Origin of the sequence: Citrobacter sp. C348, from assembly GCF_047467975.1 — a bacterium.
Taxonomy (GTDB): domain Bacteria; phylum Pseudomonadota; class Gammaproteobacteria; order Enterobacterales; family Enterobacteriaceae; genus Citrobacter; species Citrobacter gillenii.
Genome location: NZ_JASJUJ010000001.1, coordinates 1 through 57,671, shown reverse-complemented (window position 1 = coordinate 57,671; position 57,671 = coordinate 1). Strand labels below are relative to the sequence as shown.

53 protein-coding genes, 1 pseudogene and 1 riboswitch (1 of these 55 running past the window's edge) are annotated in these 57,671 nt (G+C 54.0%); of the genes and pseudogenes, 19 read left to right on the top strand and 35 right to left on the bottom strand.

What is annotated here, in order from left to right; translation table 11 throughout:
• Nucleotides 1-952 carry the 3' portion of a peptidoglycan glycosyltransferase FtsI gene (ftsI, locus tag QNN86_RS00270; protein ID WP_096756705.1) on the top strand. It extends 794 nt beyond the left edge of the window, so the window shows 952 of its 1,746 coding nt (coding positions 795-1,746); its start codon lies beyond the left edge, outside the window; it ends in the stop codon at nucleotides 950-952.
• A gap of 63 nt (nucleotides 953-1,015) precedes the next feature.
• Complete coding sequence (rlmA, locus tag QNN86_RS00265) at nucleotides 1,016-1,825, top strand: 23S rRNA (guanine(745)-N(1))-methyltransferase (protein WP_414210482.1); 810 nt, start codon at nucleotides 1,016-1,018, stop codon at nucleotides 1,823-1,825.
• Here rlmA and mntP read toward each other — a convergent pair.
• The 5 genes from mntP to manX form a co-directional block, all read right to left on the bottom strand.
• Entirely contained in the window at nucleotides 1,822-2,388 is a 567-nt protein-coding gene (gene mntP, locus QNN86_RS00260; protein ID WP_414210481.1) for a manganese efflux pump MntP, read from the bottom strand. The genes rlmA and mntP overlap by 4 nt on opposite strands.
• Before the next feature lie 116 nt (nucleotides 2,389-2,504).
• Nucleotides 2,505-2,605, bottom strand: a riboswitch (yybP-ykoY riboswitch).
• Nucleotides 2,606-2,802: 197 nt separating this feature from the next.
• Nucleotides 2,803-3,261, bottom strand: coding sequence for a DUF986 family protein (locus QNN86_RS00255; RefSeq protein ID WP_096756707.1), 459 nt, complete (start codon nucleotides 3,259-3,261; stop codon nucleotides 2,803-2,805).
• 61 nt (nucleotides 3,262-3,322) lie between these two features.
• The gene (locus QNN86_RS00250; protein WP_096756708.1) at nucleotides 3,323-4,174 is read right to left on the bottom strand and encodes a PTS mannose transporter subunit IID; all 852 of its coding nucleotides are present in this window, start codon (nucleotides 4,172-4,174) and stop codon (nucleotides 3,323-3,325) included.
• Between the two features lie 12 nt (nucleotides 4,175-4,186).
• Nucleotides 4,187-4,987, bottom strand: coding sequence for a PTS mannose/fructose/sorbose transporter subunit IIC (locus QNN86_RS00245; protein WP_096756709.1), 801 nt, complete (start codon nucleotides 4,985-4,987; stop codon nucleotides 4,187-4,189).
• 58 nt (nucleotides 4,988-5,045) lie between these two features.
• Complete coding sequence (gene manX / locus QNN86_RS00240; protein WP_181617170.1) at nucleotides 5,046-6,008, bottom strand: PTS mannose transporter subunit IIAB; 963 nt, start codon at nucleotides 6,006-6,008, stop codon at nucleotides 5,046-5,048.
• A gap of 263 nt (nucleotides 6,009-6,271) precedes the next feature.
• On the opposite strand from manX, the gene QNN86_RS00235 reads away from it, so the two are divergent.
• Together QNN86_RS00235 and yoaE are read left to right on the top strand one after the other, a co-directional pair.
• Complete coding sequence (locus QNN86_RS00235; RefSeq protein ID WP_414210480.1) at nucleotides 6,272-6,481, top strand: protein YoaL; 210 nt, start codon at nucleotides 6,272-6,274, stop codon at nucleotides 6,479-6,481.
• Nucleotides 6,469-8,028 carry a CNNM family cation transport protein YoaE gene (gene yoaE, locus QNN86_RS00230; RefSeq protein WP_181617169.1) on the top strand — a complete coding sequence of 520 codons (1,560 nt, stop codon included), beginning with the start codon at nucleotides 6,469-6,471 and terminating at the stop codon, nucleotides 8,026-8,028. The genes QNN86_RS00235 and yoaE overlap by 13 nt, the downstream gene beginning before the upstream one ends.
• Before the next feature lie 6 nt (nucleotides 8,029-8,034).
• On the opposite strand, the gene QNN86_RS00225 is transcribed toward yoaE, so the two are convergent.
• The 4 genes from QNN86_RS00225 to pabB form a co-directional block, all read right to left on the bottom strand.
• Entirely contained in the window at nucleotides 8,035-9,636 is a 1,602-nt protein-coding gene (locus QNN86_RS00225) for an EAL domain-containing protein (protein ID WP_414210479.1), read from the bottom strand.
• Between the two features lie 130 nt (nucleotides 9,637-9,766).
• Entirely contained in the window at nucleotides 9,767-11,131 is a 1,365-nt protein-coding gene (gene sdaA / locus QNN86_RS00220; protein ID WP_414210478.1) for an L-serine ammonia-lyase, read from the bottom strand.
• 183 nt (nucleotides 11,132-11,314) lie between these two features.
• A complete protein-coding gene (locus tag QNN86_RS00215) occupies nucleotides 11,315-11,893 on the bottom strand; it encodes a CoA pyrophosphatase (protein ID WP_115258246.1) in 579 nt (192 codons plus the stop codon).
• Nucleotides 11,894-11,896: 3 nt separating this feature from the next.
• Nucleotides 11,897-13,258, bottom strand: coding sequence for an aminodeoxychorismate synthase component 1 (pabB, locus tag QNN86_RS00210; protein ID WP_182269690.1), 1,362 nt, complete (start codon nucleotides 13,256-13,258; stop codon nucleotides 11,897-11,899).
• An 83-nt stretch (nucleotides 13,259-13,341) separates the two neighbouring features.
• Here pabB and QNN86_RS00205 point away from each other — a divergent pair, with 83 nt between their 5' ends.
• Complete coding sequence (locus QNN86_RS00205; RefSeq protein WP_135322157.1) at nucleotides 13,342-13,527, top strand: YoaH family protein; 186 nt, start codon at nucleotides 13,342-13,344, stop codon at nucleotides 13,525-13,527.
• Nucleotides 13,528-13,533: 6 nt separating this feature from the next.
• On the opposite strand, the gene QNN86_RS00200 is transcribed toward QNN86_RS00205, so the two are convergent.
• Nucleotides 13,534-13,878, bottom strand: coding sequence for a RidA family protein (locus QNN86_RS00200; protein WP_096756718.1), 345 nt, complete (start codon nucleotides 13,876-13,878; stop codon nucleotides 13,534-13,536).
• A gap of 141 nt (nucleotides 13,879-14,019) precedes the next feature.
• Between QNN86_RS00200 and QNN86_RS00195 the strand changes: the two genes are divergently transcribed.
• The 5 genes from QNN86_RS00195 to rnd all read left to right on the top strand — a co-directional run bounded on the left by QNN86_RS00195 (nucleotide 14,020) and on the right by rnd (nucleotide 20,464).
• The gene (locus tag QNN86_RS00195) at nucleotides 14,020-15,930 is read left to right on the top strand and encodes an ATP-dependent DNA helicase (protein WP_181617167.1); all 1,911 of its coding nucleotides are present in this window, start codon (nucleotides 14,020-14,022) and stop codon (nucleotides 15,928-15,930) included.
• Nucleotides 15,931-15,988: 58 nt separating this feature from the next.
• Nucleotides 15,989-16,684: a tRNA (adenosine(37)-N6)-threonylcarbamoyltransferase complex dimerization subunit type 1 TsaB gene (gene tsaB, locus QNN86_RS00190; RefSeq protein ID WP_181617166.1), complete on the top strand. Its 696-nt coding sequence runs from the start codon at nucleotides 15,989-15,991 to the stop codon at nucleotides 16,682-16,684.
• A gap of 105 nt (nucleotides 16,685-16,789) precedes the next feature.
• Nucleotides 16,790-17,374 (top strand): Slp family lipoprotein, encoded by a 585-nt coding sequence (locus tag QNN86_RS00185; protein ID WP_096756721.1) that lies wholly within the window; start codon nucleotides 16,790-16,792, stop codon nucleotides 17,372-17,374.
• Nucleotides 17,375-17,578: 204 nt separating this feature from the next.
• A complete protein-coding gene (fadD, locus tag QNN86_RS00180; protein WP_135911878.1) occupies nucleotides 17,579-19,264 on the top strand; it encodes a long-chain-fatty-acid--CoA ligase FadD in 1,686 nt (561 codons plus the stop codon).
• Between the two features lie 84 nt (nucleotides 19,265-19,348).
• On the top strand, nucleotides 19,349-20,464 hold the full coding sequence (rnd, locus tag QNN86_RS00175) for a ribonuclease D (protein WP_182269691.1): 1,116 nt from the start codon (nucleotides 19,349-19,351) through the stop codon (nucleotides 20,462-20,464).
• Nucleotides 20,465-20,599: 135 nt separating this feature from the next.
• Here rnd and minE read toward each other — a convergent pair whose 3' ends face one another.
• Genes minE through minC form a run of 3 tightly spaced genes read right to left on the bottom strand, consistent with a single transcriptional unit; the run spans nucleotide 20,600 to nucleotide 22,413 of the window.
• Complete coding sequence (minE, locus tag QNN86_RS00170) at nucleotides 20,600-20,866, bottom strand: cell division topological specificity factor MinE (RefSeq protein ID WP_003833739.1); 267 nt, start codon at nucleotides 20,864-20,866, stop codon at nucleotides 20,600-20,602.
• 3 nt (nucleotides 20,867-20,869) lie between these two features.
• Complete coding sequence (gene minD, locus QNN86_RS00165; RefSeq protein WP_096756725.1) at nucleotides 20,870-21,682, bottom strand: septum site-determining protein MinD; 813 nt, start codon at nucleotides 21,680-21,682, stop codon at nucleotides 20,870-20,872.
• A gap of 23 nt (nucleotides 21,683-21,705) precedes the next feature.
• Nucleotides 21,706-22,413: a septum site-determining protein MinC gene (gene minC / locus QNN86_RS00160; RefSeq protein WP_096756726.1), complete on the bottom strand. Its 708-nt coding sequence runs from the start codon at nucleotides 22,411-22,413 to the stop codon at nucleotides 21,706-21,708.
• 126 nt (nucleotides 22,414-22,539) lie between these two features.
• Here minC and QNN86_RS00155 point away from each other — a divergent pair, with 126 nt between their 5' ends.
• From QNN86_RS00155 to QNN86_RS00145, 3 genes are all read left to right on the top strand, one after another.
• Nucleotides 22,540-22,833 carry a YcgL domain-containing protein gene (locus QNN86_RS00155; protein WP_096756727.1) on the top strand — a complete coding sequence of 98 codons (294 nt, stop codon included), beginning with the start codon at nucleotides 22,540-22,542 and terminating at the stop codon, nucleotides 22,831-22,833.
• A 69-nt stretch (nucleotides 22,834-22,902) separates the two neighbouring features.
• Nucleotides 22,903-23,562 carry a fumarylacetoacetate hydrolase family protein gene (locus QNN86_RS00150; protein ID WP_181491311.1) on the top strand — a complete coding sequence of 220 codons (660 nt, stop codon included), beginning with the start codon at nucleotides 22,903-22,905 and terminating at the stop codon, nucleotides 23,560-23,562.
• 92 nt (nucleotides 23,563-23,654) lie between these two features.
• Nucleotides 23,655-24,101 (top strand): YcgN family cysteine cluster protein, encoded by a 447-nt coding sequence (locus tag QNN86_RS00145; protein ID WP_196209307.1) that lies wholly within the window; start codon nucleotides 23,655-23,657, stop codon nucleotides 24,099-24,101.
• A 29-nt stretch (nucleotides 24,102-24,130) separates the two neighbouring features.
• On the opposite strand, the gene QNN86_RS00140 is transcribed toward QNN86_RS00145, so the two are convergent.
• From QNN86_RS00140 to nhaB, 3 genes are all read right to left on the bottom strand, one after another.
• Complete coding sequence (locus tag QNN86_RS00140) at nucleotides 24,131-24,472, bottom strand: DUF1971 domain-containing protein (RefSeq protein ID WP_096756729.1); 342 nt, start codon at nucleotides 24,470-24,472, stop codon at nucleotides 24,131-24,133.
• Nucleotides 24,473-24,582: 110 nt separating this feature from the next.
• The gene (gene dsbB / locus QNN86_RS00135) at nucleotides 24,583-25,113 is read right to left on the bottom strand and encodes a disulfide bond formation protein DsbB (RefSeq protein ID WP_096756730.1); all 531 of its coding nucleotides are present in this window, start codon (nucleotides 25,111-25,113) and stop codon (nucleotides 24,583-24,585) included.
• Nucleotides 25,114-25,254: 141 nt separating this feature from the next.
• Nucleotides 25,255-26,796, bottom strand: coding sequence for a Na(+)/H(+) antiporter NhaB (gene nhaB, locus QNN86_RS00130; protein ID WP_137399979.1), 1,542 nt, complete (start codon nucleotides 26,794-26,796; stop codon nucleotides 25,255-25,257).
• A 237-nt stretch (nucleotides 26,797-27,033) separates the two neighbouring features.
• Between nhaB and fadR the strand changes: the two genes are divergently transcribed.
• Entirely contained in the window at nucleotides 27,034-27,753 is a 720-nt protein-coding gene (gene fadR, locus QNN86_RS00125) for a fatty acid metabolism transcriptional regulator FadR (protein ID WP_096756732.1), read from the top strand.
• Between the two features lie 102 nt (nucleotides 27,754-27,855).
• Here the strand turns inward: fadR and QNN86_RS00120 are convergent, their stop codons facing one another.
• The gene (locus QNN86_RS00120; protein ID WP_414210477.1) at nucleotides 27,856-29,388 is read right to left on the bottom strand and encodes a SpoVR family protein; all 1,533 of its coding nucleotides are present in this window, start codon (nucleotides 29,386-29,388) and stop codon (nucleotides 27,856-27,858) included.
• A 322-nt stretch (nucleotides 29,389-29,710) separates the two neighbouring features.
• On the opposite strand from QNN86_RS00120, the gene QNN86_RS00115 reads away from it, so the two are divergent.
• Together QNN86_RS00115 and dadX are read left to right on the top strand one after the other, a co-directional pair.
• Entirely contained in the window at nucleotides 29,711-31,009 is a 1,299-nt protein-coding gene (locus QNN86_RS00115) for a D-amino acid dehydrogenase (protein ID WP_181617163.1), read from the top strand.
• A 12-nt stretch (nucleotides 31,010-31,021) separates the two neighbouring features.
• Complete coding sequence (dadX, locus tag QNN86_RS00110; protein WP_414210476.1) at nucleotides 31,022-32,092, top strand: catabolic alanine racemase DadX; 1,071 nt, start codon at nucleotides 31,022-31,024, stop codon at nucleotides 32,090-32,092.
• Between the two features lie 102 nt (nucleotides 32,093-32,194).
• Here dadX and QNN86_RS00105 read toward each other — a convergent pair whose 3' ends face one another.
• Complete coding sequence (locus QNN86_RS00105; protein ID WP_414210475.1) at nucleotides 32,195-33,928, bottom strand: potassium/proton antiporter; 1,734 nt, start codon at nucleotides 33,926-33,928, stop codon at nucleotides 32,195-32,197.
• 97 nt (nucleotides 33,929-34,025) lie between these two features.
• A complete protein-coding gene (gene ldcA / locus QNN86_RS00100) occupies nucleotides 34,026-34,940 on the bottom strand; it encodes a muramoyltetrapeptide carboxypeptidase (protein WP_181617161.1) in 915 nt (304 codons plus the stop codon).
• 98 nt (nucleotides 34,941-35,038) lie between these two features.
• Between ldcA and emtA the strand changes: the two genes are divergently transcribed.
• Nucleotides 35,039-35,650 (top strand): membrane-bound lytic murein transglycosylase EmtA, encoded by a 612-nt coding sequence (gene emtA, locus QNN86_RS00095; RefSeq protein ID WP_096756738.1) that lies wholly within the window; start codon nucleotides 35,039-35,041, stop codon nucleotides 35,648-35,650.
• A gap of 11 nt (nucleotides 35,651-35,661) precedes the next feature.
• Here emtA and ycgR read toward each other — a convergent pair whose 3' ends face one another.
• Complete coding sequence (gene ycgR / locus QNN86_RS00090; RefSeq protein ID WP_279278000.1) at nucleotides 35,662-36,396, bottom strand: flagellar brake protein YcgR; 735 nt, start codon at nucleotides 36,394-36,396, stop codon at nucleotides 35,662-35,664.
• 198 nt (nucleotides 36,397-36,594) lie between these two features.
• Between ycgR and QNN86_RS00085 the strand changes: the two genes are divergently transcribed.
• Nucleotides 36,595-36,849, top strand: a complete 255-nt coding sequence (locus tag QNN86_RS00085; protein WP_115259931.1) for a GlsB/YeaQ/YmgE family stress response membrane protein — start codon at nucleotides 36,595-36,597, stop codon at nucleotides 36,847-36,849.
• A 37-nt stretch (nucleotides 36,850-36,886) separates the two neighbouring features.
• Here the strand turns inward: QNN86_RS00085 and QNN86_RS00080 are convergent, their stop codons facing one another.
• The 15 genes from QNN86_RS00080 to QNN86_RS00010 all read right to left on the bottom strand — a co-directional run bounded on the left by QNN86_RS00080 (nucleotide 36,887) and on the right by QNN86_RS00010 (nucleotide 55,078).
• Nucleotides 36,887-38,857, bottom strand: coding sequence for a TonB-dependent receptor plug domain-containing protein (locus tag QNN86_RS00080; protein ID WP_181617160.1), 1,971 nt, complete (start codon nucleotides 38,855-38,857; stop codon nucleotides 36,887-36,889).
• A gap of 23 nt (nucleotides 38,858-38,880) precedes the next feature.
• The gene (gene modD / locus QNN86_RS00075; RefSeq protein WP_414210474.1) at nucleotides 38,881-39,738 is read right to left on the bottom strand and encodes a ModD protein; all 858 of its coding nucleotides are present in this window, start codon (nucleotides 39,736-39,738) and stop codon (nucleotides 38,881-38,883) included.
• Nucleotides 39,735-40,547, bottom strand: a complete 813-nt coding sequence (locus tag QNN86_RS00070; RefSeq protein ID WP_279278002.1) for a class I SAM-dependent methyltransferase — start codon at nucleotides 40,545-40,547, stop codon at nucleotides 39,735-39,737. The genes modD and QNN86_RS00070 overlap by 4 nt, the downstream gene beginning before the upstream one ends.
• Nucleotides 40,548-40,556: 9 nt before the next feature.
• Entirely contained in the window at nucleotides 40,557-41,318 is a 762-nt protein-coding gene (locus tag QNN86_RS00065) for an ABC transporter ATP-binding protein (RefSeq protein ID WP_279278003.1), read from the bottom strand.
• Complete coding sequence (locus tag QNN86_RS00060) at nucleotides 41,315-42,301, bottom strand: FecCD family ABC transporter permease (RefSeq protein WP_279278004.1); 987 nt, start codon at nucleotides 42,299-42,301, stop codon at nucleotides 41,315-41,317. Before QNN86_RS00060 ends, QNN86_RS00065 begins: the two co-directional genes overlap by 4 nt.
• On the bottom strand, nucleotides 42,298-43,323 hold the full coding sequence (locus QNN86_RS00055) for an ABC transporter substrate-binding protein (protein WP_279278005.1): 1,026 nt from the start codon (nucleotides 43,321-43,323) through the stop codon (nucleotides 42,298-42,300). Before QNN86_RS00055 ends, QNN86_RS00060 begins: the two co-directional genes overlap by 4 nt.
• 208 nt (nucleotides 43,324-43,531) lie before the next feature.
• Nucleotides 43,532-45,244, bottom strand: a complete 1,713-nt coding sequence (locus tag QNN86_RS00050; protein ID WP_414210473.1) for an alpha,alpha-trehalase — start codon at nucleotides 45,242-45,244, stop codon at nucleotides 43,532-43,534.
• Between the two features lie 171 nt (nucleotides 45,245-45,415).
• Nucleotides 45,416-46,846, bottom strand: a complete 1,431-nt coding sequence (gene dhaM / locus QNN86_RS00045) for a dihydroxyacetone kinase phosphoryl donor subunit DhaM (RefSeq protein ID WP_414210472.1) — start codon at nucleotides 46,844-46,846, stop codon at nucleotides 45,416-45,418.
• Between the two features lie 10 nt (nucleotides 46,847-46,856).
• Nucleotides 46,857-47,489 (bottom strand): dihydroxyacetone kinase subunit DhaL, encoded by a 633-nt coding sequence (dhaL, locus tag QNN86_RS00040; protein WP_414210471.1) that lies wholly within the window; start codon nucleotides 47,487-47,489, stop codon nucleotides 46,857-46,859.
• A gap of 11 nt (nucleotides 47,490-47,500) precedes the next feature.
• Entirely contained in the window at nucleotides 47,501-48,571 is a 1,071-nt protein-coding gene (gene dhaK, locus QNN86_RS00035; RefSeq protein ID WP_181617152.1) for a dihydroxyacetone kinase subunit DhaK, read from the bottom strand.
• 326 nt (nucleotides 48,572-48,897) lie between these two features.
• The gene (locus tag QNN86_RS00030) at nucleotides 48,898-50,172 is read right to left on the bottom strand and encodes a Glu/Leu/Phe/Val family dehydrogenase (protein ID WP_096756744.1); all 1,275 of its coding nucleotides are present in this window, start codon (nucleotides 50,170-50,172) and stop codon (nucleotides 48,898-48,900) included.
• A gap of 318 nt (nucleotides 50,173-50,490) precedes the next feature.
• A complete protein-coding gene (locus QNN86_RS00025; protein WP_414210470.1) occupies nucleotides 50,491-51,459 on the bottom strand; it encodes a spore coat U domain-containing protein in 969 nt (322 codons plus the stop codon).
• Between the two features lie 13 nt (nucleotides 51,460-51,472).
• Nucleotides 51,473-53,836 carry a fimbria/pilus outer membrane usher protein gene (locus tag QNN86_RS00020; protein WP_414210469.1) on the bottom strand — a complete coding sequence of 788 codons (2,364 nt, stop codon included), beginning with the start codon at nucleotides 53,834-53,836 and terminating at the stop codon, nucleotides 51,473-51,475.
• Nucleotides 53,808-54,530 carry a molecular chaperone gene (locus QNN86_RS00015; protein WP_182269701.1) on the bottom strand — a complete coding sequence of 241 codons (723 nt, stop codon included), beginning with the start codon at nucleotides 54,528-54,530 and terminating at the stop codon, nucleotides 53,808-53,810. Before QNN86_RS00015 ends, QNN86_RS00020 begins: the two co-directional genes overlap by 29 nt.
• 14 nt (nucleotides 54,531-54,544) lie before the next feature.
• Nucleotides 54,545-55,078, bottom strand: a complete 534-nt coding sequence (locus QNN86_RS00010; protein WP_414210468.1) for a spore coat U domain-containing protein — start codon at nucleotides 55,076-55,078, stop codon at nucleotides 54,545-54,547.
• Nucleotides 55,079-56,135: 1,057 nt separating this feature from the next.
• Between QNN86_RS00010 and QNN86_RS00005 the strand changes: the two are divergent.
• Nucleotides 56,136-57,671 (top strand): annotated as a pseudogene (locus QNN86_RS00005) (hypothetical protein); the annotation flags it as partial.

Below are 57,671 nucleotides of genomic sequence, written 5' to 3'. Positions count from 1 at the left end.
ATTGTCGATGGCGAGTTTCCCGGATTTCAACCCCAATAACCGCGACGGTGCGGTGCTGGACGATTTTCGTAACCGCGCGATCAGCGATACCTTTGAGCCAGGATCTACCGTTAAGCCGTTGGTGCTTATGACTGCCCTGCAACAGGGAATTGTACAGCCCGACAGCGTGATTGATACCCACCCCTTTAATCTTGACGGGCACCGTATTCGCGATGTTGGCTATTATCCTGAGTTGTCGCTGACGGGTATTTTGCAAAAATCGAGCGATACCGGCGTGTCACATTTATCATTAGCTATGCCCATTCAGCGATTGTTGGACACCTACAAGAGCTTTGGTTTTGGCGAACCGACAGGTCTAGGGTTGACTGGCGAAAGCAGCGGCTTAATGCCTCAGAGACGTTACTGGAGCAGTTTGGATCGCGCAACCTTTGCTTTCGGCTACGGATTAATGGTCACGCCGCTACAGTTGGCGCACGTTTACGCCACCATTGGCAGTTTTGGCATCTATCGACCGCTGTCCATCACCCGTATCGATCCGCCGGTAATAGGCCGACGCGTCATGTCTGAGGCGTTAGTTCATCAGGTTGAGCATATGATGGAAAGCGTTGCGCTGCCCGGCGGCGGGGGAACAAAGGCTGCGGTACGAGATTATCGGGTGGCGGTAAAAACCGGGACGGCAAAGAAAATTGGCGATGACGGCAAATATGTCGATAAATACGTGGCATACACGGCGGGCGTGGCTCCGGCAAGCGATCCGAAGTTTGCGCTGGTGGTGGTTATCAACAACCCGCAAAATGGGGCGTATTACGGTGGTGCCGTATCGGCCCCCGTCTTTAGTCAGATAATGGGGGATGTGCTGCGTCTGGAAAACGTTAAACCGGATGGCATGCCCGCTGACTCGGAACACTTGCTGGTAATGCACGGTAATAACGACGTCTCTCCGGCGCTGTAAGTTATTTTCCCAGGGCGCAATTCGCGTTACACTTGCGCCCTGAAGCCATCTGCCGGAGTTGTCATGTTGTTTTCCTGTCCCCTTTGCCATCAGCCTCTTACTCAAGATGACAACAGTTTTGCCTGCCCTGGGCGGCATCAGTTTGATGTGGCGAAAGAAGGGTATGTCAACTTACTGCCTGTTCAACACAAACGCTCGCGCGATCCAGGTGACAGTGCGGAAATGATGCAGGCACGTCGGGCATTTCTCGATGCTGGCCACTATCAGCCGCTGCGTGAGGCGATTGTCAATGTTCTCCAGGAAACGTTAACGCCAGGTGACGCGGCGATTCTCGACATCGGCTGTGGGGAAGGGTATTACACGCACGCGTTTGCCGATGCGCTGGCAGGAAGTGTGACCTTTGGTCTGGATGTCTCGAAGGTGGCGATCAAGGCCGCAGCAAGGCGTTATCCGCAGGTGACATTTTGTGTTGCGTCAAGTCATCGGCTGCCTTTTGCCGATGCTTCAATGGATGCCATTGTCAGGATCTACGCCCCCTGTAAAGCTCTGGAGCTGGCGCGCGTGGTGAAGCCGGGTGGGTGGGTGATAACGGCCACGCCGGGTCCGCGCCATTTAATGGAGCTGAAAGGGCTGATTTACGATGAAGTACGTCTGCATGCGCCGCACACGGAACAGCTGGAAGGCTTTGCCCTGCAGCAGAGTATCGCGTTGGGCTATCAGATGCAGCTCAGCGGCAGCGAGGCTGTGGCATTACTGCAAATGACGCCTTTCGCCTGGCGGGCTAAGCCGGAAGTCTGGGAAACGCTGGCGGGGAAGACGACATTTGACTGCCAGACAGACTTTAGTATTCATCTCTGGCAGCGCGTGAATTAACCGTGGAAATGTGCCCAGAGGATCTGGGCACCGATACCAATCAGTACCACTCCGCCGAGAATTTCAGCGCGTTTACCCAGCATGGGGCCAATAAAACGGCCAATCATCATCCCCAGCGTGGACATGATCAGCGTGGCGCAGCCGATAGCCAGCGCGGTGGCAATAATGTTCACTTGCAGGAAAGCCAGGCCGACGCCGACGGCCATCGCATCCAGGCTGGTGGCAATGGCGGTGGTCACCAGCAGCCAGAAACCGTGGCGACGCTGCGGCTCTTCAACGTCATCACCGTTATCGCGAAAGCCCTCGATTATCATTCGTCCACCAAGGAAAATCAGCAGGATGAAGGCAATCCAGTGGTTCCACTCGAGTACGAATTTACTTGCCAGCATGCCCATACCCCAACCAATCAGCGGGGTCAGCGTTTCGACAGCTCCGAAAATTAAGCCAGTGCGCAGAGCTTCAGAGAATTTAGGTTTGTGTAGCGTAGCACCTTTACCAATTGATGCGGCGAATGCATCCATCGACATGCCGAAAGCGAGAAGAACAGTAGCGGTGAGATTCATAACAGCGTCCTGACCGGGGTATCCATTAAACACATCACTGCCCCCAGTAACCATGCACGCCCAAACACGCAGTTCAGGAGACATGCATTGCAGTTGATGTGTCTATGGTCTCGCCTGACTGTATGTTTACAGTCCGTACGCGCCACGCCTTGCGACGAGTATGTTGACACGTACATTTCCGGAGTCTGGAAATCGGCTACTCCCCAATGACGGGCGCAACCTTAACATATTTTGAGAATATAAAACAAGAAACGGGGGGATATTATTTGACTTCTAATTGAAAACGATTTTCATTTAGATTTAATTGTCGGTAATGCGTTAAATTAAATAACAAAAAGAGAACGTGAATATAGCCTGTGCTATGTTTGTTTTACGTCAATATACAAATAACATAGTACAGGCTATGTTTCTATATCATTGATTTGATATGAGAAGTTTATATATTCTCTCGAGGTCGTCTATATTTCGTACGCGGATCAGCAATCGCCGATGTTCTAATTGCATCACCAGTACGCCATCTTCCGACAAATTCATCTCTTTAATTCGGCTATATTCCACCCAAACATTGGCGAAGAAAAAACCTTTCTGTTTAAAGATGATTTTTGGCGTGCGGATCCAGAACAAATATATTCCCATCAATACCAGCGCACACAATAACCAGGTAGTGAATTGCGCCCCATGGCTGGTGACGTTGTTGTAGATGAGAATCGCGATCAATCCAATGAAGATAACGCTATCGACACGACTACGGGGTAGCAGGGGAACAGCAAGCAGAGTAGGGCCATTACGGCGGGGCATGATGAACTGATCGTAGATGGCAAACGCCAGCAGCGACAGGATAAAAAGAACCAGCACCAGGTCCGTGATAGTCATGAATCCTTAACCCTCTAAATAGAAAAACCGGGAGCAGAGCCCCCGGTATGGTATAGCAGTCTTACAGGCCGAGCAGGCCGACAGCGTAACCCGCGATACCGATGACGAAGAAGCCAACGATAATCCACAGGGCGTTCACTTTCTTACGCAGCAGCCACATACAGGCGAAGGTCAGCAGCAGCGGTACCAGGCCCGGCATCAACTGGTCAAGGATGGTCTGCACGGTGGTTACACGAGTCTGACCATCCTGACCGGTGATGGTGGAAACCACTAGCGGGATGTTCACGTGCGTCCACTTATTCACCAGGGCCCCCATGACAAACAGGCCGAGGATTGACGCCCCCTCAGTCAGTTTCTGTAGGAAGCCGCCGCCCATATCTTTAACGATATCGACACCTTTACGATAACCGTAGGCCACACCGTAGTAGCGTGTTGCCAGACGTACCGCGTTGAACAAGATGAAGAACAACAGTGGGCCTAGCAGGCTGCCACTCATCGCGATACCCGCACCGAGGGCGGCAAATACCGGACGCACGGTACCCCAGAAGATCGGGTCACCTACGCCTGCCAGCGGACCCATCAGACCGACTTTGATACCGTTGATGGCACCATCGTCAATCTCTGCACCGTTAGCACGCTGTTCTTCCATCGCCAGCGTTACGCCAAGAACCGGTGCCGCAACATAAGGATGGGTGTTAAAGAATTCCAGGTGACGCTTAATAGCCTGCTTACGCGCGTCGTTGTTCTCCGGGTACAAACGGCGAATTGCCGGTATCATGGAGAAGCAAAAACCCAGCGCCTGCATACGTTCGAAGTTCCATGAACCCTGGAACAGGTTAGAACGAAGGAACACGCCACGAATGTCACTCGGAGTGAGTTTTTTCTCGGTGGTAGTTTTAGTCATATCAACCATTTCGCTCACCTGCTAGTCCAGTTCGTTATCAAGGTCATTGTTGCCAGCAGCTTGCGCTGGCGCACCCGCTACGCGGTTATATTTCGGGCTCAACTGAATGTAGAGGATGGCCATAACTGCGCCAATCACACCCAGTGCAACCAGGTTAAAGTTGGTAAATGCCGCGGTGACGAAACCGAGGTAGAAGAACGGCATCAGGTAGCCTGCACGCATCATGTTGATGACCATCGCATAACCGACGACGACGATCATACCGCCCGCGATGTTCAGGCCGCCGGTGACCACTTCAGGGATGGCGTTGAGCAGGCCCTGGACTTCACTGGTGCCGACAGAAATCGCCACGATAACCGCAGGGATCGCGATACGCATTGCCTGCAGGAACAGCGAGGACACATGCAGCCAGGAGAGCGCCGTCAAGTTGCCGCTCTCAGCCGCCTTATCCGCAGCGTGCTGGAAGGCGACGGTGATGGTACGAACGATGATAGTCAGAACCTGGCCAGCTGCTGCCAGCGGGATAGCCAGCGCGATACCGGCACCGATGCTTTGGTGACCTGCGATAACCAGAACGGTAGAAATAATTGAGGCCAGTGCGGCATCTGGTGCAACGGCGGCACCGATGTTCATCCAACCCAGCGCGATCATTTCCAGGGTACCACCGATGATAATACCGGTTTTCATGTCCCCGAGAACGGCACCAATCAGCGTACAGGCCACCAACGGACGGTGGAACTGAAATTCATCGAGTACCGACTCCATACCCGCGATACATGCGACGATGAACACCAGCACAATCTGAAGAGTGGTAATCTCCATTGTACTTCTCCTATTGCTATACAGACTTAAGTGTGAAAACTAAGTAAATGCCAGCGGGTTATTTCGCTTTGGCAATCAAATCCATCATTTTCAGTTTCTGATCGGTAGAAACCTTACGGGCTTCGAGTTCAATGCCGCGTGCGTTGAGTTTCTTGAAGGCTTCGATGTCTTTTTCATCAACGGAAATCGCGTTGTTAACCTGCGTTTTACCTTGACGGAAAGCCATGCCACCAATGTTTACCGAGGTGATTTTTACGCCACCTTCCACGACACGTTCAACATCGGTCGGGTTGGTGAACAGCAGCATCACACGATCGCCTGCATATTTCGGGTTGTTGTAGACGCGGATCATTTTCGCGACATCCACCACGTGCGCCGTTACGCCTGGAGGCGCAACCTGCGTCAACAGCGTTTTACGCACCGTATCTGCGGCAACTTCATCGCTGACGACGATAATGCGAGTGACGTTGGTTTCTTTGGTCCAGCGGGTGGCTACCTGACCATGGATTAGGCGGTCATCGATGCGCGCGAGGCCGATTTGCATATAATCGTTCGGCCCCATCGGTTTTGCCGGTGCCGCTGCTTTTGCTGCAGCAACCGGGGCCGGAGCGGCTTTTTCTACCGGTTTTGCTTTCAGCGCTTTCACGCCTTCGCTACCGGTTTCTACTGCCAGTGCGACTAATTCATCAAAGCTTGGGTTGTCATCACGCGCCATAAAGGTTTCGACCAGCATGGGAATGTTCACGCCAGCGATCACTTCGTAATGCTCTTTGTCGACGACAATGCGGCTCGCAGCGTTGAACGGGCTGCCTCCCCATGTATCAACGAGAAATAGCACGCCTTTACTGGTATCGAGTTTTGCCAACTGAGCGTTGTACTTTTCGATCAGCGTTTCAGCATTTTCGCCTGGAACGAAATCGATCCAGCCGACGTTTTCCTGCTCGCCTAACAGCATTTCTGCTGTTTTAAGTAACTGCTCTGCAGCCCAACCATGTGTGCCTATTACAATAGCAATGGTCACTTGCTACCTCCTTTATTATCGTTAACACATCGACAACGAGATGTATTTTGAATCGTCGTCCGCAAGCGAATCGATTCAGATAAGGGTTACAATGAAAAACCTATGATTTTCGTGAATTATTTTAGATATCGAAAAAAATAATTTATGTGATGAAGATCCGTAATTTAACTAACGATTAAAAGAAATTTCGAAGAGTAAAATATCTCCGACACAACTTATTGCAAAGGAAGGTAAATCTTTGCTAAAAACCGGTTGTGTCTGTTATGTTTAGCATACATTTAATTAATCAGGAGTATAGGGCAGTAGCCCACCGTATGGATCGTCACCGACGTCATTTCACCTCGAGGCCGCTTAGCGCCTCTCAGTTTGGCACTTTTTGCCACACACTTTATCTGCATATTGCTTCAACGCCTGAGATGTCCAGGGCGCAGTTTAGCCATTCTTTGAGCCGGAGCTTGTCATGGAATTCTTAATGGACCCGCAGATTTGGGTGGGTTTGCTCACGCTTGTTGTTCTCGAAATTGTTCTGGGTATTGATAACCTGGTCTTTATTGCGATTCTGGCCGATAAGCTGCCGCCTAAACAGCGGGATAAAGCGCGTCTGATCGGGTTGTCGCTGGCGCTGATTATGCGTCTGGCACTGCTGTCCGTGATCTCGTGGATGGTGACGCTGACGAAACCGCTGTTCACGGTGATGGACTATTCGTTCTCGGGGCGTGACCTGATTATGCTGCTGGGAGGTATCTTCCTGTTGTTCAAGGCTACCACCGAACTGCATGAGCGGCTGGAAAACCGTGAGCATGATACCGGCCAGTCAAAAGGCTATGCGAGTTTTTGGGTTGTCGTGACGCAGATTGTGATCCTCGATGCGGTCTTCTCCCTGGATGCGGTGATTACAGCCGTCGGTATGGTGAACCACCTGCCGGTAATGATGGCGGCGGTGGTGATTGCGATGGCGGTAATGTTGCTGGCGTCCAAGCCACTGACGCGATTCGTGAACCAACATCCGACGGTCGTGGTGCTGTGTCTGAGCTTCTTGTTGATGATCGGCTTGAGCCTGGTGGCCGAAGGGTTTGGCTTCCACATTCCGAAAGGTTATCTGTACGCTGCGATCGGCTTCTCGATTATTATCGAACTGTTTAACCAGATTGCTCGTCGCAACTTTATTCGCCACCAGTCGACGCTGCCGCTGCGTGCACGTACTGCCGAGGCCATTGTGCGCCTGATGGGCGGTAAACGTCAGGCCGGTGTGCAGATGGAGTCTGACAACCCGGTGCCGGTACCCGTTCCGGAAGGGGCATTTGTTGAAGAAGAACGCTATATGATCAACGGCGTGCTGTCGCTGGCCTCACGTTCTTTGCGCGGCATTATGACACCGCGTGGCGAAATCAGCTGGGTGGATGCAGATCTGAGCGTGGCAGAAATTCGTGAACAGCTGCTCTCTTCCCCACACAGCCTGTTCCCGGTGTGTCGTGGTGAACTGGACGAAATTATCGGTATCGTGCGGGCGAAAGAACTGTTAGTGGCCCTCGAAGACGGCGTAGATGTGGCAGCAATTGCCTCAGCGTCACCAGCCATCGTGGTCCCAGAAACGCTGGATCCGATTAATCTGTTGGGCGTGTTGCGTCGTGCCCGTGGCAGCTTCGTTATCGTTACCAACGAATTTGGCGTTGTTCAGGGTCTGGTGACCCCTCTGGATGTTCTGGAAGCCATTGCCGGTGAGTTCCCGGATGCTGATGAAACACCGGAAATCATCGCCGATGCGGGTGGCTGGCTGGTTAAAGGCGGCACCGATCTGCACGCCCTGCAGCAGGCGCTTGACGTTGATACGCTGGTGGATGAAGACGAAGACATTGCGACGGTGGCGGGGCTGGTTATCGCGGCTAACGGTCACATTCCGCGTGTTGGCGATGTGATTGAGGTTGCACCGCTAAGCATCACCATTGTCGAAGCGAACGACTATCGTGTGGATCTCGTTCGTATTGTTAAAGAGCAACCCGCTCACCACGAAGACGAATAATTTGACCTACCGAAACGGCATAGCAGGCATGATATGCCCGTTATGCCGGGCGGGTGGTGGTGTACTACTGCCCGCCAGCCATTGAGGAAAATCGCGCAGCGGCATCGGCTTGGCATACAGAAATCCCTGCAATACATTCACGCCATGTCGCCGTAAATGCTGGGCCTGCGCCTGCGTTTCAACCCCTTCAGCTACCAGTTCAATATTCAGTTTTTTCCCCAGTGCGATGATGATGTCAGTAACGGTCGAATTGACGGCATCAGTCCCGATCGCAGAGGTAAAGGATTTATCAATCTTCAGTACATCCGGGCGCAACTTTTCCAGCCACGAGAGCGAGCTGTTGCCGGTACCGAAATCGTCAATGGCCAGTTTTACTCCCAGCCGGTGAAGTTCATGCACCAGTCGATAATCGACATCCAGCAGCGCGTCGCGCTCGGTCAGTTCAATCACCAGTTGCTGGATGGGATGCTGACTGAACCAGTACTGATTAAGGTCTTTTAACAACATACCGTCACGAAAATGGCTGGCGGCGACGTTGATACCAATATGAAACTGGCTGCTCATTGGGAAAACGTGCCGTTGCTGAATGGTTTCTGCGATGACGTGACGAGTCAGGGGGACAATCAGGTTGTGCTCTTCCGCGATAGGGATGAATACTTCAGGTGAAATCCAGCCCTGGCGCGGGTTATTCCAGCGTAAGAGAATTTCAACGCCCGTACACTGCTGGGTGCTGGCGTTCAGTAGTGGCTGGCAAAATAGCTCAAACTCCCGCTCGGCGAGGGCCAGATTAATCTCCCAGGAAAAACTCATTCTGTTAGCGGTCGCCAGCCAGGCCAGATACCCGACTAATAAGCTGAGCATGAGCGCTAACGGTAACTGGGTGGGCAGGTGTTTTAACGCCAGTTCGCTGGCTCCTGGTCCGCTGACGCTGATGGCAAAGGGGAAATGTTGTGATGAAAGTTGGTAGCGTTGTTCGCCGTCACTCTCTGGTAGCTTGTCGACGACGCCTTGTCCGTACAGCAGATGCCGCTTACCGATGGTTAAACTGGCATGTGTAATTTGCGGAGGCTGTGGTTCAAGCAGCATGCCCGACAATAATTCAATATTGACGATCTCCAGCACCCCATCTTCGCCATTGGCAGACGACGGATACCACTGCGTCAGAATAGGGCTGCCTTTAATCAGCGAATGATCGGTGGATAACAGTAGCTGCGGTTCGCGGCTGGGCAATTCAGGTTGCAGCTGCTTGATGGGCACATTGCGATAGCCAAAAATACTCGAACAATAGAGGATGCCACCCTGAACCAGGTTAATAGAGCGCACAGTTTGCAGTCTGGCGGCGTGCTTGCTCAGGGCTAAGCGCGCCACCGAGCAGGGCAGGCCAATTAACGGCAGCAGCACATCACGTCCGGTCCGCAACGGCAGCAGGATATCATCCAGCTCTTCTACAGCATGGTTAGCGAACGTGACGGTGGAGTGATGATTTAAATTACGCTCCGAAATAAATCGGACAGATAATGTAAGAATGAGCGTCAGTAGTGCACAAACTGTGCAGACGATTAAGCGATTACGGCGATAATTTTTGATGATCCGTTGTGCTGTTTGCATGCGGGCCGCCCGATAAGCCGTTGGTCACAGAAGCCAACAGCAACAGAGCAAGTGTAGTGGGGAAAATTATCGTAGACGAGGGAGTGGAAGCAAATTCGCCCATCCGTCGCAGATGGGCGAAAATTAAGTATTAGTCACACTGAACTTTGATCGCCAGGCCACCGCGGGAGGTTTCGCGGTATTTGGCGTTCATGTCCTTGCCGGTTTCGTACATGGTCTCGATGACTTTATCCAGCGAGACGCGCGGAGCGCTGGTACGACGCATTGCCATACGCGCCGCGTTGATCGCCTTCACGGAAGCAATGGCGTTACGCTCAATGCACGGCACCTGGACCTGTCCGGCAACCGGATCGCAGGTTAAGCCGAGGTTGTGTTCCATACCGATTTCGGCAGCCACACATACCTGCTCCGGGCTCGCACCCAGTAACTCTGCCAGACCTGCTGCGGCCATAGAACATGCCACACCGACTTCGCCCTGGCAGCCCACTTCTGCGCCAGAGATAGAGGCATTCATTTTGTACAGCGCGCCAATTGCACCGGCCGCCAGGAAATAGCGGGTATAGATATCCGGGCTGACGGGCTCAATGAAGTGATCGTAATAAGCCAGAACCGCAGGCACGATGCCGCAAGCACCGTTGGTCGGCGCTGTGACAACGCGACCACCCGCGGCGTTCTCTTCGTTTACGGCCAGCGCAAACATGTTCACCCAGTCGATCACGTTCATCGGATCGTTGGAGAGTTTGTCGCTGGAGACCAGCATACGACGCAGGGCAGAGGCACGACGAGGCACGCGCAGCGGCCCCGGCAGAATGCCTTCGGTGTTCATCCCACGATCGATACAGGCCTGCATGGTTTGCCAGACGTTACCAAAATACTCTTCAATTTCTTTTTTGCTGTGCAGCGCAAGTTCGTTCTGCATCACCATGCCAGAGAGCGACAGACCGGTGCTGTTGCAGTACTCCAGCATTTCAGCGGCAGATTTGAACGGATAAGGTACGCTGACCTCATTCGCCGCATCCTGACCAAAGTGTTCTTCATCAACGATGAAACCACCGCCAATAGAATAATAGGTTTTGCTGTAAACAACGGTGTCACCGTTGTACGCGTGAATTTGCATACCGTTTTCATGCAACGACAGGTTGCCGTCGCGAAAACGCATGCCGTCATTCTGCGGGAAATCAACTTCGTGCCGACCCTGCGCTAGCAGCAGGCGTCCACGCGCTTCGACATCGCGGATAAATCCGGGAATGCTGTCGATGTCCACGGTCGCAGGCTCATTACCTGCCAGACCCATAATAATGGCGATATCGGTGTGGTGACCTTTACCCGTGAGCGACAGTGAACCATACACGTCGACGGCGACACGAGTAACGCTGTCCAGTAATCCTTTTTCGACCAGGTCATCGACGAACTGTTTACCCGCCTTCATAGGTCCTACGGTATGGGAAGATGAGGGACCGATCCCCACCTTAAACATGTCGAATAGACTAATCACGATAATACTCCTACAGGGCGACTGGGCTTGCCAGTAACGATGTTATAACTGCGCATAGTGTAAGAGGGAACGCGGCGATCGGCTTAACTATTCACATGAATTAAACTAATAGATAACCGCGGTTTTACTAATGTTGTGACCGGCGTTTCAGGTTGTGTCTGCGGTGCGTAAAGATAAGTATAGTCAGGGCTTCACGCCAATTTGCAGCGCCAGCTCACGAATTATCCCGGCGGTCATTCCCCAGACGAAATAATGCTCATACCAGGAAAGCCAGACGCGATGCGAGTCACCCCGGCGGTAGATATCTAAGGGGTGATAACGACCCAGATGCAACGCTTGCGCCAGCGGCATTTCGAATACTGCAGAGACTTCATCTTCGCTTGCACGATAGGGTAGATTAGGCGGGATAATACCCACCACCGGGGTGACCTGAAACCCGGTGACGCTATCCACCGGCGGCAGGACGCCAATCACCTCAACGCACGAAGGAGGAATAGCGACTTCTTCCTCGGCTTCTCGCAGTGCTGCAGCAATCAGCGACGCGTCGCTGCTGTCTACGGCTCCGCCCGGGAAGGCAACCTGTCCGGCGTGTTTACGCAAATGCACCGAGCGTTGGGTTAACAGCAATCCTGGTTGTGGGCGGCGAACGACCGGGATCAGCACGGCGGCCTGGCGTTGGTTTAACGCTTCATGATTGACCTGCGGGCGCAGGAGAAGGAAGCGCGATAAAAAATCATCAAGCGTCAGGCTGCTGTTTTCCACGGTTCAGTTCTCCAGTTGGTGCAAAATACGGTTCACTTTATCAAACGTTTCCTGATATTCCGCGTCTTCCTGACTGTCCGCAACAACCCCACCGCCAGCCGAACAGTAAAGCTGTCCGTCGGTGGCCGTCAGGGTGCGGATGGTAATACTGGTATCCATATTGCCGCAAAAGCTCAGATAGCCGACGCTGCCGCACCAGGCGTTACGTCTGTGCGGTTCCAGTTCGTCAATAATTTCCATCGCCCGCACCTTTGGCGCGCCGGTAATGGAACCACCAGGGAAGGCGGCGCGCAGCAGATCCGTGGCGTGCAGCGATTCCGGCAAACGCGCGGTAATGGTGCTGACCAGATGGTGCACGGCAGGGAAGGGTTCGACGACAAACAGTTCGGGAACCTTGACCGAACCCGGCACGGCAACGCGACCAATGTCGTTACGCATCAGATCCACGATCATCAGGTTTTCAGCGCGATCTTTAGGTGAGTTTGCCAGTCTTTGTGCCTGCTGACGATCGGCATCTGGCGAGTCCAGTCGCGGCAGGGTACCCTTGATGGGGCGCGTCTGGATCTGCCGATTTTCCAACTGAATAAACCGCTCTGGCGACAGGCTGAGGATTGCGCCTTCCTCAAGGCGGATAAATGCACTGAACGGGGCGCGGTTGGCCTGGTTGAGTCGATCAAAGGCGAGCCACTCATCCCCCTGATACTGCGCCTGAAAACGTTGGGCAAGGTTAACCTGATAGCAGTCGCCGCTGTGCAGATAGCGCTGCACCTGGCGAAACTTTTCGCCGTACTGCGCGCGGCTCATATTGGATTGCCACGCTGACGTTAACATAAAAGGCTCACGTGTTGGCGCGCGCTGGCTTTCCAGCCAGTGGCGGCGGGCCTGCAGATCACCGTGGCTGAGCAGCGACACGGTTTGCCGCTGGTGGTCGACAATCAGTGCCCAATCGTAAATGCCAACCGCCATATCCGGCAGGGTGATATCACGTTCAGCGACATTTGGCAGCGCTTCGAAGCGTCGGCCCAAATCGTAGCCAAACAGGCCCAGCGCCCCTCCCTGGAAGGGAAGAACGGGATTATAATCGGGCCGTATTGCCAGTGAAGTTAGCGCCGAGCGTAACACCGTCATCGGGTCATCAGGCGTGTGCGTGATTCCGTCTTTGTCATGCACTGCGGTGTCTGCATCTCGCGTGACCAGCGTCATCACAGGATCGGCGACCAGAATGTCAAAGCGATTATGCGGGTGGTCGGCGTGCCCCGAATGTAGCAGCATCGCCCACGGCAGATGGCTTAAGGTCGAGAAATAGCGTTCAGCGGCGTCCTGACGCCAGGGTAATGTAATTACTGCGGGAGATAACGTTTTCATCAGTCCTGACTCGTTACTACTTTACTGGCTTACTGCCCGGTAGCATGGGATAATTAGCGCAGACAATTTAGCAGGAGTTAACAATGTTTGCAGGTTTACCTTCACTCAGTCATGAACAGCAGCAAAAAGCGGTTGAGCGTATTCAGGAACTGATGTCACAGGGGATGAGCAGCGGAGAAGCGATCACTCAGGTCGCGGCTGAAATTCGCGCCACCCATACCGGCGAACGGATCGTGGCGCGTTTTGAAGATGAGGACGAAGACGAGTAACGCCCGTTACACTGCGGCGATAATCTTAATCTCAACTTTGTATTTCGGGTTCATCAACCCGGCCTGTACGGTACAACGCACGGGCGCGTGACCGGCAACGACCCACGCGTCCCAGGCTTTGTTCATGGCGGCGAAGTCGCTTTTGTCCGTCAGGAAAATGGTCGCGTCAAGAATACGCGACTTGTTGCTACCCTGTTTTTCCAGCACCGCATCAATTTGTGCCAGCGTGTTGGCCGTTTGTTCAAACGCGTCAGCATCCAGGTTTTCCGGTACGCCGGTGTAATACAACGTGTTGTTGTGAATCACCACGTCAGACCAACGATCCTCGGCATCAATGCGCACGATAGTCATAAATTATTCCTCATTTACGTTTTTATTTAATCGGTTTCTGTGGCGACAAGACTGCCATAATGTTGTGCCCTCGTCACCTCTTCAACTGGCGAAAGACCCGCTGGCCTGACATAATCCCTGTTCAAATGAACAGGGGGTAGTGTGACGGACGATTTTGCAGCAGACGGTCAATTGGCTAAAGCGATACCGGGTTTTAAACCGCGTGAACCACAGCGACAGATGGCCGTCGCCGTCTCGCATGCCATTGAAAAATCACAGCCGCTTGTCGTCGAAGCCGGGACCGGGACCGGGAAAACTTACGCCTACCTTGCGCCTGCACTGCGCGCCGGTAAGAAAGTGATCATTTCTACCGGATCGAAAGCGCTGCAGGATCAACTCTACAGCCGCGATCTCCCTACCGTGGCAAAAGCGCTGAAATTTACCGGTAAACTGGCGTTGCTGAAAGGGCGCTCTAACTACCTGTGTCTGGAACGTCTTGAACAACAGGCGCTGGCGGGCGGTGACCTACCGGTGCAAACCTTAAGCGACGTGATCCTACTGCGCTCGTGGTCCAATCAAACCGTTGATGGCGATATCAGCACCTGCATCAGCGTGGCGGAAGACTCACACGCCTGGCCTCTGGTAACCAGTACCAACGACAACTGTCTGGGCAGCGACTGCCCTCTGTATAAAGACTGTTTCGTCGTTAAAGCGCGTAAAAAAGCGATGGATGCCGATGTGGTGGTAGTTAACCATCATCTGTTTCTCGCCGATATGGTGGTGAAAGAGAGCGGGTTCGGGGAGCTGATCCCGGAGGCAGATGTGATGATCTTCGATGAAGCCCATCAGCTACCGGATATCGCCAGCCAGTATTTTGGTCAGTCGCTTTCCAGTCGGCAACTGCTCGATCTGGCCAAAGACATTACCATTGCCTATCGCACCGAGCTAAAAGATACCCAGCAACTGCAAAAGTGCGCTGACCGTCTGGCGCAAAGCGCGCAGGATTTCCGCCTGCAACTGGGCGAGCCGGGCTATCGCGGTAACCTGCGTGAATTGCTGGCCGATCAGCGCGTCCAGCGGGCATTTTTGCTGCTCGATGACACGCTGGAACTGTGCTACGACGTGGCGAAGCTGTCGCTTGGACGTTCAGCGCTGCTGGATGCCGCATTCGAGCGCGCCACGCTGTATCGCGCCCGCTTGAAACGCCTGAAGGAGATCAACCAACCGGGATTCAGCTACTGGTATGAATGCACTTCACGGCATTTTACGCTGGCGCTGACGCCACTCACCGTGGCGGATAAATTCAAAGAGGTGATGGACCAAAAACCAGGCTGCTGGATTTTTACCTCCGCGACGCTGTCGGTCAACGACGATCTCCACCACTTTACGGCGCGACTGGGCATTGAACAGGCTGAATCAATGTTGTTGCCGAGCCCCTTTGACTACACGCGACAGGCGCTGCTGTGCGTGCCGCGCAATCTGCCGCAAACTAACCAGCCGGGGGCGGCGCGTCAGCTGGCCGCCATGCTGCGCCCCATTATTGAAGCTAACAATGGGCGCTGCTTTATGCTGTGTACCTCGCACGCGATGATGCGCGACCTGGCGGAACAGTTTCGTGCCACCATGACACTCCCGGTCCTGCTACAGGGGGAGACCAGCAAAGGGCAGTTATTGCAGCAGTTTGTCAGTGCGGGGAATGCTCTGCTGGTGGCTACCAGCAGCTTCTGGGAAGGTGTGGACGTACGAGGTGACACGCTGTCGCTGGTTATTATCGATAAGCTGCCGTTTACTTCGCCGGACGATCCGCTGTTAAAAGCGCGGATGGAAGACTGCCGGCTGCGCGGGGGCGATCCGTTTGACGAGGTCCAGCTCCCGGATGCAGTGATCACGCTTAAGCAGGGGGTGGGGCGCTTGATTCGTGACGCTGACGATCGCGGCGTCCTGGTGATTTGTGATAACCGGCTGGTCATGCGACCTTACGGAGCGACATTCCTGGCCAGCCTGCCACCGGCGCCTCGCACGCGTGACATTGCCCGCGCGGTTCGCTTTCTTGCCATACCAACGACTGAGTAATTTGTTACAGACTGTGCTAAGATACGCGCCAAATTTATTGATCTGATCATGAAGACCCATGCGAATTCTGGCTATCGATACCGCCACAGAGGCGTGCTCTGTCGCCCTGTGGAATGACGGTAATATCACATCCCATTTCGAGCTTTGTCCTCGAGAGCATACCCAACGCATCCTGCCGCTGGTTCAGGATATCCTGACTGCTGGCAATGTCGCATTAACGGACATCGACGCTCTGGCGTTTGGCCGAGGTCCCGGTAGTTTCACCGGCGTGCGTATTGGTATTGGTATTGCTCAGGGGTTGGCGTTAGGGGCGAATTTACCCATGATCGGCGTGTCCACGCTGGCAACTATGGCGCAGGGGGCCTGGCGCAAAAACGGCGCAATGCGCGTACTGGCCGCAATTGATGCGCGCATGGGTGAAGTCTACTGGGCCGAATACCAGCGTGATGAGAACGGTATCTGGCACGGCGAAGACACCGAAGCGGTATTAACCCCGGAACAGGTTCATGAACGACTGCTGCAGCTTTCCGGTGACTGGGTAACGGTCGGCACGGGTTGGCCTGCATGGCCTGAACTAGGTAAAGACAGTGGCCTGATGCTGCGCGATGGCGACGTTTTGCTTCCGGCTGCTGAGGATATGTTGCCTCTCGCCACCCAACTGTTCGCCTCTGGAAAGACGGTAGCGGTTGAACATGCTGAACCGGTTTATTTACGTAACACCGTGGCGTGGAAGAAACTTCCCGGAAAAGAATGAATCTTAGTAGTACATCCCCCGATGCTTTCAAACATGCTCAACGCGATGAATGCGCAGCAGTTTGAAACTCACCGGGGACAGGCGCTGAGATAAGGGAGTCGCAACATGGCGGTTCAAAAATGGGTATTAAAAGGCGTGTTGACGGGCGCATTGGCGTTCATGCTAAGCGGTTGCGTTACCATTCCTGATGCGATTAAAGGTTCAAGCCCAACGCCACAGCAGGATCTGGTACGGGTCATGAATGCGCCGCAACTGTACGTCGGACAGGAAGCACGCTTTGGCGGCAAAGTGGTGGACATTCAGAATCAGCAGGGGAAATCCCGACTGGAAATTGCCACCGTGCCTCTCGACAGCGGCGCGCGTCCGATTCTGGGTGAAGCCTCACGCGGGCGTATTTATGCCGATGTTAATGGCTTTCTCGATCCGGTGGATTTCCGCGGACAACTGGTCACCGTCGTAGGGCCTATTAGCGGCACGGTGGACGGTAAAATTGGCAGTACGCCGTATAAGTTCATGCTGATGCAGGTAACCGGTTATAAACGCTGGCATATTACTCAGCAAATCGTGATGCCTCCGCAGCCCATCGATCCCTGGTTCTACGGTGCGCGTGGCTGGCCATACGGCGGCTACGGCGGATGGGGATGGTACAATCCAGGTCCGGCACAGGTTCAGACGATAGTTACAGAATAATTCTTTGATTTATATGTAAAAGAAGCAGCGGCGCGTCCGCTGTTTCTGCATTTATGTGGCTATAAGAAAAATAAATAGTGACGTGCTTCGCAACCTTGTCGTTGTGTAATAAACAAACTGGTACGCTGAGTTAATATTATGTTAACAGTTTGTTTATTGTCTGGGGTTGTGATGACGACGAATACGCATTTTAGAGGTGATGTATTGAAAAAGGTTTGGCTTAACCGTTATCCCGCAGGTGTTCCCGCGGAGATCAATCCTGACCGTTATCAATCCCTGGTGGAACTGTTTGAACATTCAGTCAGGCGCTATGCCGATCAGCCCGCGTTTGTGAATATGGGGGAGGTGATGACCTTCCGCAAACTCGAAGAGCGTAGCCGCGCATTTGCGGCATATTTGCAAGAAGGGCTGGGGCTGAAAAAGGGCGATCGTGTCGCACTGATGATGCCGAACCTGCTGCAGTATCCGGTGGCACTGTTTGGTATTTTGCGAGCCGGCATGATTGTGGTAAACGTGAACCCATTGTACACACCGCGTGAACTGGAGCATCAGCTTAATGACAGCGGCGCGGCTGCGATTGTGATCGTGTCCAACTTTGCCCACACGCTGGAGAAAGTGGTCGATAAAACATCGGTTCAGCACGTGATCCTGACGCGGATGGGCGACCAGCTCTCTACCGCCAAAGGAACGCTGGTTAACTTTGTTGTGAAGTACATCAAGCGGCTGGTACCGAAGTATCACCTGCCTGATGCCATCTCGTTTCGCAGTGCGTTACAAAACGGGTATCGCATGCAGTATGTGAAGCCTGAAGTGGTCTCTGAAGATCTGGCCTTCCTGCAATACACCGGAGGTACGACCGGCGTGGCGAAAGGTGCAATGCTCACCCACCGCAACATGCTGGCGAACCTCGAGCAGGTCCATGCTACCTACGGTCCGTTGCTGCATCCGGGTAAAGAGCTGGTGATCACCGCGCTACCGCTGTATCACATTTTTGCTTTAACGATGAACTGCCTGCTGTTTATTGAGCTTGGCGGTCAAAACGTACTGATCACTAACCCACGTGATATTCCGGGCCTGGTAAAAGAGCTGGCAAAATACCCGTTTACCGCCATGACCGGCGTCAATACGCTGTTCAACGCCTTGTTGAATAACAAAGACTTCCAGCAACTGGATTTCTCGTCGCTGCATCTTTCTGCGGGGGGCGGTATGCCCGTCCAACAGGCGGTTGCAGAACGTTGGGTGAAGCTGACCGGCCAATATCTGCTGGAAGGCTATGGCCTGACCGAGTGTTCGCCGCTGGTGAGCGTCAATCCGCATGATATCGACTATCACAGTGGCAGTATTGGCCTGCCGGTTCCCTCCACTGAGGTTAAGCTGGTGGATGATGACGATAACGAAGTCCCGCCGGGCGAGCCGGGTGAACTGTGCGTGAAAGGCCCGCAGGTGATGCTGGGTTACTGGCAACGCCCGGATGCGACCGATGAAATTGTTAAAGATGGTTGGCTGCACACCGGGGATATTGCGGTGATGGACGACGAAGGTTTCCTGCGTATCGTCGATCGTAAAAAAGATATGATCCTGGTCTCCGGTTTTAACGTATATCCGAACGAAATTGAAGACGTGGTGATGCAACATCCTGGCGTTCAGGAAGTCGCTGCGGTGGGCGTGCCCTCGGGCAGCAGCGGTGAAGCGGTGAAGATTTTTGTCGTGAAGAAAGACGCGTCACTCACCGATGAAGCGCTGATTACGTTCTGCCGCCGTCAGTTGACCGGCTACAAGGTCCCGAAGCTGGTGGAATTCCGTGATGAGTTACCAAAATCTAACGTCGGCAAAATTTTGCGACGAGAATTGCGTGACGAAGCCCGTAGCAAAGTGGACAATAAAGGCTGAGCGTTAAGTCAGTCATCAGAAAGCGCCGGTTAATCCGGCGTTTTTTTTGGCGCAAACCTGAGAGAGCACGATTTGAATTACCAAATGATTACCACGGACGACGCGTTGGCCACGCTGTGCGAAGCCGTTCGTGAGTTTCCGGCGATTGCCCTGGATACTGAATTTGTTCGCACGCGTACCTATTATCCGCAGCTGGGACTCATTCAGCTGTTTGACGGCAAACACGTTGCTCTGATTGATCCGCTGGGGATCACCGACTGGTCGCCGCTGCGCGACATTTTACGCGACACCACGATAACCAAATTCCTGCACGCGGGAAGTGAAGACCTGGAAGTGTTTCTCAACACCTTTGGTGAACTTCCGCAGCCGCTGATTGATACGCAAATTCTGGCCGCGTTTTGCGGTCGCCCGCTGTCGTGGGGATTTGCCGCGATGGTGGAAGAGTTTACGGGCGTGGTGCTGGACAAAAGCGAATCCCGTACGGACTGGCTGGCCCGACCGCTGACTGAGCGTCAGTGTGAGTATGCTGCCGCGGACGTCTGGTATTTATTACCGATCACCGCAAAACTGATGGCTGAAACCGATGCCTCTGGCTGGCTACCGGCCGCGCTGGATGAGTGTCGTTTAATGCAGCAGCGTCGCCAGGAAGTACTGGCGCCTGAGGACGCGTGGCGTGACATTACCAACGCCTGGCAGCTGCGTACCCGTCAGCTTGCCTGCCTGCAACTGCTGGCTGACTGGCGACTGCGTAAAGCGCGTGAGCGCGACCTGGCGGTGAATTTCGTGGTACGCGAAGAGCACCTGTGGTCAGTGGCGCGCTATATGCCGGGCAGCCTGGGTGAGCTGGACAGCCTCGGTCTCTCCGGGAGCGAAATCCGCTTCCACGGCAAGACACTGATTTCATTGGTGGAAAAAGCGCAGGCTTTGCCGGAAGCATCGTTGCCTGAACCGCTGCAGAATCTGATGGACATGCCGGGCTACCGCAAAGCCTTCAAAGCCATTAAGGCGCTGGTGGCTGACGTGAGCACGGAACACAAGCTCAGCGTGGAGCTGCTGGCCTCCCGCCGTCAGATAAACCAGTTGCTTAACTGGCACTGGAAATTAAAGCCGAAGTCTTCCGTGCCGGAGCTTATTTCCGGCTGGCGCGGTGAGTTGATGGCCGAGCGGCTTAACGCCCTGTTGCTGGAATATCCGCAATAAGCGAGTGTCTGGTGGTTATTCTGAGACCCTGTCTACTGTTTACTCTGGAATAAGGCTATTCAGGACGGGTCACTGAAAAATAAAAAAGGCAGAATACTCTGCCTTTTTTTGATCATAACTGTTTTACCAAAGCGGTTATTTCGACTCTTCTGCTTCCGGTAATGTCACGTTAAGTTCGAGGATAGAAATATCGCCATCTTTTTGTTCAAGCTGTACGGTGACCATCTCAGGATCAATTTGTACATACTTACAGATAACGTCGAGAATATCTTTCCTCAACTGCGGTAAATAATGCGGCTCGGCGTCACTACGACGACGTTCTGCAACAATGATCTGCAGTCGCTCTTTAGCGATGTTCGCTGTGCTCTTTTTCCGCGAGAGAAAAAAATCCAGTAATGCCATAACTTATCCTCCGAACAGGCGTTTGAGGAAACCTTTCTTCTCTTCTTCAACGAAGCGGAAAGGACGTTCTTCTCCCAACAGACGGTCTACGGTATCTGCATAAGCTTTGCCAGCATCCGCATTGATGTCGAGGATCACCGGCTCACCCTGGTTAGACGCGCGCAGGACTGACTGATCTTCCGGAATCACACCAACCAGTTTGATGCGCAGAATTTCCAGTACGTCTTCCATGCTGAGCATGTCGCCTCTGTTTACGCGGCCAGGGTTGTAGCGCGTAAGCAGCAGATGCTCTTTAATCGGATCTTCACCATTTTCCGCGCGACGAGATTTCGACGCCAGAATGCCCAGAATACGGTCAGAGTCACGTACTGAAGACACTTCCGGGTTGGTGGTAATAATCGCTTCATCGGCAAAATACAGTGCCATTAGCGCACCGGTTTCAATACCGGCCGGGGAGTCGCAGACGATGAAGTCGAAGTCCATCGATTTCAGATCATCCAGAACTTTTGCGACGCCTTCACGCGTCAGCGCGTCTTTATCGCGAGTCTGTGAGGCCGGAAGAATAAAGAGATTTTCAGTACGCTTATCTTTGATTAACGCCTGATTTAACGACGCATCGCCCTGAATAACGTTGACGAAGTCGTAAACGACGCGGCGTTCGCAACCCATGATTAAATCGAGGTTACGCAGGCCGATATCAAAATCAATAACGACAGTTTTCTTTCCCTTCTGGGCCAAACCTGTAGCGATGGCCGCGCTGGAGGTGGTTTTGCCAACGCCCCCTTTACCCGAAGTAACAACAATAATGCGTGCCATAGAAATTCCTTGTTAAAAAGGGATCAATTCAACGGTTGAACTGTCAAAGCGTTCTCTGCTAATTGCAGACGCGCCGCTTTGCCATAAAATTCTGCTGGGATTTTATCACTCAGCCAATAAACACCTGCGATAGACACCAGTTCTGCCGTCAGGTGGGTACAAAAAATCTGTGCTTCTCGATCGCCGCTTGCACCCGCCAGTGCACGGCCTCTCATCATGCCATAAACGTGAATATTGCCGTCAGCGATGAGTTCTGCGCCCGCGCTGACGTGGTTTGTAACAATCAGATCACATTGTGGTGCATAAATGCGCTGACCGGAACGAACCGGGACATTTATTAATCGTGTTTTTGTGATGGGAGTAACGTTTTGTACCGGCGCGGCAGGTGCGGGTTCAGCAATGGGGGCAGGGCGCAGCGCTTTTTCTTTACCTTCAGTCAGTAAAGGCAGGCCCATTTCGTCGATCTCTGCTTTGAGTCTGGCATCTTTGCAGCCGCTAACGCCGATAATGCGCAGACCGGTAGATGCGACAACTTTCTGCAGCGTTGGCCAGTTTACCGGGCTTTCAAGGCCACTGACGTTGATCACCACGGGAGCATGTTTTAAAAAAGCAGGAGCCTGCGCGATTTTGTCTTCCAACGCCTGACGAATAACCTCGGGTTCTGACTCGTGCAAGTGAACCACAGATAAGGTGAAGCTACTGCCTTTAAGCTCGATTGGCGTGTTTGACATCCTGGCCTTACTCAATTTGCTATTTATCATCCCCAGCGCGGGGTGATATTCCGAAGACTATAAGGCATGTTATAGTCAGTATTATATTGAGGCAAGCCACCATTCCGTGAATTCAGAGTAAAAGATATGTTTTGTGTGATCTACCGAAGCAGCAAACGTGACCAGACCTATTTATATGTCGAAAAAAAAGACGATTTCTCTCGCGTTCCTGAAGAACTGATGAAAGGTTTTGGTCAGCCGAAACTGGCAATGATTTTACCACTTGATGGTCGCAAGAAACTGGTGAACGCTGACCTTGAAAAAGTAAAACAGGCGTTAACCGAGCAGGGCTATTATTTACAAATCCCGCCACCGCCAGAAGATTTACTCAAACAGCATCTGTCTGTGGCAAAACAAAATATACCAGACGCTAAAGGTTAAACTGTATCCGGCAGCCGCATGTCCCGTCGATGCAGTTCCTGAAATCGAAGACGACGTTAGGGGAAAGTCATGTATCAACATCACAACTGGCATGGTGCTCTGCTGGATTACCCAGTGAGTAAAGTGGTTTGCGTGGGCAGTAATTACGCAAAGCACATTAAGGAGATGGGCAGCGCAACGCCAGATGAACCCGTGCTTTTTATCAAACCGGAAACGGCATTGTGCGACCTGCGCCAACCGCTGGTTATCCCGGCGGATATGGGGGCGGTGCACCACGAAGTTGAGCTGGCGGTGCTGATTGGCGCGACCCTGCGCCAGGCAACGGAAGATCATGTGCGTAAAGCCATTGCCGGTTATGGCGTGGCGTTGGATCTGACCCTGCGCGATATTCAGGGCAAAATGAAGAAAGCGGGGCAGCCGTGGGAAAAAGCGAAGGGATTTGATAATTCCTGTCCGCTGTCGGGCTTTATTCCGGTGTCGGAGTTTAACGGCGATCCGCAAAATACGCCACTCAGTCTGACGGTAAACGGTGAAACACGTCAGCACGGTTCTACGGCGGACATGATCCATCACATTATTCCGTTGATTGCCTACATGAGTCGTTTCTTCACCCTCAAAGCGGGGGATGTGGTACTGACAGGAACGCCAGAAGGTGTAGGGCCGTTACACAGTGGTGATGAGCTAGCGATCGGTTTTCACGGTCAAACGCTGACGACGAGAGTACTGTAATCTCTTCTTGCCGCCTTTTCGGGCGGCAAAACTTGCATCAACGTGCCAGACTGGTTATAAGGTGCAGCTTTATTGCAATAGCGGATACCCTGATGAGCGACATACCTTTCTGGCAAAGCAAAACCCTGGATGAAATGACCGATGCCGAGTGGGAGTCATTATGCGACGGATGTGGTCAATGCTGCCTGCATAAGCTGATGGATGAAGACACCGACGAAATCTATTTTACCAACGTCGCCTGTAAGCAGCTCAATATTAAAACCTGCCAGTGCCGTAACTACGAACGTCGTTTCGAATACGAGCCTGATTGCATCAAGCTGACGCGTGACAATTTGCCAACTTTTGAATGGCTACCGATGACCTGCGCGTATCGTCTGCTTGCGGAAGGGAAAGGGCTGCCGGACTGGCACCCGCTACTGACTGGCTCGAAAGCCGCGATGCACGGTGAGCGTATTTCAGTCCGTCATATTGCGGTGAAAGAATCAGAAGTACACGACTGGCAGGATCACATTTTGAACAAACCTTCATGGGCGGACTGAGCCGCCCATCGGTTAACAGGCGCTAAAGATTAAGATTTTTTCGCCTGATACATCTCATCTGAGTGGTTGTCATCTTCAACCCAGAAATTAATGTTGAACTGCGCGTCGTCGCTTAATTCAACACGATGCCAGTACTGCGGTGGGCTGGTCGCAAACTGACCGGCATTTATCACCACTTTAACTTCAGGTTCTTTCGCTTCTTCATTCGCAAAGCCGTAATACGTTACCGTACCTTCCATCACGCAAAGCTGTCCAAAGACGCCTGCTGCGGTGTTATGGTGGGAAAGCAGTGCGGCTGGGACAGTGTCTTTTGTGAAAAAGGGAGTAGAGCGTTTAACTTTCCAGTTTGCCGGGATGCGTAAATGGGACATGGGACATCTCCTTGGTGTGGCATCTATAAGATGCATTTAATATACATCTTATAGATGCCACCAAGCAATGACATTATGGCAAAAAAAACGCTCCCGAAGGAGCGTCTCTGTTAGCGACCGAAGAGGTCGCGTTTTTTCGGTTTAAACGGTTGGGCAATGACCACCAGCACGGCGACCACCAGGTACGCAGCAAAGATCCCTAATAGCCACTGTGGCATTTCAAGGGTTAAAAAAGACCACTGACGCTCGGCGCAGTCGCCGGATGCCAGGAAAACCTGAGGCAGCCATTTGTCCAGCGGTAACCAGCTCGGAAAGCGCGCCGCAAAATCACAGGTCATGAACGGAGACGGGTGAAGCTGGATCATGGTGTGCTCATATGCTAACTGCAGACCGCGCCAGGCGCTGTAAATCCAGATAACCATCGCTACATAACGCAGCGGTGTTTTTGGCGCGATAGCACCCACCAGCCCGGCACCCATTACGCCGAATAACGCACTACGTTCGTAAATACACAACACGCAAGGTTTAAGCAGCATCACGTGCTGGAACCACAGCGCAACGAGTTCCAGCGCCAGGGCGGTTAGCGCCAACAATAACCATGCTCCGCGACCGCGGGAGCACTGGTTTAAAAATCGCAACATAATAAATTCCCTGCAACATGCGTAGAGAGCGCAGTTTAAACCAATTCAATTTATGCGCCACTAGCAGCTATTGAAATATTGTGTAATCGGATAATTATCATGCAAAAAGTCAAACCGGGCAGTGATTTGCCCGGTAAGTTGTTATGAAAGTGTAGCTAACCAGCCTATTTGCGTCATCCACTCGGTTACCGGGACGAGGGTGAATTCCACGCACAAAAGACCGACCAGCGTCAGTACGAGGGTATACGGCAGCGCCATCCATACCATGCGGCCATAGGAGAGGCGAATCAACGGTGCCAGTGCAGAAGTCAGCAGGAACAGGAATGCGGCCTGGCCATTCGGAGTTGCGACGGAAGGCAGGTTAGTCCCGGTATTAATCGCCACGGCTAACAGTTCGAACTGGTTCAGGCTGATGGTCCCGTGCTCCATCGCCGCTTTGGCTTCGTTAATGTAAATCGTACCTACAAAGACGTTATCGGAGATAGAAGAAAGCAGACCGTTAAAGAGGTAGAACAGAGTGAGCTGGGCATGCTCTGAAGCCTGTAAAACAAAATGAATAATCGGAGCGAACAATTGCTGATCGATAATTACGGCCACAATTGAGAAGAACACGGTCAGCAGCGCGGTGAACGGCAGTGACTCGGTGAACGCCTTGCCGATAGCATGTTCATCAGTGACCCCCGTTAAGGACGTCGCCAGGATGATAACCGACAGGCCTATCAGTCCAACTTCGGCCAGATGCAGGGCCAGGGCGATAACCAGCCAGACGCCGATAATCGCCTGGACAATCAGTTTGATCTTGTCCTGGCGGGTACGCTGCTGGCGGCTTTGATCGTCATATTGCTGCAGAACGTCACGTACCTTTTCAGGCAATGTTTCACCATAGCCAAACCAACGTAATTTCTCGACCAGCATGCAGGTTAGCAGTCCGCAGATCAGCACCGGGACGGTGACCGGGGACATCCGCAGGAAGAAATCCCCGAAATGCCAGCCCGCCGCTTTGGCGATAATCAGGTTTTGCGGTTCACCAACCATGGTCATCACGCCGCCTAACGCCGTGCCGACGCCGGCATGCATCATCAGGCTGCGCAGAAAACCGCGGAATTGCTCGAGCACGGCTTTATTGTGCTGATCAATATGGCTGTCATCGAGCATATTATCTTCCCCACGGGAAGAGGCGATGCGGTGGTAAATGCCATAAAAACCGACCGCCACGCTTATCACGACGGCGACCACGGTCAATGCATCGAGGAACGCGGACAGGAAGGCGGCGGCTACGCAGAAGGACAGCGACAGCAGCATTTTAGAGCGAATGCTCAGCAGCAATCGGGTAAAAATAAACAGCAGTAACTGCTTCATAAAGTAGATGCCCGCCACCATAAACATCAGCAGCAATAACACCTCAAGATTGGCGGCAATCTCTTCACGCACGTGCGTGGCGCTGGTCATGCCAATGACGACGGCTTCAATCGCCAGCAGGCCACCCGGCAGCAGCGGATAACACTTGAGCGCCATTGCCAGCGTAAAAATGAACTCAGCCACCAGCAGCCACCCGGCAACGAACGGGTTGATGAAGAAAATAATCGGGTTAACGATTAAGAAGGATAATAATGCGAGTTTGTACCAGTCCGGCGACTGGCCTAAAAAGTTGCGCCACAGCGCGCGACCCCAGGATAGCTCCATGGCAGTTTCCCTTACCTGTAAAAATGAAATCATGTTTTTATGTTTGACGGCAAAGCTTAGCGGGAGGAGGGAACGCAGGCAAGCTCTTCACGTGCTTCGTCGCGCCAATTGCGCCCCAGCGTTATCTGGAAAATGAAGCCTTGATCCACTTTTTCTTCATTGCCTCAGCTATCAGCTATCAGACCCGTCTGGTATGATGTGTGTAACTATGTTTTGCTGTGTAATGGAATTATTACTATGGTCATTAAGGCGCAAAGCCCAGCGGGGTTCGCGGAAGAGTACATCATTGAAAGTATCTGGAATAACCGCTTCCCCCCAGGCACTATTTTGCCCGCTGAACGTGAACTCTCTGAACTTATCGGAGTAACACGCACCACGCTACGCGAAGTGTTACAGCGCCTGGCGCGGGACGGCTGGTTGACCATTCAGCACGGCAAACCGACGAAAGTGAATAATTTCTGGGAAACGTCAGGACTGAATATTCTTGAAACGCTGGCGCGCCTCGATCACGAGAGCGTTCCGCAGCTCATTGATAATCTGCTGTCGGTGCGTACCAACATCTCAACAATCTTCATTCGCACCGCATTCCGCCAACATCCGGACAAAGCGCAGGAAGTGCTGGCGACGGCAAATCAGGTAGCCGACCACGCTGACGCTTTTGCTGACCTGGACTACAACATTTTCCGCGGCTTGGCATTCGCGTCCGGCAATCCGATTTACGGCCTGATCCTCAACGGCATGAAGGGATTGTATACCCGTATTGGTCGTCATTATTTCGCCAATCCGGAAGCCCGCGGTCTGGCACTGAGCTTCTACCGTAAGCTGTCATTGCTCTGCGAGCAGGGCTCCCATGACCAGGTGTATGAGACGGTGCGCAGTTACGGTCACGACAGCGGCGAGATTTGGCATCGCATGCAGAAAAACCTGCCCGGCGATTTAGCCATTCAGGGCCGTTAATCGCTCAATGCCGGATGGTGGTGTGAACACCTTATCCGGCCTACGTGGATGTCTAGTGTAGGCCGGATAAGACGCTTTCGCGTCGCCATCCGGCAATAAGATTCACAGACCGTTCATTCTCGGCGGGCAACGTTCCAGCAGTTCCACGCTGCCATCCTCATTTTGTTGCTCCAGCGTTACGTCAAAACCCCATAACCGATGGACGTGCTTCAGCACCTCTTTGCGGCCCTTATCCAGCGGGGCGCGATTATGCGGGATATAGCGCAGTGTGAGAGAACGATCGCCACGCAGATCGACATTCCATACCTGAATGTTTGGCTCCAGGTTGCTCAGGTTATACTGCGACGACAGCCGGTTACGGATTTCACGATAGCCCTCTTCGTTATGAATTGCTGAGATTTCCAGATAATTATGCCTGTCATCGTCCAGCACGGTGAACAGGCGGAAATCACGCATCACCTTCGGTGACAGGAACTGGCTGATAAAGCTCTCGTCTTTAAAATCGCGCATCGCGAAGTGCAGGGTTTCCAGCCAGTCAGAACCGGCGATATCCGGGAACCAATATTTATCTTCCTCAGTCGGGGACTGACAAATACGTTTAATGTCCTGGAACATGGCGAATCCGAGCGCATAGGGGTTTATCCCGCTATACCACGGGCTGTTGTATGGCGGCTGGAACACCACATTGGTATGGCTGTGTAGAAACTCCAGCATAAACCGCTCGGTGACTTTGCCTTCATCGTACAGGTGGTTAAGGATGGTGTAATGCCAGAACGTCGCCCAGCCTTCGTTCATCACCTGGGTCTGTTTCTGCGGGTAAAAATACTGGCTCGCCTTGCGCACGATACGCAGCACTTCACGCTGCCAGGACTCCAGCAGCGGGGCATTTTTTTCCATAAAGTACAGCAGGTTTTCCTGGGGTTCAGAAGGATAACGCCGCGCTTCAAACACGGTTTTCTCTTCCTCTTTTTTCGGCAAGGTACGCCACAGCATATTTACCTGACTTTGCAGATATTCTTCGCGGCTTTTTTGCCGCGCTTTCTCTTCCTGCAATGAAATTTTTTGCGGGCGTTTATAGCGATCGACACCGTAGTTCATCAGTGCATGGCAGGAATCGAGCAGTTTTTCGACTTCGTCGACGCCGTAGCGCTCTTCACACTGGGTAATGTAGTTTCGGGCAAAAATCAGATAATCAACAATGGAGCTGGCATCCGTCCAGCTACGGAAAAGGTAGTTGTTCTTGAAGAAGGAGTTATGCCCATAGCAGGCGTGTGCCATCACCAGCGCCTGCATGGTGATGGTGTTCTCCTCCATCAGATACGCGATACACGGGTTGGAGTTGATGACAATCTCATAGGCCAGCCCTTGCTGACCGTGCTTATACAGACGTTCGGTTTCAATAAATTTTTTACCAAACGACCAGTGGGTATAGTTAATCGGCATCCCGACGCTGGAGTAGGCGTCCATCATCTGCTCGGAGGTAATGACCTCGATTTGGTGCGGGTAGGTCTCCAGTCGGTAGAGTTTTGCCACGCGGTCTATTTCCGCCAGATAGACATCCAGCAGATCAAACGTCCAGTCGGGTCCATCGCTCAACCGTGTGGTGTCCTTGTTCATGGAATCAATCGTAGCCATTCGCGCACCCTCATTGTTGGCGGCACTCTCTGTCTGGAGTACCTCATTTCAAGCATAGAACACGGTGTTAAAAAGCGTGCTGCGGCAGAAAATTTTTCTTTGCGATTTCACGTTAATCCAACATCGAAAAACAGGATGTTCACGAAATTTTATGCTGGATAAAAATGACGCACAGCAGGAGATCCTAAAGCAGAGACCTCCCGGTCGTCAGCGCCATATGTGAGATACATCACCATAAAAAAGCCATATGTTGAATAATATTTTCAACTGAGTTATCAAGATGTAATTAGATGATTATTCTTTTACTGTTAACGGAGTGGCTATGCGAGTTGTCATACTGGGAAGTGGTGTCGTTGGCGTGACCAGCGCCTGGTATTTAAGTCAGGCTGGACACGATGTCACCGTCATTGATCGTGAGCCCGCTCCGGCACTGGAAACCAGTGCGGCGAATGCGGGGCAAATCTCTCCAGGTTATGCAGCGCCGTGGGCAGCACCCGGTGTACCGCTAAAAGCGATTAAATGGATGTTCCAACGCCATGCGCCGTTGGCCGTTCGCCTTGACGGCACGCAGTTCCAGCTAAAATGGATGTGGCAGATGCTACGCAACTGTGACACCAGCCATTACATGGAAAATAAAGGTCGCATGGTGCGTCTGGCGGAATACAGCCGTGATTGCCTGAAAGCGCTGCGAGCCACTACCGGCATTGAATATGAAGGTCGTCAGGGCGGGACGCTGCAGCTGTTCCGTACCGCGCAGCAGTATGAGAACGCCACGCGCGACATCGCCGTTCTGGAAGATGCGGGGGTGCCGTATCAACTGCTGGAAGCCCATCGCCTCGCGGAAGTGGAACCGGCGCTGGCCGAAGTGGCGCATAAGCTGACCGGCGGGCTGCGTCTACCGAATGACGAAACCGGAGACTGCCAGCTGTTTACCCAACGCCTGGCGCAAATGGCGGAGCTTGCGGGGGTTAAATTCCGCTTCAACACGCCGGTTGATAAGCTGTTGAGCGATGGTGAGCAGATTTATGGCGTGCAGTGTGGGGAGGAAATTATCAAGGCCGATGCCTATGTGATGGCGTTTGGCTCTTACTCCACGGCCATGCTGAAAGGGATGGTCGATATCCCGGTTTACCCACTCAAAGGTTATTCGCTGACCATTCCGGTCGCGCAGGACGACGGTGCGCCGGTGTCGACTATTCTTGATGAAACCTACAAAATTGCCATTACCCGTTTTGATAACCGTATCCGCGTGGGCGGCATGGCAGAGATCGTGGGCTTCAATACCGAATTATTAAAGCCGCGTCGTGAAACGCTGGAAATGGTAGTGCGCGATCTCTTCCCGCGCGGGGGGCACGTTGAGCAGGCCACCTTCTGGACCGGGCTGCGGCCGATGACGCCGGACGGCACGCCGGTAGTCGGGCGTACCCGCTTTAAGAATCTGCTGCTCAACACCGGTCACGGTACGCTGGGCTGGACCATGGCCTGCGGTTCGGGACAGCTGCTGAGCGATATCCTGTCTGGTCGCACGCCCGCCATCCCATACGATGATCTGAGCGTGGCGCGTTACAGCCCAGGATTTTCGCCGTCACGTCCACGACATTTACACGGCGCACATAGCTGAGAAGGACGCGAGATGACCCGCCCAATACTGGCCAGCATTGACCTGCAGGCGTTGAAACAAAATTTAGGCATTGCACGGCAGGCCGCGCCGGACGCCCGCGTCTGGTCGGTGGTAAAAGCCAATGCTTATGGACATGGCATTGAGCGCGTCTGGAATGCGCTGGGGACCACCGACGGTTTCGCCATGCTAAATCTGGAAGAAGCGATAACGTTGCGCGATCGCGGCTGGAAAGGCCCGATCTTAATGCTGGAAGGCTTTTTCCACGCCGACGATCTGATGGTGTATGACCAATATCGTTTAACCACCTGTGTACACAGCAACTGGCAGCTCAAAGCGTTACAAAATGCCCGACTGAACGCTCCGCTGGATGTATACCTGAAGGTGAACAGCGGCATGAACCGTCTGGGCTTTTTGCCTGAGCGAGTAGCTACCGTCTGGCAACAGCTGCGCGCGATGCCTAACGTGGGTGAAATGACGCTGATGTCGCACTTTGCCGATGCCGAACATCCGGACGGTATTCAGGACGCGATGGCGCGTATTGCACAGGCGACGGAAGGACTGGAATGCCGACGTTCGCTGTCAAACTCCGCCGCCACGCTGTGGCACCCGGAAGCGCATTTCGACTGGGTTCGTCCGGGCATTATTTTGTACGGTGCCTCTCCGTCGGGGCAATGGCGGGACATCGCCAATACCGGCCTTAAACCGGTGATGAGCCTTAACAGTGAAATCATCGGCGTACAAACGCTGAAAGCTGGCGATCGCGTCGGTTACGGTGGACGTTACACCGCACGCGGCGAACAACGTATCGGGATTGTGGCAACTGGCTATGCCGACGGTTATCCGCGTCATGCGCCAAGCGGCACACCGGTGCTGGTGGACGGCGTCCGTACCGGTACGGTCGGCACGGTGTCGATGGATATGCTGGCAGTCGATCTGACGCCATGCCCGCAGGCAGGGATTGGTACGCCGGTGGAACTGTGGGGCAAAGAGATCAAAATCGACGATGTTGCCAGTGCAGCAGGTACGGTGGGCTACGAATTGATGTGTTCTCTGGCGTTGCGCGTACCGGTTGTGACGGTGTAACTTTTGTGGCGTTGCCTGATAGCGCTGCACTTATCAGGCCGACAGAAGCAGTACATTTTTAGGCCGGGTAAGGCGCAGCCGCTACCCGGCAAAACGTCACTATTATTCATCCTCATCTTCTGCCACGCGAACGCCGACTTTCAGCACCGAATTATCTTCTTTCTCGGCCACTGTCCAGATCATGCCGGCAAATTCAACCTGGTCACCGACCACCGGCGCGGCGCCTAACAACTGCTGCACAATTTCACCCAGCGTTTGCTGCTTATCGCGATATTCAGTGCCGTCTTCCAGGCCATAAATCAGCGCCACGTCGGCGTATTTGGCGCTGGCTTCGAGAATAAAATCACCAAAGAAACGCTGGTCTAACGCGACCGGCGGTGACTGGCTGAACAACTTGCCTAACGCAGGGAGATCGCGCTCGCGACCAATCACGCACAGTACGTCGCCTTCGCGCAGGCGGGTGCTGCCCGACGGGTGATACAGCACGTTGTCGCGAAACAGCGCAGCAATTCGCGTCTCGTCTGGCATATGCAGGTCGCGCAGTGCGGCCCCCACACACCATTTATCGGCACTCAGTTGATAAACAAACTGCTCCCAGGGATTATCAGGGTGAATATCCAGACCAATACGCGAAACGGGCCAGCCGACCGGGGGAACCACCACTTTGGCTTTTTTGGCAGCCCACGAGAGCGATGTTCCCTGAAACAACAGCGAAATCAGGACGACGAAGAACGCCACGTTAAAGAACAGACGGGCATTGTCCAGCCCGGCCATCATCGGGAAGACGGCGAGGATGATCGGCACCGCACCGCGCAAGCCGACCCAGCTGATGAAAATGCGCTCACGCAGATTAAAACCCCGGAACGGCAGCAGCCCGGCGAACACCGACAGCGGGCGGGCAACGAAAATCATCCAGGCAGACAAAATCAGTGCCGGAATGGCAATGGGTAGCAGGTCGGACGGCGTCACCAGCAGACCCAGTACCAGGAACATGGCGATTTGCGCCAGCCAGGCCAGGCCGTCAAAGTTTTGTAGAATACCGAACCGGTTGCGAATGGGGCGATTACCCAACAGGAAGCCACACAGGTAGACCGCCAGGATACCGCTGCCTTCCAGCGCGGTAGTAAGGGCAAAAATCAGGATCCCGCCGCTTAACGCCAGCAGTGGATACAATCCGGCAGGCAGCGAAATCCGGTTAATCATTTGCTGGAGCAGATAACCGCCACCCAGACCCAGCGCAATACCCAGACCGAACTGTTGAATAATATGCACCGCGAACATCCAGCTTAAGCCGGTCTCGTGGTTTTGGATCATTTCAATCAGCGTGATGGTCAGAAACACCGCCATCGGGTCATTGCTGCCCGATTCTATTTCCAGCGTCGAGCCGACACGTTCGTTCAGACCCTTCCCACCGAGCAGGGAAAATACCGCCGCGGCGTCGGTGGAACCGACAATTGCGCCAATCAGCAGCCCTTCGATGAGATCCAGATGAAACAGCCACGCGGCCATCATGCCGGTTAAGCCGGAGGTAATTAGCACGCCAACGGTCGCCAGTGATAAGGCCGGACCAAGCGCTACGCGAAAGGAACTGGCCTGAGTGCGCATCCCGCCATCAAGCAGGATAACCGCCAGCGCCAGGTTACTCACCATGTAGGCGAAAGGGTAGTTATCAAAAGGAATACCGCCAATGCCATCTACGCCCGCTAACATACCGATCGCGAGAAATATCACCAGGATCGGGATACCAAGACGTGATGAGAATGAACTGAGTAAGATACTGCAGGTGACGAGAACGGAACCCAAAATAAAAAGGCTAATAATTGCTGCGGCATCCAACGTTCGGTTACTCCTGTATTACGCTGTTTCGTGTTTACAAACCCTAACATAATAGCGGCAGAAACAGCGTTTTACTTAGCCCTGTTAGCGGCTTTTTTTACGATTTCAGCACCGGATGCCCGGTTAAGGTGAGCTGGCTGCTATTTTTCACGTTTTTCAGCACCGCTTTTGCCCCGAGCGGGAGTGTGACGGTGCGTTGTTCGTGACCAAAATCGAGACCGCTAATTAACGGTACCGACAGTCTGGTGCGCAGAAATGCGCAGACTTCATCCAGATTGTATCCGGCGTCGTAATCGTTCGGTGCGCTGCCGCTAAAACTGCCGAGAATAATAGCGTTCTGACGGGCTAAAATTCCTGCGTGGTATAACTGCAACAGCATGCGTTCGACGCGGAACGGGTGCTCATTAATGTCTTCCAGCACCAGAATACCGTTATCAATGGCGGGCATATACGGGGTGCCAATTAACGAAATGAGCATCGCCAGATTACCGCCCCACAGCGTGCCTTCGGTGGCGCAGTCCGGACCATCACCTTGCCAGTCGATGGTAAATTGCGCATTGCGTAACGCCTGCCAGAAATGGTGTTCGGTAAACGCGTTCATTTCTTCGGCACCAAAATTGGCTGCTAACATCGGGCCGCTAAAGGTGATGACGTTGCCTTGTGCCAGCAGGCCGCACTGGATTGCCGTAAAGTCGCTGTGTCCGCAAATGAGCAGTGGGTCGTGTTGCTGGCGGGCGGTCAGTGCCTGCCAGTCAATAGCATCCAGTAAACGGCTGGCGCCATAGCCGCCGCGCACTGCCAGTACAATAGTATCGGGCGTTTTCAGCTCAACCAATGCATTCACATCCGCCAACCGTTCGGTTTCCGTCCCAGCAAAACGCTGGTAGCGACGTGCAATAACCGCCGAGTTTGTGACCTGATGACCGGCCTCAGTAAGGCGCGAAAGCCCGCGCAATGCCGCTTGCTGGTTGATACAGTAGCCCGAGGGGGCAATTAAGTGAAACCGGGACATGGCATTTCCTTGCTACAACTAAAACCAAATGTATATCATGCCGCGTAGGTATGTCGTTGTCACCTCAGCGACAGGTTCCGGCTATAAGGATAGATGACGTGAAATTGAGATGGTTTGCTTTTTTGGTTGTATTACTTGCGGGCTGTAGTTCAAAACAGGATTACAAAAATCCGCCATGGAATGCTGAAGTTCCGGTTAAACGCGCAATGCAATGGATGCCGATCAGTGAAAAAGCCGGCGCGGCCTGGGGGGTAAGCCCACAATTGATTACCGCCATCATCGCTATTGAATCAGGCGGAAATCCGAATGCGGTCAGTAAATCTAACGCCGTTGGGCTGATGCAGCTCAAAGCCTCTACCTCCGGACGGGATGTCTACCGCCGAATGGGCTGGAGCGGCGAGCCGTCGACCAGTGAGCTGAAAAACCCTGAACGCAACATATCCATGGGTGCCGCGTACCTGAATATTCTCGAAACCGGACCATTGGCTGGCATCGAAGACCCACAGGTGATGCAATATGCGCTGGTGGTGTCATATGCCAACGGTGCGGGGGCGTTGCTGCGGACATTCTCCTCCGACAGGAAAAAAGCCATCAACAAAATCAACGATCTCAGCCCGGATGAGTTTATTGAGCATGTGGCGGATAACCATCCGGCGCCGCAGGCTCCGCGTTATATCTGGAAGCTTCAGCAAGCGCTGGATGTGATGTAGGCCGCGTGAGGTTACTCGCGTACCTTGTTGGATTTTTCCCGGGCCTCACGCTCGAGTGAAAAAATAATCCGCTGTAAGTTCCGCTCCACCGCCGGGCCGACGTTGAGAAAACGGAAGCTCAGGCGGGGAGTGGTGATGGTTTCATTTTTCCCGTCGATAACTTTGCGCTCGCTGATGGAAATAAGCTGGGCGTCAACATGGTACATTCCCCATTGTTCCATGTTGATTTCAACCTGCGAAAAGCGCATGCCCTCCACCAGTCCTTCTGGTTTTGCCTCTTCTAACAGCGCGCCCATCCCGCCGAGCGATAAATCGAACAACCGAAAACGTAAAATGCTGTTGTCCGGCATTTTTGCCGTGCAGTGATAGGGCGGATGCAATGGGGCACCAATACGGAAATATTCCCGGCGCTGGACAAACCACAGCGCGGGCGGCAGCGACGAGATAAATGCCGGCAACCGTTGATATTCCCCTTTTTTGAGCTGAGGCAGGGTGAACTCGACCTTGGCGCCCTGCGTTTCAGCGATAACCGAGACTTGGCTTGCCCGCTGAACGGCCTGGTTTTCATATTCCTGGCTGCCAAAATCCATAACTAATTCATCCGGGCTCACCGCGAGAATTTTGCTGATGAATTGCCCTCCTGACCAGGAGATTCGCAGGGGGATCTGCTGTGAATTTAAGTCGCGGAGAACGCCTAACACCGCCAATGGATTTTGCTTCAGGAACTGCTCATGGTAGTTGCTCACACCTAATGACTCCTGGATGCCTGGTTTGTCGTTGGATTATCGGCATCGCGCGACAGAACTTAATACAAATGGATGAAATTTTTTATTAAGTCCGCTGAATGTACGCTGAAGGAAAACGCCGGGCGACGGCTTGCCTATACTTAACGTACTGGCGCAGGAATGGCTTGCGCATGCGTTCACTGGAAAGAGGGCCTGAAAATGGGAATTATTGCCTGGATTATTTTTGGTCTGATTGCGGGCGTTATCGCTAAACTGCTCATGCCGGGGCGCGATGGCGGCGGTTTTATCCTGACCTGCATTCTCGGTATTGTGGGCGCGGTGGTCGGCGGATGGCTGGCAACCATGTTTGGTATTGGTGGCGATATCAGCGGGTTTAATCTGCACAGTTTTCTGGTGGCCGTCGTCGGCGCGATCCTCGTGCTGGGTATTTTCCGTCTGGTACGGCGAGATTAATTGAGCGGCCCCTGCGGGGGCCGCCTCTCAAAAGGGCTCAGAACTGGTATTCAACCCCCGCCCAGTAATTACGGCCTTCTTCGATAAATCCTTCGCTGTAGACATACTGCGTATCAAACAGGTTATTGACCGACGCGTTTACGCTAAACCCACGGCCAATGGCGTAGTCCGCGCGCAGATGGGTAATCGCAAAGCCTGCTGCTTTCTGTGAGCCGTCGGTATTGCTGTAGCTTGACGAGCGGGCCTCTTCGGACAGCGTAATGCTGAGCGGGTCCCATGGTTTCAACGTCATCCAGGCAGTGAGGGTTTGCGTGGGCAGATCGGTCGTTTTGCTGATGTCGCTACGTTTGATGTCTGCATGGATAAGCCCGTAGCTCAGCCCTACGTCGAGCATATCAAAGACCTTACCTTTGACACCGGCATCCAGTCCGGTGTAGTCCACCCGTCCGCTGTTTTGGTTCTGGATGGTGTCGGCGTCAATATTGTGCGCCAGAATCGCATCGGTTAGGCGATTGTAATACACGCTGGCTTCGAATCCCCAATCCTTGCTGAATGAACCGTTCCAGGTGAGATCGACGCTGCGGGCGCGCTCCGGTTTTAGCTGCGGGTTGACCAGCGCTATCTGGTTATAGGCCGGTTTTGAGGTGGTGTAACGTTCTTTCAACGTCGGGAAACGGGTTCTGTCAGAGTAGGATAGTGCTAACGTGTCGGCATTTTCAAAATGGTATTTGGTCATCACCTGCCAGTTAAAGGCTGACTGATTGTTATCGTCATAATGGGTGACGCTGCCGTTTTTCTCGTGCTTCATACCCTCGATGCTGTCGCGCCAGTCATAGCTTATCCCGGCCACCACATCGACATTGTCTGCAGCCGCCCACTGGTATTCACTGGCAACAGACCAGGTACGGTCTTCATAACGATCGTAAGCCGCATTTGGCGCGCCTTTTTCGCGGTGTACATCATCTTTCCAGTTGACGGCGAACGAGAGCAGATCGTTTTCGCGCATCTCGGCGGCGAGCTGCAATCCTGCGCCGTCGCTGTAGTCAGAATAGTGGCTGTAGCTGCCTTTCTTGTTTTTCAGATCGGCCAGCGAGTTGTACATCATCAGCGTATTTTCGAAAGTGTCACGATACAGGCGGCTTTTTAGGGTAAAACGGTCGCCCAGATGGGTGGTGCCCTGATAGTAATAACTCTCTTTATCGTATTGCGGCCATTGCCAGTAGCGCGACTTCTGGCTGCTGGTTCCGGCGTACGGAGGGTTATCTTTTTCGCCGTCCTGATTAATATAGGTCAGCACATATTCGTCATCGCCGCGTGGGGTGAATCCCAGTTTGACGATCCCGCGTTTATCATCGGCGGAGGAGTTGGTCATCTTGCCGTTGCTGCCGGCCAGTGGATTATCCACACCGTGCGGCAAGCCGAGAAAATCTTGCTTTAGCTGGCTGCCGCTGAGCTGGATATATCCCAGATCGTTGCTGGCGCCAAAGGAGGCGTGCATATCGTGGGCATTGTCTTTGCTGCGACTCCAGCCCTGACGATAGCCAATGCTGCCTTCGAGCGGTTTGGTGGGTTTCTTCGTTGTAATGTTGATAGCTCCGCCCATCTGGTTTGGGCCCTGCAACAGCGATGAATAGCCTTTGGAAACTTCAACTGAGGCTATATCGGAGGTGAGAAAACGGCCTAAATCGAGATTACCGTCGTAGGGGATATACACCGGCACACCGTCGAAAAAGACCGGCACCTGGCGGCTGTCAAATCCGCGTACTTTGACCTGTTGTTCATTGCGGTTGCCGGATTTTTGCAGCACCACGCCAGGGACCACGCTCAGCGCCTGGGCGACGTTTTGTTTATCCAGCTTTTGTATTGTTTCCTGCCCCAGAACCGTGGTCGTTGCGGCGGAGGCCGGGCTTGACCAGACGGTCATGGTTTCGCTTTCCTGCCCAGCAAAAGCACTCTGTGCGAAAGCAAGCGACAGCGCTGTGTAAAGACAACTTTTGTTGAAATTCATTATTTTTAGTCCATTTATTAATGTTATATGCCACGTGCGTCCGGGCTCAGGCTTACTTTGATATCCGCCGGTGGGGCGTAGTAAGGGGCGGAGGTGATAAAGAGTCTGATGCCACAGTCGAGAAAACTCGCCAGCGAGGCGAGGGTTATGCCGCCAGTCAGCGCCAGCGTGCAATGAGGGGCCAGAGAAGAGGCCAGACGAGCAATGTCTGCCGCCTGCTCGGGGGTAAATTTGTCGAGTTGCAGTACATCGGGTGCGGCGCGTAGCGCGGCCAGAGCTTCATCCGGCGTGTCGGCTTCGACGACAATCTTTTTTTCTGGCGCATGGCGGCGTAACTGCGCGATGGCGCCTGCCCAGTCGTGCGGGTCAGTAAGAAAACGACGATGATTGGCAAATAGCAAGACGGTTTCGGCGCATCCTCCCCGGTGAATAATGCCACCGGCGGCAAGGACTGCCTGGGTTGCCAGCAAGCGGGTGCCGGGGATCGCTTTGCGGGTACAGGCGATCTGTGCGTCAGGGTAGCGGGCGCGGGCAACGCTGAGCATCGCGTCGAGATAGTGCGAGACACCGCAGCTCCACTCCAGCACATTTTGTACGGCCTTCCAGCCCTGATGCAGTGCTGCCGCGTTGCCGTGGGCGCGAATGAGCCGTTGCCTGGGGGCTGCGTGTTCGCCATCAGCCCGTTGTTCGGTGACGGTCAAACCTAATGAACACAGCATTTGTCCGGCGACAGCGATGCCGCTCACGCAGCCCCCCTGGCGATGGCAGAAATCCATAACCCCTTGCTGTGCGCCAATGCCCAGCGCCCGGGTGGTCAGGTCGCCGTCCTGAATATCTTCCTGCAGCAGCGCATCGGTTTGCGCCTGCGAAAAGTAGATCATTGCAGTGCCTCCGGCGGCACGCTATCCCACCAGATCAGCGCCCAGTCGCGGCTGGCGGGCGCAATGGTGCGAGGGTCCTGCTGTTGATACCAGTGTTCCAGGCGATCCATCTCGTCGGCACTCAGTTCGCCCATGCTCCAGCGCACGTTTTCCAGAAAACGTGTCCAGGTGCTGTTGTCCTGCTGACAGTTGGGCCCGCGGATAAAATCAACGTGAGCGTGGATGCCCATCTGGTACAGGACATTCAGCGCGTAGATATAGTTGGGAAGTTCTATTACCTCGCGTCCCAGCGCGCGCTGAAGAGTCGGCGATACAAACGAGGAACTGACGAGGTGGGTGGTGTACACCCGTAACCGTGCCTGATTATTCAGCCTGGTCATCGCCTGGCGCATGTCGGCGACCAGCGTGGAACGCGAGGCGACGGCAATATCGCATCGGGGTAAGTCATCCCAGTGTTCTTCCCAGGCACGCTGTACCCACTGAACGTGGTGGGCATTCATCTGCCCGGCACGGCGGGCGGCAACGCTCAGCATTCCCTGGCTGTAATCCACGCCGTAGATTATCGGCATCTTTTTAGCCAGCGCCAGTGATACCGTACCGGGCCCGCAGCCCATATCAAACAGCGATTCTGCGCCTTTCAGGTCGATTTTCCCCAATAGCTGCAGCAGATAGCTGTCGGTTAATGAGGCGCAATTCTCGGCCATTTTTTCCGCACGCTTATCCCAGTGCTCGGGCATTTTCTCGGTGCGATGCGCCAAACGCAGCTGTTTACGGTAAAGGTCGGCAAAATCAATGTCGTCAATGAGCATCGTTATTCCTTAATATTGTGAGCCAAAGAGGTGGTGAGCAATTTGTGACGGCGTAACGCGATACAGCGTGGCCAGTCGATCGGCGGCGAGCTGGTGTTCAGGAAGACCTTGCGACACCATGCCGTCCGGTTCGACGCGTACCACGCTGTCGGCTATCGCCTGCGCATGCAGCGGATGGTGGGTCGACATCAGCAGTGCCATGCCGGTATTTTTTAGCCTAACCAGCGTGTCGAGCAGGCGGATCTGATGACCAAAATCGAGGCTGGAGGCGGGTTCATCCAGTAGCAGCAGGCGCGGACGCTGCGCCAGCGCGCGGGCAATCAGCACCAGCTGGCGCTCTCCGCCACTGAGCGTGTTCCAGCGACGTTGCGCCAGATGGCTGATTTCCAGCATCTCCAGTTGCTGATGCGCACTGTCGCGCTCTTTGGTGCCGGGAATGGCAAATGCCGCCATTTGCGGGGCCAGTCCCATCATCACCATATCCAGCGCAGTGAAGGCAAAAGCGCCGTCATGTGCCTGCGGTACCCAGGCGATGGCGCGGGCGCGCTCACGATCGCTGAGACGATTGGCTGCCACGCCGTCCAGTAAAATGTCACCCTGCAGGAGTGGGAGAACACCAAGCAGGGTACGCATCAGCGTCGTTTTGCCGCTGCCGTTGGCGCCCAGCAGGCAGCAAATAGACCCTTCGTCGACGCTGAACGACACGTGGCGTAATACCGGGCGTCGGGCGGAGTATCCCAGAGAGGCGCGTTGTACGGTCAGTAGCGTCATGAGCGATGTCCCCGCAGCAGCAGTGCCAGGAAAAACGGTGCGCCAATAAACGCGGTCAGGATCCCCAGCGGAATTTCCGTGCTGCTCAGGGTGCGCGCAAGGGTGTCGGTCAGCAGCAGTAAAATGGCCCCGATACCCATGGAAACCGGCAGCAGTTGCTGATGATTGTTACCGCTGAGCAGGCGGCCAATATGCGGCACCACCAGTCCGATCCAGCCGATAATTCCGGCAATGGCGACGGTACAGGCGGTGATTAGCGTGGCGCAAACAATCAGCCCCAGCCGCAGTCGGGAAACGTTGATGCCCAGCGAGCGGGCTTCATCATCCGAGAGCGTAAGCAGGTTCATGCGCCAGCGCAGCAGCAGCAGCGGGATCGAACCGGCTATAATCAGTGGTGCTGAAAACCACAGGTCGTGCGCCGTGATAGTGGATAACCCGCCGAGCAGCCAGAAGGTAATTGACGGGAGCTGGGTATACGGATCGGCCAGCGTTTTGATCAGCGAAATACCGGCACCACACACCGTACCCAGCGCAATGCCGACCAGTACCAGCGTGAGTACCGGATCGTGGCGCTGCACCCGGCGGGTAATCAGCCACACGCCTGCAACGACCAGCAGGCCGCCGATAAACGCATATAGCTGAATAAACAGGATCGGTAAGCCCAGCAAGATGGCTGAACAGGCGCCCAAACCCGCGCCGGCCGCCACGCCGAGAATGTCCGGCGAGACCAGTGGGTTACGGAACATGCCCTGATAGGTTGTTCCGGCTCCCGCCAGCGCCGCGCCCAGCAACAGCGCGGCCAGAATGCGCGGCAAGCGAATTTGCCAGAAGACAATTTTATCCTGCGCCAATACGCTATCCTGGCCCGTAATAAGCGCCATGACGTGCTGCGCATCCAGGCGATAAGCACCGGAAATTGCGGCGACCATTACGCACACGACGATGGCTGCCGTCAGCAGAACACTGAGGGTGGAGGTTTTCATCTGGCTGCCACCAACGTTTGGTACTGTGAATCACTGAGGGTGGTATGCCAGAACAGTTCCGCGTAGCGCTGCATATCGGATTTAAAGCGTGCCGCGACGTCAGGATCGAGCCAGGCGTGCAGGCGGCGTAACCCCAGCAAGCGGTTGATACCGGGTGGCGCGTCCAGCCAGCCAAACGGCAGGCCGCTGAGAAACAGAATGCGTTTCCCGGCAACGGCTTTCACCCCTTGCCAGAGCGGATCTTCTCGCAGGTGCTGCGCTGTCACCGCGTCCTGAACCAGGATGATGTCCGGCTGCCAGCTCAGCAGGTGCTCCATCGATACCTGTGCCAGGCCCTGTCGACCGGGAATTTGCGCCACATTTTCTAACCCCAGCAGCTCTGCGGCTTCGGTATGCAAAGAGCCTTGCAAACCGGTTTCAAGCCCTCTGGCCCCGCGCGCGGCATAGAAACGCAGTTTTGCCGCAGCAGAGTGCGAGAAAGCGTCGGCTTCATCAATAAATTGGCGGGCAAGCCCGGCCTGCGCGGCGGTACGTGCGGCCGTGCCCAGCGCGTTACCGGCCGCAGCCAGCTGCGCCGGGGTTTGCCGAAGTTCACCGTTAATCAGCAACCAGGGAATGTGTGTTTGCGCGCTCACCTGGCGTGCCTGAGAAAGCCAGGTTTCATCGGCGTTTCCGCAGTCAACCACCAGGTCGGGTTTGAGCGCCAGTAAGGCTTCCAGCGACAGGGTGCTGGCGCGTCCTGCCAGTCTGCCCAGTTTGGGTAATGCCCGGATGTCATCGGAAAAAGGAAGGGCGGCCTGGCGGGAAAAGTCAAAGGATGAAAACCCGACCAGTTTCTCTGGCGCAACGGCCAGCAGGAGCACATCGGCAGGCGCTCCTGCGCTCACCACGCGCTGAATAGAATCAGGCGGGGGCAGAATACCGACATCCATGGTGAGCGGCGTTTGGGCAAAGGCAGGAAGATGGCGTAACAGTAGCGTAGTGGCCACGAGTTGGGCAAACATCCGTCTTGTCAGTGGCATTATGCTTATCCTGAGCAGTGATAAAATCGCTATATATTTACATATATAACGAATAAAAACATGTTCAGAATCAATTTCTCATGGATGAAAACAGGGATACCCCATAAGGGCTAGGTGTAATAGAGACACCGGAAATACGCAGACGAAAGGCAAAAAAATCCGCGACGAAGCGCGGATTGGGAGAAGAAAAACCGTACTGCTGATGATGCTAAGGCGTGGGTTGTGCCTGTTTTTGAGGCCCCGCAGGTGCGGGGCTGGCAGGCGCAGGACGCGAAGACGGGACACTATCACAGGGTTTTTCTTTGGCGCAAATCAGGTCGAGCATTTTTAAGGTGACGCCGTTGGTCCAGCCAAAGCCGTCCTGTAACGGGTACTCGCCACCGCCACCGCCGGTTCCTGTGCTGCTGACGTCGTATTTTTCAACCAGCTTTTTCTCCCGGTCATAGGTATGTTGCACGTTGGTCAGGAAGCGCCAGGTGACCTCCATGGCGACCTTATCCTGGCCGTAGTTTTGTAACCCGGACGCTGCAACCCACTGGAGCGGTGCCCAGCCGTTGGGCGCATCCCATTGCTGACCGCTTTTCACTGACGTTGTGGCCAGACCGCCGGGTTGCAGCAGATGCGCCTGGGTGGCCGCAGCCACCTTGCCAGCGCGATCGTTGGCTGCCGCATTGACATACAGCGGGAACAGCGCGGCGGCGGTCAGCTGATTGCGTACTTTCTGACTTTTTAAATCGTAGTCGGCATACCAGCCCTCTTTATCGTTCCACAGGTAGCTTTCAATCCCTTTTTGTCGCGCATTGGCGAAGCCTTCGTACTGTGTGGCTTTGGCCTCATCGCCAGCGGCTTTGCTGGCAAGCGCAATCATTTTTTCCATCTTGTACAGTAGCGCATTGAGATCGACAGGGACGATGCTGGTGGTGCGCAGGGTGCTCAACTGGTTCGGGTTGTCCATCCAACGTGAGCTGAAGTCCCAACCCGAGGCGGCGGCCGAGCGCAGGTCGCGGTAAATGTCGGTGGCCGGACGGTTCGGGTTGCTTTTGGCCGTGGCAATATCTTCAACCCAGGACTCGGGTCTTGGCGTGTCGCGATCGTCCCAGTAGCGGTTTAACACCGTGCCGTCAGCCAGTTTGACTACCCGTTTGTTCTGCTGACCAGGCTTAAGCGTTTCGACGCCCTCCATCCAGTAGCTGTATTCTTTCTGCATCTGCGGCAGGTATTTTTTCAGCGCATCATTACCGTCGTGCTGCGCCAGCAGTTCAACCATAAAGGCGAAGAACGGCGGCTGGGAGCGGCTCAGATAATAGCTGCGGTTACCGTTAGGAATGTGCCCCCAGGCATCAATCTCGTAAGCGAAGTTCGCCACCATGTCGGAGACCTTGTCCCAGTGGTTGCTCTCGGCAAGCCCCAGCATAGTGAAATAGCTGTCCCAGTAATAAATTTCGCGAAAACGCCCGCCGGGCACCACATACGGCTCCGGCAGTGGCAGCAATGAGTCCCATTTTTCCACGTCAGTCGTCGAGCGCGTTAGCACCGGCCACAGCCCGTCGATATGCTCACGCAGCGACTGCCCGGCGGGCGGTACGTATTTCTCACCCTCTTTGGGCAGCGTAAAATTCACACCGACGAAATGACGAAGATCGAAGCCGGACTGGTTTTTTTGCATCCGATAATCAGCAAGGATCATCAGCGGATCGCTATTGGGCACCGCATCGGCAAAGGTTTTCTGATCCGGGAACAGTTTGGCGGTTTGCACATCATTAAACAGAGGGCCGAGCAGGATATCAGGGGGCTGCGGCGTTGCGGCGGGCTGTTCCTCGGCGTGGGTGGCGAATGAAGCAAGGGCCAAAATGGTACTTGCGAGCGTGAGTTTTACTGTAACAGAGAGCAGGCCAGGATGGCGAATTGCTGGCGTTATCATCGGGTAATCTCCTTAGCGGCGTGCCGAAGTTGCGGCATTTACCATGAGAAAACCTTAGTCCAGGATCGACCGTTACGCGTTATAGGGACCCTATTTTGCGAACAAACTGACATTTCCGCACCTGATGTGAAAGCTGCACGCCCTTTGTGATAACAGGACGTGCAGCGGCGTTTAGCCCACGCGGATGACCTGATGTTCCGCGCAGTCAAGGGTCAGGGTGTCCCCCATTTTGATGGCGTCGAGCGCCTCACCCTGCTGGCATACCCAGCCGATCCCCATCTCGCGGGCAATGATTGCCGAATGGGACGCCTCGCTGCCCGCGCGCAAACAAATGCCTTTGATGGTCAGCGGATCCAACTGCAGTACGGTGGACGGGTAAATGACGTCTGCCACCAGGATTGTCGGGCGAATAAAGGTCGGGATTTGAGCGGGTATTCCGGTCAAATGCCGCAGTGAGCGGTACAGTAAATCGTCAATATCGATATACCGCGCCTGCAAATAGGGGTCGTCGAGCTGGAGATACTGCTGACTCAGGTCGCTCAATACCGTATGCCAGGCATGTTCGGCGCGACACTGTTTTTCGCGCATGATAGCGCAGGCCATGTCATATAACTCGGTATCGTCCAGCAGCGTGTGGTGGCCGGAGAAAATCGCGGCGATATCGGCGGAGTATTTCTCTTCGGCAAGCGCCGTTAAACAGTTCAGATCCTCCAGCGTATTGCGGATTGCCGCCTGTAACCGCTGCTGTTCGTACGGTAAATCGGTGGCAGGCTGCGGGGCTACCTCTGCGGCGACCGGCGTATAGCAAAAGGCCATCCCTGTTGCTTGTATCGGCGCTGAGTTGGTGATGCCGCCGGTATGTGGTTGTTCAACGGACTCACCAAAGTTCTGCGCAGCCAGCTGTTTGAATGCCGCCAGCGCGTCGTCGGCCTGTTCACCTTTGGCAATTAAGCGCAGCGTGTCATTACAACGCACCTGCAGCAGCGCGATTTGGTTCAGGCTGTCCGGGACCACGCACTTACCGTTTTTCTCAAGCAGCATGTCGGCGCGAAAGCCAGACAACGTGGAGACCAGCCGTGACGCGGGGCGAACGTGGATGCCGTTGGGGTTTTTGACCACCACGGCAACAGAGCGGGCCTCGTCATCAGCAGAGAGGCCTTCCGGCGAGGTCACGACCGGGGACGACGGTGGTAAACCCAGTTGCGCATATTTGGCATCGAGGGCGCTCATGGCATCGCGAATGACGCGGTCGATATCGGCACCTGCTGCGGCGCTGACCGTTGCGGCCAGGGTGCCTTCTACCAGCGGAGCTGCGCACAAGCGTACCTTCGCGGCGATCGTCGGATCGAGCAGTTCCAGGGCGGTTTCCGCACTTAATAACGCGCTGCCGATATCCATCATCACCAGTACGTGATCCGTGTCCGCGACGGACTCAATGGCTTCCATCACTTTAATCGGATCGGTGCCGATAGGATTATCGGGATCGTCAATGCCCGCGGCGATCGCGAGTTTGCACCCTTCGCCCATTAACATCTGTCGGGCTAACTCGCCGACGCCTGCGCCCAACTGCGCGCTATGAGACACAATAACCAGGTTTACCATCGCTTTATCCTTACTCTCTGGCGGCCTGAGCCAGCATTTGCATCATAAACATCACCGACGTTGCGCCGGGATCCTGATGCCCGATACTGCGCTCACCCAGATAGCTGGCACGACCTTTACGTGCCTGCATGGTGATGGTGCTTTGTGCAGCCGCTTCTGCTTGTTGACTCGCCGCGTCCAGCGCCGTCTGTACACTCAGTTTTTGTTCGCAGGACTGACGTAGCGATTCGACCACCGGTACCCAGACATCGCACATGGTTTTGTCTCCAGGCTCGGCTTTACCCCGGCTAATCACGCCTTCAGCGCCATCGCGCATCATCTGATACAGCTCGTCCAGCGTCAGGCTCTGATGGGCCTGAGTCACCTGTGCGGCGCGGATGAAGAAGGTGCCGAACAGCGGACCGCTGGCCCCGCCGACGCTGGAAAGCAGCACCATGCCGGTGTTTTTCAAAATGAAACCGATGTCTTTATCCGCAATGGACGGCAGTTTTTCGACCACTTTACTGAAGCCACGGTGCATATTCAGGCCGTGGTCGGCGTCGCCAATTTCCCGGTCCAGACCGGTCAGAAAATCACTTTCTGTGGTAAATATTTCACCGCAGCGATAAAGCCAGTTAACGATTTGTGTTCTGTTGAGGGACATTATGAATCTCCTTATTTACCCCAGTTGAGAGCAGGGGTGTGTACCGGTGCATCCCACAGGTTCAGCGTTTCGTCATCGACCTTTAACAGGGTGATGGAGAAACCGGTCATATCCAGAGAGGTACAGTAAGAGCCAATCAGATTGCGTTCGATAACGATACCCGCATCCTGACAGCGGCTTTCAAGACGGTTATAGACGCCGAACAGTTCGGACAACGGCGTTGCGCCGAGGTTATTGACCAGCGCAATGACGCGGTCACCCTGTTGCAGCGCCTGTTTGGTTTCTTTACCTTCCTGCCAGGCACCCTGGACGTTGTCCCAGTGGCGCAGCGTACGGCTGTAGTGACCGTTTTCCAGCAGGGTGTCGAACATTTCATCCACGGTCTGGTCGAGGGATGAGAAGGCGCGGCGATCGATTCCCGGCTCCCCATGAATGCCGACCCCAAACTCCATTTCGTTATCCTGCAGCGTAAACGAAGGTTGCCCGGCGGCCGGAACGGTACAGGCGCCGATGGCGATACCAATAGAGTGACCGAGGTTATTCAGTTTACGACCCAGCGTGGCGCATGCCTCCAGCGAGTCACCGCGTTCGGCGGCGGCGCCGACCAGTTTTTCAATCAGTACGGTATTGGCAACACCGCGACGTCCGGCGGTATACAGGCTATCTTTTACCGCTACGTCGTCGTCAACAACCATGGTCGTGACCTTGACGCCGCTTTCGTGCAACAGCTCGGTGGCGGTTTCGAAGTTCAGAATGTCACCGGTGTAATTTTTGATTATCAGTAGTACGCCTTCGCCACCGTCAATTTGCATGGCGCATTCGAACATTTTGTCCGGGGTTGGCGAGGTGAAAATCTCCCCCGGACAGGCACCGGAAAGCATGCCCTGACCAATATAGCCACAGTGCATTGGTTCATGCCCGCTGCCGCCGCCGGACAGCAGCGCCACTTTGCCCATCACCGGCGCGTCAGCGCGGGTGACGTATACCGGGTCCTGATGCAGCGCCAGAGAAGGGTAGGCTTTTGCCAACCCGGCGAGTTGTTCATTCAGTACGTCTTCAACACGGTTGATCAATTTTTTCATTTTTATGCTCCGTAGACAGTCCTGAGATGGCTGCAAAAAACGGCAGACATCTGGTGTAGGGTATCGATGATGTACAGCGCCACGGCGACCTCTCGCTGCCGATAAGGTAATTTTGCACACGGGTTGTCAAAAGAAAATTGCAGTAATGAGCGTTTCAATACGGAACATATTTGCTGATAAATGTTCCGTATTGAAACGTCGTGGTGCATAAAACAGCTGAAATGAGAGATGCGGCAAGGTTTAGCGCAGAACGCCTGCGTGTGGGGAGGCGAAGTAAAAACCACCTGCTCTGCAGGTGGTTTTGTTCGCAAGAGTGGAGTCCGGTCTTAGCCCGGATAGATTCCGCGATCTTTACGCGCCAGCAGAATACGCTCGCAGGCGACAATGTAGGCGGCAGTGCGCAGAGAACAGGATTTCTCAGCGGCTTTTTCCCACACGTGGACCATTGCGTCGGTCATGATCTTATCCATGCGCGCGTTGATCTCTTCTTCGCTCCAGAAGAAGCTTGCCATGTCTTGTACCCATTCGAAGTAGCTGACGGTAACGCCACCGGCGTTACACACCACATCAGGTACCACGACGATGCCGCGGCTGGCCAGGACGTCATCGGCATCCGGGTAGGTTGGGCCGTTTGCGCCTTCGAGCACCAGCTTACAGGTCAGCGTTTCTGCGCGGTGGCGGGTGATCTGGCCTTCAAGCGCAGCCGGGATGAGAATATCCATCTCCACGCTCCAGAACGCTTCGCTGGCGATGGTTTCAGCACCTGGGAAACCGGCAATTTGTTTGTGCTCTAACTGCCATGCTGTCAGCGCAGTCATGTCGATCCCGGTGGTATTAAACAGGGTGGCGGTATGATCCTGAATAGCGACCACGCGTGCACCCGCACCGGCGAACAGGCGAGCTGCTTCACTCCCCACGTTACCAAAACCTTGCACCGCCACGCGAGCGCCTTCAACGGCGATGTTGGCACGGCGCGCTACTTCCAGACCGCTGACGAATACGCCGCGACCGGTGGCTTTATCACGACCCAGAGAGCCGCCAAGATGGATTGGTTTACCGGTGACCACGCTGGTCACGGTAGTGCCGTGGTTCATGGAGTAAGTATCCATCATCCACGCCATAACTTTACCGTTGGTGCCGACATCCGGGGCAGGAATATCTTTCTGTGGTCCGATGATAATGCCGATTTCACTGGTATAGCGGCGGGTCAAACGCTCCAGTTCACCTTCAGACAGCGAGAACGGATCGACGCGAACGCCACCTTTAGCACCGCCGTACGGCAGATTAAGCGCGGCGCATTTGATGGTCATCCACGCGGAAAGGGCCATCACTTCGTTAAGATCAACATCAGGATGATAACGCACGCCGCCTTTACCTGGGCCTCGGGAGAGGTTGTGCTGCACGCGGTATCCCTCGAAATGGCGGATAGTACCGTCATCCATTTGCACCGGGATATCGACAATCAACGCGCGTTTTGGGTGACGCAGGGTATCCACCCAGTGGGAAAGTTCACCCAGGTACGGGGCCACACGCTCGATTTGTTGCAGGTAGGTATTCCAGGCAGATGTGCTGCTATCTGAAGCGTAAGATAACTTATCCATGATAAACCTTAGTTATAAAAGTAATATGTGCTTAATTTCGCCGTGGTATACAGTGGAACTCACCATATAAACGTAAATTTAACATTTTTTTCAAACAACGGCCTGCTTTCAGGGCACGGTTTGTCATGTCTGTGAGCTGTATTCTTAGTTGGTAAGTGAATAATTATCCGGGATTTACAGTGTTTTTGGCGGTTTTACTGATAATAAACCAGTTGCGGTGCATAAGAAATGCAGCCTGCTATTTGTCAGATTTATGACGCACCTCTAAAAGTAAAGAATATGATAATAAATTGTATTTCCCTTATTGCATTTCTGCGCTCAATAGGTCACCGAGATGGTCACCGTATCGGCATAGTTGTCAGGGGTAAAATTGCTACTCGGAACGGTGGCATACACCGGATAATCGGTGGTTAATCCCGTACCGGTGCCTGCTACTGCATTAAGCGACGTATTTCCCCAGATAGTCCCCGTCGGGCCTGGTGTTGAACTCAACTGATATGGCACTTTATCCTGATTGGCTCCGGTTCCTTTCAACACGCCATAACCTGCCGTATTCCCATTAGAGGGCTGCAGTCCAATGGTATAGGGGGTGTTATTGGTGCAGGCGACCCCGAGTGCACTGTTTGCCGTGACATTGCGGTCTGTGGCTTTAGATGGGTTAAAGATAATGTTATTGGCGTAGCTGATCGCACACTGCTTTGTGACGTTGGCCGAGACTAAGAAGGGTAACCTGGCGGCGACGGTATCACCACAGGTCGTGGGTGGCACAACCAGACCGGGATTGAGCGTCACCAGGGCGGTTGCCGCCGTATAGCTATCCTGATAGTTTCCCGGCACGGCGGTCGTTTGTGGGGTATTGAGCTTCGCGTATACCGTCAGCGTACCGGTCACCGGTGTCAGATTGAGTAAGTTGAGCTTTACCATCGGAAAGGTGGCTCCCGACTGATACTGGCTGCCCCATATTTTGCTATACCCCGCGTCCTGGTACAGCTGATAGGCCAGCGTTCTGGCTGGCGTACCGATTAATGACATGTTCCTGGTGGTGACCTGGCCGCTGACGCCGGAGATGCCAATATTAAAGCACAGATTAATCCCCGCCAGCACGTCACCCAGCTCTTTAGCGCAGCTGTAGTTAAACGTCATCGCGGATGTTACCGATGACGTTGGCAGCGGATTGACGGCGCCAAAATTAACCGTCTGCACGTTGCTTACCGAACAGGTAACCGCATAACCGGCTACCGGGCATGCGAGTAATCCGCCAATAATAACCAGATTTCTTAGCCGCATGAAAATACTCCTGTTATCGGCATACCAGTGGGCCTATCTGCACGATGCCTCGCGCTGAGGCCGGGTAGTCAAATTTGACGCTGCAGGTGCCGGTTTCTGTCTTGATACGCAGGGTGTTGTGTTGCTCCAGCGTGTCGAACCAGGTCATCCCGTCAAACCCAACAAGCGATGACTGGCCCGCGCCGGTGGTGGCAATGGCCACGCTGCCTTCGGGGATAGCCTGACCCTGTTCGTCGACGAGGATCACCTGCGCGGCGCGCACTGGCGTAATACCAAAACTGACCAGCGTGCCGGAACGGTCTGCGGGGGTGGCATTTGCCTCGATGCGGGTGATGCGCATATTGGCGGGCAGGTCCATCGGGTCAATGCTGATCTGGTTTTTTTGATAGCTGTTCAGGGAGGTGACCAGCAGCAGGCCATTGTCATCACTGCTGCCGATCACGTTGTTTTGTAGTTTGATGGGAACGTCGGGGATGCCGTCGGTCGACACCACGGCAAAGCCACTGTTAATTTCACGCGCGGCAAACAGGCCGCCGCCCATCATCACCACGGATCCGGTCGCACCGGCATAGCCATAATGGTTATCCGGCAATTGGCTGAAGCCGGCGTACGCTTTCCCGTAACGGCCTAAATAGCCCACTTCACCCTGGCCGCTTTGTTGAGATGATTGCTGGCTGGCGGCGACGTTCCAGCCCCAGCCGCCGTCAGCGGGCGGCGTCTGGCTGGCATTCAACTGGTAGCCGGTTTCGTCATTTGTACGCTGGATGGTGCTGCTGACGCTCAGATTACGGGGCGTAGTGACGGTCACCATCAGGTAGATGCTGCGGTCGCGGTTGTCATCAACGTTCTGGTTGAACCCTGCGTTAAGAGACACGGTATCAGTGAGAGACTTGTACCAACTGGCGTTGGCATAGCGTACGGCGCTTTCATGCGGGTAGCGAAATTGCAGGTAGCTCAGGCTGATATTTCCGGCGGACGCCAGTGAATAGCCCACCACCGTGTTGCTGCTCAGCGTAGGCGGAGGTTCGCCATAATGCGTTGCCACATCATGATAATCGCCGGAGGTGGCGGTAGTACTGGTGCTGAAATTGAATTTTTCTCCGGACCAGCGGTATCCCACGCTGTATAAGAAACCGTTTTTCCCGGCGTCCGCACTTGCTGCCAATGCCGTAGAGAGTGTGCCGCTGTGGATATCTGGGATCCAGTCGTTGCTGAAACCGGCATTAATCAACCCGTCGCTTGTTTCTGCGTGCGCCCCGGCGGTAAAACTATTGCTGAACCCTCGACGCCAGGTTCCGCTGAGCGCCGGGGCGCTGGCATACTCAAATGAGGAGTAACCGTAGTTTTCGCGCACCACGCCAAGCTCGGCCGACCAGGATGTCAAACCTTCGCGCAGCAGCTGTTGATCGTTGTAAAAAGAGAAATTTTGCACCGTCGTTCTGCCCAGCGCATCCGTCATCATCACCTGGCCCGTCCCCGCACCGCTGATATTTGGCAGGGTGTTGATTTGAAAACTGCCCGCCGGGACTTCACCGTTGTAGTACCTGACCCCGTCGACATACAGCTCTACGTTGGACGGCAACGTTGCGGAGCCGAGATACGCGGGAAGTGGGGTGGTTGGCATATACGGCTGCAAACCAAAATCAGTCCCAATTTGAATACCGCCGATGCGGGTTGGGCGGGAACCGGCGAGTGAACTGGTCAGCGTATCCCCCACGGTCAGTGCCAGCATCGTCTCCGGGAATGATGAGCGCCAGCTGGTATCCAGTCGGTAAAAGGCGTTATCGGCATCGGTTTCAGTGGAGTACTGGGTAAGTTGAGTGGTACTTAACACCCCTGAACCATTAAAAGCGCGCAGTTCGCTAAACGTATTCACGCTGCTGGCGTCACCCTGCTCTGTGTAAATATCATAATTGAGCAACGCGCCGCCCGCGGTGGAGGCCATCGGGGCAGTTTCTGCGGGTGGGTTAAGCTGGGTGGTGGCAAGGTCGAGTTCACTTAGTGGTACGGTTAGCGCCAGCGTTTGCAGTTGTTTATTGTAGTCAACGTTCAACTGCGCAATATCATACAGCCCGACAGGCTGAGTAGTTTCCTCTGGTAGACGAAAACCCAGCGTGCGTAGGGTATTGGCACCGGCGTACAGCTTTTCGTTTTCATAGCCAAAATGAACCAATCCAGCGGCATTGCCGTTGACCGTCACGTCGAGATATAAATCGACTCCGGGCAAGGGGGACTCATCACGAATAATGCCCGTGTCCGTTGGGGTGTTTGTCTGTGCGTGCACGCAGGCCATTCCCGAGAGTAAGGCTCCGTTAAGTACGCCATATTTCACCACAAGCCAGAGCCAGTCAGAGTTCTTGTACTGTTTTTTGGCCATTGACCGTGACTTCAACTTTTCCGCCGTAATGCGTATCACTGGCTGACGGGGAGACTATCCACCGCATCGTTGAACCTGGAAGAACGTAGCCTAGCAGTCCTGGGCTGATCACTTTTTTCGCGCCATTACGTTGTATAAACGTGGCAGCGGATAATTGGGCATGCGCATTTCCCTGATTACTGACTTCAAGAAAGTGCTTGCCGTCACGCTGTTGCAGTTTCCACTGTAACTTTGCCGCTGTGTCAGCCTGCGTTGTGGGTTGAATAAATACGGGCACGGAATAATGCATCACAAATTGCAGTTTATTTTTTTGTAATTTCGCAGGGGGCAATTCATCAATGGATAAGCGATAGGCTTCTTCAACAGACGCCGAGGGCGGCGAGGTTCGAATCACGCGGATGAGTTGGCGCTCACCTGGGGCTAATGCCAGCATTGGCGGACTGATGACCAGTCCCTGAGAGGGTGACAACGTATCGCCGTCTGCCCCCTGACGCCATTGAAATACCCGCACCTGCGCATTCAGCACGTTTTCACCTGCGTTGCTTAACCAGATACCGTCGGCATTTTGCGTTGCCTGCAATGTCAGCGTAACCGGCGCTATTTGCAGCCCGCTTGCCGTCGCGATGTTAATGCTTAAGGCTATTCCTGACAGACAGGCGAAGGCGCGCCACTGCACAGGCAGTTTCAATGTCATAGGTCTTCCTGAGGTTAGTAGTTAACGTTAACCGTTACGAGATCGGCATAGTCATCAGGCGTGAAGTTGGCGCTCGGTGCGGTGGCATACACAGTGAAACTTTGTCCCAGTCCGGTCCCGGTCGAGGCAACCCCATTTCCCACGCTTTCTGCAGTGGCTGTATTACCCCAAACCGGGCCCGTTGCAGACGTTTGGTTCAACTGGTACGGCACTTTATCCGTGTTGGTTGCTGCGTTGGCCACCGAGGACATTGCCCCTCTGCCCGTGGTATTCCCCCCGTTAGCGACTGAAGGTGCCAGACCTATAAAATAAGGTGTCGTCTTGGAGCAATTAATGGAAATGGTATTACTGGCTGATGTATTTGTCGCCGTGGCGTTAACTGAACCCAGTGAGATATTTGACCCTGAACCTGCGGTGACGGTACAGGCTTTTTGAATGGTCATCAGCACCTGAAATGTGCCGGTTACGGGAGTTGCAGCATCGGCCACTGGAAATATGGAAAAGGCGCTGCAACAAAGAATTAAGCGAGTGATGATAACTGGAGCCATATTCTTTACCTTTTTCAAATAACCACATTTTTTACTTTAAAAACACAATAATGTGGCATACGGAGACATATTCTAACCCTAGGATAAGTATGAGTCGTGCGCCAGTTGATCTAATGAATTTTACTTAGGAAAAAGGTGATGGCGTCGACAAAAAATAGTACCAACAGGTGAGTATATTGTTTCATTTTATAGGCTACTTAAGCTTGTGCTGATGGCGGGATTTCTCAGTAGTTACAGTTGACGATGAGCGGTGACTACTGGTCAGTGGTATTTTTTATTATTTGTATTTATTTTTACGTGTTATTTGAGTTGTATTTAATTGTTTGGTTTTTTTAAATAATTAATATTTATTAAAATGAGGTTTGTAATTTTTACTGATGTGGCGGATTTATTGGGTTGAGGCTTTGATTGTGAAATGTCAAAGCAAAAATATCTTAAGTGCTGCCTGGAAATAGGCTGCTTTGTTATTTTCTGCATGTTACCATCTGTAAATACAAGCTCGGGTGTAAATGTCGGTTGCTTATGAGGTTTTATAATAATCTTGCATTGGCGGTTCTTTTGTTTTTTCATTGCGGGCGTCATGCAATTAATTGATACTATTGGTTTTTATTTTATTTTTTTAAAGCCACTGGCATGCAGGGTGAGTTATTCTGAATGTGTTTTCTGAAAGTCAGTGAATACAGGGTCGGTCAATGTGAATGTATATGCAGTTACGCTTTATCAGTATCATAAAAAAACTTCATCAATTAAATAACACATGGAGCCATTTAAAAAACCAGCGCATCAACTGTAACCGTCGGAACAGCATCATCACCGCGCATTCAGTCGCGTAACGCTATTCACCAACAAACGCTTAGGTTGCTTGAAATAATCGATGTGCACATTTATGTGCTCTGTGGATGTGCACATCTATTGCTAAGAGCGACGATAACAACACCTCACAGGTAAAATAATGAATAAGACTTTATATATGACTCCCGCAGGCAGGGCCTGTCTACAACACGGGAATATTACGCAACCCAGGAAATTTACGTGGTTGGGAGGGGTGTTTACCTTTATGTTCATCAGTACGCTGACGCTATCAGATGCGTATGCTGGAGGAAATGGTGCAACATCGGGTACCCCAGGGTCTGCAGGGAGTCAGGTCACGGGTGGCGGTGGTGGTGGCAGCGGTAGCGGTACGAATGATGGCGGTGATGGCAGTGTAACCGATGGAAAAGGCGCGGACGGACAAAACGGGAATTCTGCCGGGTTAGGGGGCGATCCTGGAATGCAGATAACGGCGTCACAGACGATGACTACCAGTGTCACCGGCGGAGCGGGTGCTGATGGTACCGGCGCTGCTGGTGGTGGGAGCGGGATAATCGTGCGCAATGGTGTATCACTGACGCTCGACGGTGCAACGGTTAGCGGAGGGAGCGGTGGTACGGGGACGCCAAATAACCTCGATACCGGCAGCGGCGGCGGCGGTGCGGGCGTGCTGACAGATGGGAACCTGATCCTGACCGGGAGTGGTTCGGCCATCACGGGCGGTGCCGGGGGAACCGGGGGAAGTTCGGGCGGCGGCGGCGGTACGGCGGTTGTGTTGACCGGTGGAACGGCGACTCACCTGACCAATGAAAGCGGCACGATAACCGGAGGCGTCGGTGGTCGAGGACGCTCGGGCGGCGGTGGTGGCGCCGCCGTTGTGACCAATGCAAATGTGACCAACCTCGTCGGAGGTACGATCACTGGCGGTGATGGCGGCATTCGTCCTTCCGCCAGTATCACTGCAAGCGGTGGGGGTGGTGCGGGTATTTTGGTAGCGAATAATGGTCAGAATACGGTTTCTATTATCAACCAGGGCGTGATTTCAGGTGGTAACGGTGGCCCATCATTTGCGGCAGGCGGCAATGGGGAAGGCGGGGCGGGTGAAGGGGGCGCACAAGGCGGAAACGCGTCAAATGGTCGGCTCGGTGATGGTGGGGCTGGGGTAAAAGGCGCATTCTTATCGATTATCAACGCTGGTGCAATTAATGGCGGAAAGAGTGGCGAGCCATTGTTTGGTGGACAGACATCACGACAGGCAAACGCCATTGAGTTTACCGGTGGTGTCAATCGGTTGGAACTGCAGGCCGGATGGTCGTTTCTTGGCAAGGTCGTCGGCATGACCGGGTCAACAAATACTCTGGTGCTGGGAGGGGATACGACCCAACCGCAGGGGACCGGGGTAACGGTCTTTGATGTTACTCAACTTTCTGCCACCGGAGGTAATGGTCAGTTTCAAGGGTTCAGTACGTATCATAAAACCGGTACCAGCACGTGGCAGTTAACAGGGACCACCGCGCAGCTGACACCGTGGACGGTAAGCAATGGCACTCTGTCGATTAACACTGATGAATCGCTGGGTGATGTGAGCGGCGCTCTTACTCTGTTGAATAACGCCACGCTTGCAACCCGCGCCGATATTTCGACGGCGCGCAATGTGATGTTGGGGCAAGGCGGTGGAAAGTTTGATGTTTCACCGTCCACAACACTTGCACTCGCGGGGGGGATCTCGGGGCCTGGAAGTCTGACCAAAACCGGCGAAGGCACCCTGACGCTGTCCGGCAAT

Bases quoted from the DNA above. Each gene is read 5' to 3' on its own strand.
- QNN86_RS00020 (WP_414210469.1), bottom strand. From the start codon at position 53,836: ATGGCCAAAAAACAGTACAAGAACTCTGACTGGCTCTGGCTTGTGGTG.
- modD (WP_414210474.1), bottom strand. From the start codon at position 39,738: ATGATCTACTTTTCGCAGGCGCAAACCGATGCGCTGCTGCAGGAAGAT.
- QNN86_RS00200 (WP_096756718.1), bottom strand. From the start codon at position 13,878: ATGACTATCGTGCGCATTGATGCCGAGGATCGTTGGTCTGACGTGGTG.
- QNN86_RS00010 (WP_414210468.1), bottom strand. From the start codon at position 55,078: ATGGCTCCAGTTATCATCACTCGCTTAATTCTTTGTTGCAGCGCCTTT.
- QNN86_RS00085 (WP_115259931.1), top strand. From the start codon at position 36,595: ATGGGAATTATTGCCTGGATTATTTTTGGTCTGATTGCGGGCGTTATC.
- QNN86_RS00120 (WP_414210477.1), bottom strand. From the start codon at position 29,388: ATGGCTACGATTGATTCCATGAACAAGGACACCACACGGTTGAGCGAT.
- QNN86_RS00080 (WP_181617160.1), bottom strand. From the start codon at position 38,857: ATGAATTTCAACAAAAGTTGTCTTTACACAGCGCTGTCGCTTGCTTTC.
- QNN86_RS00065 (WP_279278003.1), bottom strand. From the start codon at position 41,318: ATGACGCTACTGACCGTACAACGCGCCTCTCTGGGATACTCCGCCCGA.
- QNN86_RS00185 (WP_096756721.1), top strand. From the start codon at position 16,790: ATGGCGGTTCAAAAATGGGTATTAAAAGGCGTGTTGACGGGCGCATTG.
- ldcA (WP_181617161.1), bottom strand. From the start codon at position 34,940: ATGTCCCGGTTTCACTTAATTGCCCCCTCGGGCTACTGTATCAACCAG.
- tsaB (WP_181617166.1), top strand. From the start codon at position 15,989: ATGCGAATTCTGGCTATCGATACCGCCACAGAGGCGTGCTCTGTCGCC.
- QNN86_RS00225 (WP_414210479.1), bottom strand. From the start codon at position 9,636: ATGCAAACAGCACAACGGATCATCAAAAATTATCGCCGTAATCGCTTA.
- QNN86_RS00245 (WP_096756709.1), bottom strand. From the start codon at position 4,987: ATGGAGATTACCACTCTTCAGATTGTGCTGGTGTTCATCGTCGCATGT.
- QNN86_RS00050 (WP_414210473.1), bottom strand. From the start codon at position 45,244: ATGATAACGCCAGCAATTCGCCATCCTGGCCTGCTCTCTGTTACAGTA.
- minC (WP_096756726.1), bottom strand. From the start codon at position 22,413: ATGTCAAACACGCCAATCGAGCTTAAAGGCAGTAGCTTCACCTTATCT.
- QNN86_RS00235 (WP_414210480.1), top strand. From the start codon at position 6,272: ATGTTTAGCATACATTTAATTAATCAGGAGTATAGGGCAGTAGCCCAC.
- rlmA (WP_414210482.1), top strand. From the start codon at position 1,016: ATGTTGTTTTCCTGTCCCCTTTGCCATCAGCCTCTTACTCAAGATGAC.
- QNN86_RS00155 (WP_096756727.1), top strand. From the start codon at position 22,540: ATGTTTTGTGTGATCTACCGAAGCAGCAAACGTGACCAGACCTATTTA.
- pabB (WP_182269690.1), bottom strand. From the start codon at position 13,258: ATGAAAACGTTATCTCCCGCAGTAATTACATTACCCTGGCGTCAGGAC.
- QNN86_RS00030 (WP_096756744.1), bottom strand. From the start codon at position 50,172: ATGGATAAGTTATCTTACGCTTCAGATAGCAGCACATCTGCCTGGAAT.
- QNN86_RS00140 (WP_096756729.1), bottom strand. From the start codon at position 24,472: ATGTCCCATTTACGCATCCCGGCAAACTGGAAAGTTAAACGCTCTACT.
- QNN86_RS00055 (WP_279278005.1), bottom strand. From the start codon at position 43,323: ATGCCACTGACAAGACGGATGTTTGCCCAACTCGTGGCCACTACGCTA.
- QNN86_RS00015 (WP_182269701.1), bottom strand. From the start codon at position 54,530: ATGACATTGAAACTGCCTGTGCAGTGGCGCGCCTTCGCCTGTCTGTCA.
- yoaE (WP_181617169.1), top strand. From the start codon at position 6,469: ATGGAATTCTTAATGGACCCGCAGATTTGGGTGGGTTTGCTCACGCTT.
- rnd (WP_182269691.1), top strand. From the start codon at position 19,349: ATGATTACCACGGACGACGCGTTGGCCACGCTGTGCGAAGCCGTTCGT.
- QNN86_RS00250 (WP_096756708.1), bottom strand. From the start codon at position 4,174: ATGGTTGATATGACTAAAACTACCACCGAGAAAAAACTCACTCCGAGT.
- dsbB (WP_096756730.1), bottom strand. From the start codon at position 25,113: ATGTTGCGATTTTTAAACCAGTGCTCCCGCGGTCGCGGAGCATGGTTA.
- QNN86_RS00145 (WP_196209307.1), top strand. From the start codon at position 23,655: ATGAGCGACATACCTTTCTGGCAAAGCAAAACCCTGGATGAAATGACC.
- QNN86_RS00060 (WP_279278004.1), bottom strand. From the start codon at position 42,301: ATGAAAACCTCCACCCTCAGTGTTCTGCTGACGGCAGCCATCGTCGTG.
- mntP (WP_414210481.1), bottom strand. From the start codon at position 2,388: ATGAATCTCACCGCTACTGTTCTTCTCGCTTTCGGCATGTCGATGGAT.
- QNN86_RS00070 (WP_279278002.1), bottom strand. From the start codon at position 40,547: ATGCTCATTGACGACATTGATTTTGCCGACCTTTACCGTAAACAGCTG.
- QNN86_RS00115 (WP_181617163.1), top strand. From the start codon at position 29,711: ATGCGAGTTGTCATACTGGGAAGTGGTGTCGTTGGCGTGACCAGCGCC.
- QNN86_RS00205 (WP_135322157.1), top strand. From the start codon at position 13,342: ATGTTTGCAGGTTTACCTTCACTCAGTCATGAACAGCAGCAAAAAGCG.
- minD (WP_096756725.1), bottom strand. From the start codon at position 21,682: ATGGCACGCATTATTGTTGTTACTTCGGGTAAAGGGGGCGTTGGCAAA.
- minE (WP_003833739.1), bottom strand. From the start codon at position 20,866: ATGGCATTACTGGATTTTTTTCTCTCGCGGAAAAAGAGCACAGCGAAC.
- nhaB (WP_137399979.1), bottom strand. From the start codon at position 26,796: ATGGAGCTATCCTGGGGTCGCGCGCTGTGGCGCAACTTTTTAGGCCAG.
- QNN86_RS00025 (WP_414210470.1), bottom strand. From the start codon at position 51,459: ATGCGGCTAAGAAATCTGGTTATTATTGGCGGATTACTCGCATGCCCG.
- QNN86_RS00255 (WP_096756707.1), bottom strand. From the start codon at position 3,261: ATGACTATCACGGACCTGGTGCTGGTTCTTTTTATCCTGTCGCTGCTG.
- dadX (WP_414210476.1), top strand. From the start codon at position 31,022: ATGACCCGCCCAATACTGGCCAGCATTGACCTGCAGGCGTTGAAACAA.
- fadR (WP_096756732.1), top strand. From the start codon at position 27,034: ATGGTCATTAAGGCGCAAAGCCCAGCGGGGTTCGCGGAAGAGTACATC.
- QNN86_RS00150 (WP_181491311.1), top strand. From the start codon at position 22,903: ATGTATCAACATCACAACTGGCATGGTGCTCTGCTGGATTACCCAGTG.
- dhaL (WP_414210471.1), bottom strand. From the start codon at position 47,489: ATGTCCCTCAACAGAACACAAATCGTTAACTGGCTTTATCGCTGCGGT.
- dhaM (WP_414210472.1), bottom strand. From the start codon at position 46,846: ATGGTAAACCTGGTTATTGTGTCTCATAGCGCGCAGTTGGGCGCAGGC.
- dhaK (WP_181617152.1), bottom strand. From the start codon at position 48,571: ATGAAAAAATTGATCAACCGTGTTGAAGACGTACTGAATGAACAACTC.